Below are 57,268 nucleotides of genomic sequence, written 5' to 3'. Positions count from 1 at the left end.
TTGCCAGCAACGCTCAGGAGCAATCCTCAGGCTGCGCACTGGATAGGAGTTTTTCCGAGCTGATCGCCTATATCGATGCCCACATCAAGGACGAGATCGATGTGGATGAACTGGCGCAGAGCGCCAATGTCAGCGTGCGTACGATCTATAACCAGTTCTCCAGGCATTTCGGCCTGACCCCTCGCCTGTATGTAAAAAATGCCAAGCTCAAGGGGCTGCGCGAGGAGCTGATCGGTAATCCCAGGATCCGTAACGTGACCGAAGCTGCACTGGATTACGGCTTTACCCACCTCGGACGGTTCTCGTCGGATTATCGCAAGATGTTTGGTGAGCTGCCCTCCGAAACCTTCAAACGGCGGCGTTAACCTTTCCCCGGCTGCCTTTTAACCAGTCTCAGACTTCAGCGCTGGCCGCAGATCTGCGCGGTTACCTGCCGCGTGCACTCCAGAAGTGCCTGGTGGTAACGGCTACCGGGGTTCACATCGACATCACCGGTCAGGCCCATGATCGACACCACCGATGAGACGTTACCGTTGATATCGTGGATTGCACTGCCGATCACGTTGATATCCGGCAGGTAGTCGCCGTGGAAACTGCAGAAGTTCTGCGCCCGGATCTCATCCAGGTGGCGGTAGAACGCCTCTTTCTGCATCGGTGTACCCAGGTGGCGGGGCAGAGCGGGGGGGCTTTGGTAGAAACCGTCGACAATCTCCCGCATCCGTACCTCCGGCAGGTTGGCCAGAAAGATCCGGCCCGACACCGAGAAGAAGGGTGACAGCTCGATCCCCAGGCGCACATTGACCGCCACCGGCTGGCTGGCATCCAGCCACTTGATCACCAGCGGTGCCTGGCCATTCCAGATCGTCACCGAGGTGGTGACATCCTGGTGGTTGTTGAGCGCCTCGACCGCTTGGAAGGTGAGCTGTATAGGATCGATGCCGCGCAGCGCGGCCACGCCCAGCGTCAGGCTGGCCTGGGCGAGGGAGTAGCGGTTGGACCTGTCCTGCACGATATAGTCCGTGCGCATCAGGCTGACCAGGTATTTGTACAGTCGGCTCGGCGAGAGATCCAGGTGCTGCGACAGCTCCTTCAGACTGAGTGGATGCGCCGATTGCGCGATGGTGTCCAGTACCTTCAGGCCCAGCTCCAACGAACCTATCCCCTGCCGGTTGGATTCCGTGCGGGTATCGATTGGATCCGTGGCGAGATCTGAGCCCATTTCTGGATCTCCGTGCAGGTTGGCGACAACAAAACGGGCATGTTACTAGATGGCCCGGTACAACAAAATGATCGGCGTCCACGCAATATGGCCCCGCCTCGGCGGGGCGTTCCGCTTACACCCCGAGGTAGGACTCCACCTCGTCCAATCGCTGCATCAAGCCGTCTGAACTATCAGCGAACACCACCTCGCCCTTGACCAGCACGATATGCTTGTCGCACAGCGCTTTCAGCACCTTGATGTTCTTGTCGACGATGATGGTCGAGATGCCGCTCGCCTTGATGGTGCGGATCACCTCCCAGATCTCCTTGCGGATCAGCGGTGCCAGACCCTCGGTGGCTTCGTCCAGGATCAGCAGGTCGGGGTTGGTCACCAGCGCACGACCGATTGCCAGCATCTGCTGCTCGCCCCCCGAAAGCTGGGTGCCGAGATTGCCCAGGCGCTCCTGCAGCCGCGGGAAGGTGGCCAGCACCCGGTCGTAATCCCAGTTCCGCTCGCCGCGGCGGTTGGGGCGGGCCGCCATCTGCAGATGCTCCTTCACCGACAGGTTATGAAACATGCCGCGCCCCTCGGGCACATAGGCGATATCCCGGCGCATCCGCTGCCAGGTGGGTAGCTGGGTGATCTCCTCACCGTTGAACAGCACATTGCCGCTACGCGGCGGTACCAGCCCCAGGATCGATTTCAGCGTCGTGGTCTTGCCCATGCCGTTGCGTCCCATCAGGCTGACGGTCTGGCCCGGTTCCACATCGAACCCCACGCCGTGCAGCACGTGGCTCTCGCCATAGAGGGTGTGCAGGCTTCTGACTTCCAATAGTTTATTCATCGCTCAGTACACCTCATCGCCCTGGCCCAGATAGGCCTCCCGTACCCTTGGATCGTCGCGCACCTGATCGACCGTACCAGTGGTCAGGTGCTGCCCGTCCACCATCACCGTCAATTTGTCGGACAGCTCGAATACCGCGTCCATATCGTGCTCCACCAGCACGATGCAGTACTCCTGTTTCAGTTGCTTCAGCAGCTCGATGATCAGTTGCGACTCCTCGTGACCCATACCGGCCATCGGCTCGTCCAGCAGCAGCACGCAGGGCGAGGTGGCCAGCACCATGGCGATCTCCAGCTGGCGCTGCTCGCCGTAACTGATATGCGCGGCGATCTGATCGCGGCGGGCCGACAGGCCGACCTTGTTCAGTGCGTCGCTGGCGATCTCCTCCAGTACCTGCTGCCGATGGCGCGACCGGAGAAAGTCGAAGCTGCCGCCCATGCGCCGCTGCACCGCCACGCAGCAGTTCTCCAGACAGGTGGCGCTGGGGTAGATATTGGTCTTCTGGAAGCTGCGGCCGATGCCGCGGCGGGCAAAGGCGTAGGGTTTGATCGCATCGATCGGCTCGCCCTTGTGCACGATCTTTCCGCTGGTCGGTTTGTAGTGGCCGCACAGCAGATTCAGCAGGGTGCTCTTGCCCGCGCCGTTGGGGCCGACGATGCCGTGCAGTTCGCGGTCGTGGAACCTGAGCGAGATATCGTCGAGCGCCTTCAGGCCGCCCCAGTACTTGCACAGCCCTTCGGTTTCCAGGATCGGGTTGTTGTTCATGCGCGTCTCTCCAGCAGCTTCTCCAGGTAGCCCGCGATACCGTTCTTGAACAGGATCACCATCAGGATGATCAGTGCGCCCATGAACAGCAGCCAGTGCTCGGTCAGGTGTTCCAGGCTGAAGTGCAGCCCCTCATAGACGACGGCACCGAGAATCGCGCCGTAGATGGTGCCGATGCCGCCGAGGATCGACATCACCAGCGCCGAGCCCGAGGTGGTCCAGGCCAGCATCGACGGGTTGACGAAACCGTACTGCAGCGTGAACAGGTAACCGGCGTAGGCGCCCAGCGCCGAGGCCAGGGTGTAGGCGATCAGGCGGAAGATGAACACGTTGTAGCCCAGCGCGGTGGTACGTCCCGGATTCTCCTGAATCGAATCGATGACGCGGCCAAAGCGGGAGCGGATCACCAGACGGAAGAAGAACAGCGTATTGAACAGCGACAGCAGACACAGGTAGTAGAAGTGGGTGGGGTTGTCCAGGTCGAACAGGCTGAGGCCGAAAATGCTGGTGTCCGGCTTCACATAGATGAACACGCCGTCGTTGCCGCCGAAGTCGAGCGAGTCGGAGAAGTAGTAATAGGTCATCTGCGCGAACGCCAGCGTGATCATGATCATGTAGATGCCGCTGGTGCGCAGCACCAGGAAGCCGATCACCAGTGCCACCACCGCCGCGATCGCGCAGATATAGAAGGTATAGACCCAGAAGTTGACCGCCTCGTACTCGGGCGCGATCATCACGAAGATATAGCCGCCCAGGCCGTAGAACATGGCGTGCCCCAGCGTGATCAGGCCGCACCGGCCGACCAGATAATCCAGTGACATGACGAAGATGGCGAAGATCATCACCGTGGTCAGCTTGCTGACGTAGAAGGTGTTCTGCTCCAGGAACAGCGGCATCAGCAGGGCCAGTGGGAAGAACACCCAGACAAAGTAACGTTCGGTGCGCGTGTTGAACAACATGACAGAACCTCCGGATCAGGATGAGAACAAACCCTGAGGTTTGATCAGCAGAATGAACGCCATCAGGATGTAGATCATCATGCTCGACAGCTGCGGCAGCAGCACCGAGGCGAAGGTATCCACCAGGCCCACCAATAGCGCGCCGATGAAGGCGCCCTTGATCGAACCCATGCCGCCGATCACCACCACCACGAAGCAGGCGATCAACACATGCTCGCCCATGCCCGGCACGATCGAGCTCATCGGCGCGGCGATGACACCGGCGATGGCGGCGAGCATCACGCCGATGGCGAAGACAATGGTGTACAGGCGACTGATATCGATCCCCAGACACTCGACCATCTCGCGGTTGGATTCACCGGCGCGGATCAGCATCCCCAGGCGGGTGCGGTTGATCATGTAGTACATGACAAAGGCGATGGCGACGCAGACCAGCGCCACGAAGATGCGGTAGACCGGGTACTCCACCACCTCGGTCAGCGGAATCGCCGACGACATCGCCTCCGGCACCTGCACGCCCAGCGGATCGTTGCCCCAGAGGATGCTCTGCAGGGCGTTGAATACGAAGATCATGCCGATGGTCAGCAGCACCTGATCCAGATGGTTGCGCCGGTACAGACGCTGGATCAGCGTGCGCTCGACGACGATGCCGATCAGCAGCGCGATGACCGCCGAGATCAGGGCACTGAGCGTAAAGCTGCCGGTCTGCTGCACGAAGTACCAGGCCAGATAGGCGCCGACCATGTACATCGAGCCGTGCGCCAGGTTGAGAATGCCCATGACGCCGAAGACCAGGGTCAGGCCCGAGGCGATCAGGAACAGCAGCAGGCCGTACTGCAGACCATTGATCAGCTGTACGAAAAACAGAGAGGTTGTCATGGCTACTTCCGAAATCAATCGATTACTTAAAGAGGCGGGTGCCCCCGCCCCAGGACCGCTCAGATATCAGAGCTTGCAGCCGCGCGCCGGGTCTTCCAGCTTGGCCGCCGGTACATCGATCACCTTGTTGACGCCGTCGACTACCTCGCGCAGATAGATGTTCTGGATCGGATTGTGTGCCTTGGAGAAGCTGACCTCGCCGCGCGGGCTGAGCAGCGTGGTGCTCTCCATCGCCTGGATCAGCGCCGCCTGATCGCTGATATCGCCACCGAGTTTGTCCACCGCCTTGGCGATCAGCAGACCGGCGTCGTAGCCCTGCACGGCGTAGATATCCGCCTCCTTGCCGAACATCTGCAGGTAATCCTGGCGGAACTTGGTGTTGACCGAGTTATCCAGTCCGTCGGCGTAGTGCAGGGTGGTTTTGATACCCTCGGCGGAGGGGCCCTGGGCCGAGGTGGTGCCTTCGGTGAGGAAGCCGCTGCCGAGCAGCGGGATCTTGCCCTTGAGGCCCAGCGCGTCGTAATCCTTGACGAACTTGACCGCGCCGCCGCCGGCGAAGAACACGAATACCGCATCCGGATTGATCGAGCCGATCTCGGACAGGTAGGACTGGAACTCGGTTTTCGGGAAGGGCACCAGGATCTCTTTGACGATCTCGCCGCCACCGGCGGTGTACGACTCCTTGAACGCCTCCAGACTCTCGCGGCCCATGCCGTAGTTCCAGCTCATGGTCACCACACGCTTGTAGGCGCTGTCCAGGGCGACCTTGCCCATCGGGTAGGAGGGCTGCCAGGCGGAGAAGGAGGTGCGGAAGATATTGGGTGCACAGAGCGGCCCCGTGGCGGCATTGGCGCCGGCGTTGGGGATGATCATGATGGTGTCTTTGTCCTTCAGCACCTTGATCATGCCCATCGCGACGCCGGAGTGGACAGGGCCGATGATGAAATTGGCATGATGCTGGTCGAGCAGTGCCGAGGCGATCTCCGGTGCGCGCTCCGGCTTGGCTTCGGTATCCATCTCGATAAATTCGATCCGGCGGCCGTGCAGCTCCGCCTCATGCTCCTTCAATGCCATCTTCAGGCCGTTGCGACCGGCATCGCCGAGCGCGGCGTAGATACCGCTGAACGGCAGCATGACACCGACCTTGATCGGCTCGGCATTATCCGCCAGTGCCGGGATGCAGAGGGTGGCGGCGACCGCGCCGGCCAGGAGAGTACGCAAGAGCTGCTTATTAGTTTCCATCGGTGACCTCTCGGATGTAGTTGTTGTTATTCAAAGTCGATTAGAAAGAAACTTGATCTGGATCAATAGCCGCCAGATGCAGACCAGTGTCCAAAGCCTGCAACTGTCCATCCCAAGCCCCCCAAGTGAGTGGCTCGTGTGGAATCGTGCGCCGGATTCTTCAGCGCAGGGACAGCAATACCTCTCCCTGCCAGGCACGGCACCGGAAAAAATTGCACCGGAAAAACAGGTGTCTCAAACAAATCTCAAGTCTTAACTTGGGTGGATTGGTCTCTGTTCAAACCTTTCAAGGCAGTGCCGATGCAGAACGCGATCTACTGCGGTATCCCGGCAACCTCGTGAAACACCTCGCGCATCCAGCGATGGGCCGGGTCGTTATCGAGAAAGCGGTTCCACTGGATGAATTCGGTCAGCGGCGGCAGGCTGACCGGCATCGCGAGAATCTTCAGCGGCAGATATTGGGCGTATAGGCTCGACAGTCGCGCCTGCATGATGGCCACCCGGTGGGTGCCAATCAGCAGGTGGGGCAGGGTATTGAAGTTGCTGGTGGTCAGCTCCACGCGCCGCTCCTTGCCGAAGCGGCGGGCGTATTCCTCCTCGAAACTCGGGGCCCGGTCATTACCAAGGCTGACCGCCACATGGCCCAGTTGCAGGTACTGCTCCAGCGACAGATCGTCTCCTACCAGCGGATTATCGCGCCATAACACGCAGTTGTACTGATCTTCGAACAGCAGCTCTTTGGGATGGTCATCGGACAGAAAATGATCCGGCATGATCACGAAGTCGACCTCGCCCTGGTTGAGCAGTTCGTTGTACTGGTTGCCGGTGGGCAGTATGTCCAGAGTGATGTGTGGGGCCAGTTGCTGCAGACGTTGGGTCAGCGGGGCGAGGAACACCGTGGTGACGAAGTCCGAGGCAATGATCTTGAAGTGCCGGCTGCAGGTCGCCGGATCAAAGGCGGGACGGTTGACGATGCTCGACTGGATCTCCAGCAGCACCCGGCGTACCGGTTCGGCCAACTCCTGGGCCAGTGGCGTGGGCATCATCCTGCGCCCCACGGCCACCAGCAACTCGTCGTCAAAATAGTCACGCAGCCTGGCCAGTAGGCCGCTGGCCGCTGATTGGCTGATGTGCATGCGCTCGGCTGCACGCGTGATGTTCTGTTCCCGTATCAGGGTATCGAGAGCCACCAGCAGGTTCAGGTCAAGGTGATGGAAACGCATTGTTCGTCCTCCGGGTGAAGGTTATTTATATCTAAAATTTTATATAGATGGAATCTTGATAATCGATTATTCGGATGACTTGTTTGTGCTTATGATCATGCCAAGAGAACGGTTCAGTACGCACACACGGTGTCGCTGATCCATTGATCGGAACAGACCCTGTATTCGTTTTCTGAGCACCAATCCGTATAAAAATAAAGAATCGGAGTCCGTCATGCATATCCCCCGAGTAGCTCAATGCCCATCCACCCCCGATGCCGACTCGTCTTCTGCGCGCCTTGCATTTCGGGGTGTTAACGGTTGCGCGCAACGGCCCTTGCCCATCGCACCCTGTTCCATGAGCAACCACTGAGCCATCGGCGGATCGCCCATGGATACCGGGGCACGCCGATTACCCTGTAAGACAAAAAGAAGAATTCAGAGGTAGTAGCAATCATGAACCATAGCTTCTGCGTGAATCCCCGCATATCCGCCGTCGGTCGCCTGCCGCGTATGACGATGCTGGCATTGGCCGTCGGGATGGCGAGTGTTACCCAGGTCAACGCATTCGAGATCGAAACCGACAACTCCGATCTGCGCTTGCGCTGGGATAACACCTTCAAATACAACGCCGCCTGGCGTCTGAAGGATGCCGATGACGAGTTGACCAACTCGGTCAACCAGGATGACGGCAACCGCAACTTCGATCAGGGGCTTATCGCCAATCGCCTCAACATCCTTTCCGAGTTCGATGCGCGCTACAAGAATTTCGGCGCGCGGGTCAGTGCTGCCGGCTGGTACGACAGCGTCTATCAGGGCGGTAACGACAATGACTCGCCATTCACCGCCAACCAGCGTTCGGTCAGTCACGATGAGTTCACCGATGACACACGGCGTCTGCACGGTGGAGACGTGGAAATCCTTGATGCTTTCGTTTTCGGTCGTGGCACTCTGGGCGATATGCCCAGCAGTTTCCGTCTGGGCCGGCACACGGTGCTTTGGGGAGAGAGCCTGTTTTTCGGTGCCAATGGCATCGCTGGCGGTCAGGCGCCGATCGATGTGGTCAAGGCCACTTCGGTGCCCAATACGCCGTTCAAGGAGTTGATTCGGCCGGTCAATCAGCTGTCCGGGCATCTGCAGCTGCGCTCCAACCTGTCACTGGCGGGCTATTACCAGTTTGAGTGGGAAGAAAACCGGATTCCGGCGGTGGGCAGTTACTTCTCGACCTCCGATGTGGTCGGTGAAGGTGGTGAGCGTCTGATCGTCGGCGGACCTATCGGCCCGAACCAGCAGCGTTTGGCGTTCTTCCGTGGCGATGATCAAAAGGCCAAGAACTCCGGGCAATTTGGTCTGTCGCTGCGCTTCTCGCCGGAGGACTGGAATACCGACTTCGGCTTGTATGCCATCCGTTACCATTCCAAGGATCCGATGGTGTATACCCAGCCATTTGCCACCGGGCCGAATATCCTCACCGGCCAACTCGGCGAGTATGAACTGGCGTATGCCGAGGGTATTAGCGCCTTTGGTGCCAGCTTCAGCACCGCGGTTGGCGATGCCAACGTCGCCGGCGAGGTATCGGTGCGGCGTAATACACCGCTGGTCAGTCTGTCCCAGGTAAACATCGATGGCACCGGCGACAACAACGACCATCCATTGTATGCCGTGGGTAACTCCCTGCATGCGCAGCTTTCGATGCTCTATTCGTTTCCCCGCAATGACTTCTGGGACTCTGCCATGCTGGTCGGAGAGGTGGCCTGGCATCGTCGTACCAGCATCACCAAGAACCCCGAAGCCCTTGATCCAAACAGCGAGCGTGATGCCTTGGGCCTGCGTGTGAGCTTCACGCCAAGCTTCTTCCAGGTGTATCCGGGGGTCGATTTGAAAGTGCCGATCGGCATTGGCTACAGCCCGAAAGGCAAATCGTCGGTGATCACCAAGTTCAACAACGGTGTGGGCGACAAGGGTGGTGATTTCACCATCGGTGTGGAGGCCGACTACCTGCAAGCGTGGAAAGTCGGGGCGAGCTACACCCGTTATATCGGTGGTGCAGACAACTTCCTCGATTCCGGCAACGCCAATACCTTTGGTCAGCCCCTGAAGGACCGTGAATTTATTGCGTTTACCGTACAACGCTCGTTTTAAACCTTTGCGTAATAACAATAACAGACCGAGGTATTTGTCATGATGTTAAAACCTTTGAGTCATCTGCTGTTGACCGGCGCGCTGGTCGGGCTGTCGCTGCCGGGTTGGGCGGTAAGTACCGAAGAAGCGGCGCAACTGGGGTCTACGCTCACGCCACTCGGTGGTGAGCGTGCAGCCAATGCCGACGGCAGTATTCCGGCCTGGGATGGCGGCTTTACCCAGGTGCCCGCCGGGGTCAGCCCGGGACCGCGAATTCAGGATTATTTTGCCGGCGATGCCAAATTGTACTCGGTGACCGCGCAGAATCTGGCCGAGCATGGCGACAAGCTCAGTGAAGGGCAGAAGGCGCTGTTCGCCAAATACCCGGACTACCGCATCGATGTCTATCCGACCCGGCGCACGGCGGCCGCGCCGCAGTGGGTATACGACAACACCCTGAAAAACGCCACCAGCGCCAAGCTGACCAACCAGAACAACACTCTGGAAGGTGCCATTGGTGGTATTCCGTTCCCGATTCCGAAGTCCGGTGCCGAGGTGGTGTGGAATCATCAGTTGAGTTGGCGCGGCGAGGCCTGGAAGAACGATTTCAATGTCTATATCACCACTGCCAATGGTCAGCGCATTCTCTCCAGCGTGATTCAGTCGCAGCGCGAGATGCCGTATTACTTTCAGGATGCCAAGAGCGACTATGACGGCATTTACTGGATGATCAAGCTGGTCAACCTTGGTCCGCCGCTGCGTGTCGGCGAGGCGCTGCTTGGGCGTGAGCCTATGGATTACGCCAACGACAAGCCGCAGTCCTGGGTGTATCTGACCGGTCAACGGCGGGTGCGCAAGCTGCCGGTGTCGTCCTACGACACACCGACGCCGACCAGCTCCGGGGTGGCTAACTTCGATGAGGTATCGGTATTCACCGGCCCGCTGGATCGCTACGACTGGAAGATCGTCGGCAAGCAGGAGATGCTGATCCCCTACAACAGCAACAAGATCCTCCAGCCGAGCAAGGATGAGGCGATTCTCGACGAACGCTTCCTCAACCCCGAGCATATGCGCTGGGAGCTGCATCGCGTTTGGGTGGTGGAAGGCAACCTGGTCTCCGGTAAACGTCACAGCATGCCCAAGCGCCGCCTGTACGTAGACGAAGATACCTGGATGGCGATGCTCGGCGACAGCTGGGATGCCAACGGCCAGCTGTGGCGCACCTACTTGCAACTGCCCTATGCCATGCCGGAACTGCCTGGCCTGGTGCGTGGAATGTTCGCCCAGTACGACCTGTTGACCGGTGCCTGGATGGCGAACAATGTGGTTACCGAAAAACGTGTGCACAACGAAATCGTCAAACCCTTTCCAGACAGCGATTTCAGCCCGGGTGCATTGGTCTCTGAAGGTATCCGTTAATGATTCGCACGGCTTTTTGTCTGGTGCTGGGTCTGCTGTTCGGTAGTCCGTTGTCTGCGACTGAAGCACCGGTGGAGGACTTCCTGCAGCGGCCTGCGATCACGGTCACCGATCCTGAGCGTGCGGTCTTGATCGATGTGACCCGTGCGGGCCAGCGCCTGGTGGCGGTCGGTGCCCATGGTCTGATCATCGTGTCCGATGATGATGGCAGAAGTTGGCACCAGGTTCCGGTGCCGGTAAGCGTGACCCTGACTGCCGTGGACTTTCCCACGCCGAGTCAGGGCTGGGCCGTCGGTCATGCCGGCAGCGTGCTGCACAGCAGTGACGGTGGCGACAGCTGGCACCTGCAACTGGATGGCGAGACCGCTGCGCAACGAGTGCTGGATGCGGTGCCGGCAGAGTCTGCGGAAGACCCGGCACAGCGCCGCCTGCGCCGGGTTGCCGAGCGCTTTGTTCAGGACGGGGCAGACAAGCCGTTGCTGGCCGTGCATTTCAGCGATGCGCGGCACGGCATAGTCGCCGGGGCTTTCGGTCTGATACTGCATACCGCCGACGGTGGCGAGACCTGGCATTCCTGGGTCGATCGTGTCGATAACCCCGAAGGTTATCACTTGTATGCGCTTGCAGGTCAGGGTTCGCGTATCTACATGGCCGGGGAGCAGGGCTCGTTATTCGCTTCGGATGACAATGGCGGAAGCTTTCATCGTCTGCAAACTCCTTACGAGGGTAGCTACTTCGCTCTGCAACCGGGGGGCAATGGCGACCTCTTGCTTGCCGGTTTGCGCGGCAACGCTTGGCGCTTGGCGGATCAGGGGCACCAATGGCAGCGCTTGAACAGCGATGCGCAAGGCACGCTGGTTGCCGCCTACCGATTGGCCGATGGGCAGGATCTGCTGGCTGAACAGAATGGCCGGTTGCTGCAGGTCGATAACCCGGGTGCGCGTCTGCAGCTACTGCCCCAAGCCGCCGGCGTCCCCGTGTCAGCCTTGGCCCAGGCCGGCGATGGCGGCTTGGTGGTGGTCGGTTCGCGCGGAGTGAAACGTTTGGGAGGGTCCGATGATCAGTGATATGCCGCGTGCCGAAAAGCCTGTCAGCCCTGAACAGAGTCTGCGGGATTTCGATCCGAACTCCGGTTCGTTGATCGAGCGCAGCCTGTTCAATCACCGTGGCTGGGTGTTGTTGCTCTGTTTGTTGGTCAGTCTCGGTCTGGGGGTCGCCGCGAGCAGCCGCCTGGGGCTCAACGCCAGCTTCGAGAAGATGATCCCCACCAGTCACCCCTATATTGTCAACTACCTGGATAACCAGGGTGAACTGACCGGGCTTGGCAATGCCCTGCGCATCGCCGTCGAAGCGCCCGGAGAGTCGATCTATGACGCTCACTACCTGGAGTTGCTCGCCAAGCTGAACGACAAGGTTTTCCTGTTGCCCGGCGTCGACCGTCCGTTCATGAAGTCGCTGTGGACGCCGAACATGCGCTGGATGGCGGTAACCGAGGAGGGCGTAGAAGGGGGGCGGGTGATCCCGGATGATTACGACGGTTCGGCTAAGAGTCTGGCCGAGATCCGCCGCAATGCCGCGCGCTCTGGTGAGATAGGCCAGACCATCGCCCTTGATGGTCGTTCCAGTATCATTTATGTGCCACTGCTGGACACAGACCCGCAGACCGGCAAGCCTATCGATTATGCTGCCTTCTCCGCTCAACTGGAAAACCTGCGGAGCGAGTTTCAGGCCGAGGGGCTGAGCATTCATATAACAGGTTTTGCCAAGGTGGTCGGCGACCTGATCGACGGCTTGCAGCAGATCCTTGCGTTCTTCGCCGTCGCTATCCTCATTGCCACGGCCATGCTCTACTGGTTCACCCGTTGCATTCGCAGCACGCTACTGGTGATGGCCTGCTCGCTGGTTGCCGTGGTCTGGCAGCTTGGGTTGGTGGCATGGCTTGGTTTCGAACTGGACCCATACTCGATCCTGGTGCCGTTCCTGGTGCTGGCTATCGGCATGAGCCATGGCGCGCAGAAAATGAACGGCATCATGCAGGATATCGGTCGCGGCATGCACCGCCTGGTGGCGGCACGATTCACCTTTCGCCGTTTGTTCATGGCCGGCCTCACCGCTTTGCTGTGTGATGCGGTCGGCTTCGCTGTGCTGATGATGATCGAGATCCGGGTGATCCAGGATCTGGCGCTGATCGCCAGTATCGGCGTGGCGGTGCTGATCTTCACCAACCTGATCCTGCTGCCGATCCTGCTTAGCTATATCGGCGTCGGTGCCAAGGCTGCCGTGCGCAGTTTGAAGAACGAGGAGGACGCGGAGGACGATAGCAAGCATGCGCTCTGGGCCTTTCTCGATCGGTTCACTCGTCGTGGTTGGGCTGCAGCGACTATTGTCGTCAGTCTGCTGCTGGGAATAGTCGGTTTCCTGGTCAGCTTGCAGTTGCAAGTCGGCGATCTCGACCCCGGCGCACCCGAGTTGCGTGCCGATTCGCGCTATAACCTCGACAACGCCTTTATCGCCCAGCACTACGGTGCCAGTAGCGATGTGTTTGCGGTGATCGTGCGTACCCCGGATGGCGGCTGCTCGGCTTACGATGCACTGATGCGCCTGGATGCGCTGGAGTGGAGGCTGCGCCAGCTACCGGGAGTCGAGTCCACGGCGTCCCTGGCCAGCCTGAACCGCAAGCTGCTGGTGGGGATGAGCGAAGGCAACCTGAAATGGTACGACCTGACACAGAACCAGCTACTGCTCAACTCTGTTACCGGTCGTGCGCCTCGTGAGTTGTTCAACCAGGCCTGCAACACCGTCACCCTGTATGCCTACCTCAGCGACCACAAGGCCACGACCCTTAGCCGTCTGGTCGCTGAGGTGGAATCCTTTGCCGAGGCGAACAATTCGTCGACTGTACGGTTTCTGCTGGCTGCCGGTAATGCGGGGATCGAGGCGGCCACCAATATCGTGGTCAAGCAAGCCAACAGCGACATGCTGTTCTGGGTCTACGGCGCGGTGATCCTGCTCTGCCTGGTGACCTTCCGCTCGATGTTGGCGGTGGTCTGCGTGATCTTGCCGCTGGTGCTGACTTCGATTCTCTGTGAAGCGCTGATGGTCTGGCTGGGGATCGGCGTGAAGGTCGCCACTCTGCCGGTGATCGCGCTTGGTGTCGGTATCGGTGTCGATTATGCGCTCTATGTCATGAGTATCATGCTGGTGCGCCTGAAAGCCGGCGAGAGCCTGTCCCAGGCCTACTACCACGCGCTGTTGTTCACCGGCAAAGTGGTGATGCTGACCGGCGTGACCCTGGCGGTTGGCGTGGCTACCTGGGCGTTCTCGCCGATCAAGTTCCAGGCCGACATGGGCATCCTGCTGGCCTTTATGTTCCTGTGGAATATGGTGGGCGCACTGGTACTGATGCCGGCGCTGGCGCACTTCCTCCTGCCCCATGCGCGTACCTGGCGCTGGGCCTGGAAGGCAGTCCGGCGCGAAGAGCAGGATGCGCAGGCGAGTACTTCAAATGAGGCTGAAATCGCTACTACCCGGACGATCTGATCGGCATGCAGATCTTGAACATGACAGAAAGTGGAGACTCACAATGAACCAGCCATTGCATGACGTGATGCAAGGCTCCAAACAGCGTTCGCGCGCGGGGCTATTGCTGTTGCTCGGCAGCTGCCTGCCGATTCTCGGCGGGGTACTGGTCGCCCCGGTACTGCCGCGGATCGCCGCGCACTTTGCCGGTGGTGCCGATGTCGCCTTGCTGGTGCCCATCGTACTGACCTTGCCTGCACTGATGATTGCCTTGTTTTCGCCGTTTGCCGGTTGGGCTGCCGACCGTCTTGGGCGCAAGCGCCTGCTGGTCATGGCAATGGGTTTGTACGGGATGTGCGGGGCTTTGCCGCTGCTGCTCGATGACCTCATGTTTATTTTGCTGAGCCGGGCAGGGCTGGGCTTGGCCGAGGCGGCGATCATGACCTGTTGCACCACCTTGATCGGTGATTACTACAGTGGCCGTGAGCGGGCTCGGTTATTGTCTTGGCAGACCATCGCCACCTCGCTGTCGGCGTCGGCCTTCTTCATGATCGGCGGCATCCTCGGTGAGAGCGGCTGGCGCACGCCGTTCGCGGTCTATCTGGTGGGGCTGCTGTTCGTGCCGCTGATGTACCTGTTTCTCTGGGAGCCGCTGCATGAAAAAGCTCAGGTGGCTGCGGCCGCGGTTGCCAATAGCGTGCCGAGTAAATTCCCCTGGCGGGCGCTGGCGGTGATCTACCTGTTGACGGTGATCTCGACCCTGGGTTTCTTCGTGATTCCGGTGCAGACCGGTTACTTGCTCGCCGACATCGGTATCGACTCGCCGAAAAGTACCGGTATGGCCATCGGCCTTAGCCATGCGGCGGTATTCGTTGGCGCCCTGAGTTTCCGTTGGCTTAACCGTAACGGCCCCGGGTTTTTGCTGGCAGCGGCTTTCCTTACCTCCGGTATTGGCTTGGTACTGTTGGCCGGCGCCCATGACTACCGCACCGTGGTAATCGCCGTGGTGATTAACGGCCTGGGTTGCGGACTGATGCTGCCGACGGTGGTCAACTGGGCACTGTCGACCCTCAGCTTCGAGCACCGTGGTCGTGGTACCGGTGGTTTTACCGCCAGTTTCTTCGGCGGCCAGTTTGCCAGCCCGCTGTTGGTCATGGCGGCGGTCGGTCTGGTGGGCAGTCGTGCCGGGGCGGTCGAGCTGATCGGCTACGGCTTGGTACTGGCTGCGGCATTCAGCTTGATAGCGCCGTGTCTGGCTGGTTTTCGCCTGCGCGATCCAATCCAAAGCGCTGGCGATATGCCGTTGCATTAATCCCTATTGTGGCAGCCACCCCAAGGTCCAGCAGCCCTGGGGGTTAGGCCCTGTATGCCCTGATTTTTGTCAAGAGGACTTCATCATGAAGCTCGCTACCCTCAACGACGGTAGCCGGGACGGCCGGCTGGTGCTGGTCTCGCGGGATCTACTGCACGCTGTTGATGCAACTGCGCAGGCCGAAACCCTGCTGCAGGCGTTGGAAAATTGGACCCAGGTAGCACCCGCGTTGCAGCGCTTGAGCGAGGCTTTGAACCGGGGGGAGGCGGCAGGCAGTTTTCCCTTTGACCCGGTGCAGGCCGCTGCTCCCCTGCCGCGCGCGCCGCAGTGGTGCGATGGTTCTGCCTTTCTCAATCATGGGCATCTGATCCAGCGCGCCTTCAATCTGCCGGCGCAGGCAGAGGAACATATTCCGCTGATGTATCAGGGGGCCTCCGACGACTTTCTCGGCCCCTGCGCCGACGTGGTGTTGCCCAGCGAGGCGCATGGTATCGACTTCGAAGGCGAGTTCGCGGTGGTCGTCGACGAGGTGCCAATGGGCTGCCGGGCCAGTGAGGCTCTGCAATACGTACGTCTGGTCATGCTGGTCAATGACTTCAGCCTGCGGGGCTTTATCCAGCGCGAAATCAAGGCCGGCTTCGGCTTCTTCCAGGCCAAGCCCTCGTCGAGTTTCTCCCCGGTGGCGCTGACCCCGGATGAACTGGGCAGCGCCTGGCGCGATGGCCGGGTGTGCCTGCCCTTGCAGGTGAGCTGGAACGCTGAACGGTTCGGTCAGCCCAATGGGGCCGAGATGAGTTTCAGCTTCGCCGAATTGATCGCCCACGCCGCCCTGACCCGGCGATTACGTGCCGGCACCATCATCGGTTCCGGTACCGTCTCGAATATCGACCGCGAGGCGGGCTCGGCCTGTATTTCCGAGCGACGGGCAATCGAAATGATCGACTACGGTGAGGCACGTACCGGTTTTATGCGTTTTGGCGATCGTGTGCGAATCGAGGCCTTGAACGAGCAAGGCGAAAGCCTGTTCGGCGCCATCGACCAACGGATTGTTGCCCAGGAGGGCTGTTATGCGTAGTCCCAAACGTCGTCTGGTCGATCTGTCGGTCACCCTGGATAACAATCCGCACACCGATCCGCCTCCATTGCTGCCAAAAATCGATTATGTCGATCACCAGAGCGGCGCTCCTGAGCTATTGGCTATGTTTCCGGGCCTGCGGCTGGAGGATTTGCCCGGCAACGAAGCCTGGGCTGCGGAGCGGCTGCAGATAACCACCCACAGCGGCACGCACATGGATGCGCCTTGGCATTACGCCTCGACCACCGATGGCGGCACGCCGGCCTTCGGCATCGATGAGTTGCCGCTGGACTGGTGCTTGCAGCCGGGGGTGAAACTGGACTTTCGCCACTTGCCGGATGGACATGTGGTCAGCGCTGTCGAGGTCGAAGCAGAGTTGGCCCGCATCGGCCATCAACTGCAGCCGTTGGACATCGTGCTGGTCAACACCCGCGCCGGGGCGATCTTCGGCCAGCCGGGCTACCTGGACGCTGGCATCGGCATGGGGCGTGAAGCCACCCTGTATCTGCTCGAACGCGGAGTGCGAGTGGTCGGTACCGACGCCTGGAGCTGGGATGCCCCCTTCAAGTTCACCCGCGAGCGCTTCGCCGCCAGCGGCGATGCCTCGATTGTCTGGGAGGGGCATAAGGCCGGCCGCGACATCGGCTACGGCCAGATGGAGAAACTGGCGAATCTGGAGAGCCTGCCGGCCCATGGCTTTCAAGTGTCCTGTTTCCCCTACAAGATCAAACACGCCTCGGCCGGTTTCGTTCGCGCCGTGGCGATTTTCGAGGAGTAGCCCATCTGCTACTCCGGTTTTTGAGATTGCATAGGAGGGACAGGGGTTGCAGAAAATGGATTTCGTCTCTGGCCGGAGCGCTTGAATATCGATGTCATGCCTTGCTGCGGGTACTGCTTCTGGAAAAAGGAAGCGCCTGTATTGGGTAACCACCTGGTCAATAAAACCAATTAAGGGGTGTGACAATGAAAAAAGGTGTAATGAGACCCGGACACGTGCAGATCCGCGTGCTGGATATAGAGGAAGCGCTGGCCCACTACCGCGATCTGCTCGGGCTGATCGAGATCGATCGCGACGACCAGGGCCGGGTGTATCTGAAGGGCTGGACCGAGGTGGACAAGTTCTCCGTGGTGCTGCGCGAGGCGGACAGCGCGGGCATGGACTTCATGGGCTTCAAGGTGCTCAGCGAGGCGGTGCTGGAATCCCTGCGCGGTGAGCTGGCCGAGTTCGGCTGCGAGATCGAGGATATCGCTGCCGGCGAGCTTAACGGCTGTGGTCGCCGCGTACGCTTCCAGGCACCGAGCGGACACTTCTTCGAGCTCTACGCGACCAAGGAGCAGACCGGCAAGTGGGGGCTCACCGAGCGCAACCCGGAGGCCTGGCCGCGCGATCTGAAGGGTATGAAAGCAACCCGTTTCGACCACTGTCTGCTGTATGGCACCCATCTGGATAAAACCTGGGAACTGTTCCGCGACGTACTTGGTTTCGACATGGCGGAGCAGGTACTGACCCCTGATGGCACCCGCGTGGCACAGTTCCTCACCGCCAGCATGAAGGCGCACGATATCGCCTTTATCGACCATGCCGAGCCGGGCAAATTTCACCACGCCTCGTTCTTCCTCGAGACCTGGGAGGATGTTCTGCGCGCCGCTGACTTGATCTCGATGACCGATACCTCCATCGATATCGGCCCCACGCGTCACGGCCTGACCCACGGCAAGACCATCTACTTCTTCGACCCGTCGGGTAACCGCAATGAAGTGTTCTGTGGCGGTGACTACCACTATCCGGATCACCCTCCGGTGACCTGGGATGCAGATCAGCTGGGCAAGGCGATCTTCTACCACGACCGGGTACTCAACGAGCGTTTCCTCAGCGTATTGACCTGATCGTCAGGATTCCGCTTCGCTTCGATTTCAGACCCTTCCCATTGGCCTCCCTCACCGGAGGCCTTTATGTACAGGATGTACGGTATGCCGCGGGCGCATGGATGCGCAGGAGCGGCGATGTACAGGAGGTACGGTATCCGCTTTTTAAAACCGACCTGACGGTAGCTGCAACCAGGGGATAAAGGATAGCGCTGGTTGGATAGTGGCCTGTTCCGCGCCGCCCTAATCTGAATAAAAAGAAGGAGGGCACCCCATGCATCAAGATCTGATTACCAAGCTGAACAGCATGATGGAAGAGGATAAAGAGCAAGGTCTTTATCGCTGCCGTCGTGAGATGTTTACCGATGAAGAGCTGTTCGAACTGGAGATGAAACACATCTTCGAGGGCAACTGGATCTTCCTGGCCCATGAGAGCCAGATCCCCAACAAGAACGACTACTTCACCGGCTTCATCGGCCGTCAGCCGATCTTCATCTCGCGCAACAAAGAGGGCGAGCTGAACTGCTACATCAACGCCTGCAGCCACCGCGGCGCGGTGCTGTGCCGCAAGAAGAAGGGAAACAAGGCGGTGCATACCTGCCCCTTCCACGGCTGGAGCTTCAACAACGACGGCAAGCTGGTCAAGGTGAAGGATCCTGAAGAGGCCGGTTATCCGGAATCGTTCAACTGCAACGGCTCCCACGATCTGAAGAAGGTCGCACGTTTCGAATCCTATCGCGGCTTCCTGTTCGGCAGCCTGAATGCCGACGTCAAACCGCTGAAAGAGCACCTGGGCGAAGCAGCCAAGATCATCGACATGATCGTCGACCAGTCGCCGGAAGGTCTTGAAGTACTGCGTGGCTCCTCTACCTACACCTACGACGGCAACTGGAAGGTGCAGGCGGAAAACGGTGCTGACGGCTACCACGTCTCCGCCACCCATTGGAACTATGTTGCCACCACCGGTCGGCGCAAGGCAGGCATGTCTGTCGATGACGTCAAGGCGATGGATGCCTCCACCTGGAACAAGCAGAAGGGCGGCTTCTACGCCTTCGAACAGGGCCACATTCTGCTCTGGATGCGCTGGCCCAACCCGCAGGATCGCCCGCTCTACGAGCGTCGTGACGAGCTGGTTGAGCGGTATGGCGAAGCGCGCGCCGACTGGATGATCGGCAACCTGCGCAACCTCTGCCTCTACCCGAACGTGTTCCTGATGGACCAGTTCAGCTCACAGATCCGCATGTGGCGACCGATCTCCGTCGACAAGACCGAGGTCACCATCTACTGCATCGCACCCAAGGGCGAGAGCGCCGAAGCCCGTGCCCACCGCATTCGTCAGTACGAGGATTTCTTCAACGCCTCGGGTATGGCAACGCCAGACGATCTGGAGGAGTTTCGCGCCTGCCAGGAGGGGTTCAAGGCCAGCTCGCTGCCGTGGAATGACATGTGTCGCGGGGCCGAGCACTGGATCGAGGGCCCGGACGAAGACGCCAAGGCACTGGGTATCAAGCCGGTACTCAGCGGTGCCAAGTCCGAGGACGAGGGTCTGTACACCGTTCAGCACCGCTACTGGACCCAAACGCTGACCGACGCGGTTAACAAAGAGCAGGAAGAGGCATAAGGAGACCGAGATGAGCATTGCATGCGACGCTATTACATACGAAGAGATGCGCAACTTTCTTTACTCCGAAAGCCGAGCGCTGGACGACAAGCAGTGGGATGCCTGGCTTGCCCATTACGACAAGGAGGCCGAGTTCTGGGTGCCAAGCTGGGATGACGATGGCGAGCTGACCACCGATCCGCAGAGCGAGATCTCGTTGATCTACTACGCCCGGCGCGATGGCCTGGAGGACCGGGTGTTCCGCATCAAGACCGAACGCTCCAGCGCCTCCAGTCTGCCGGAGCCGCGTACTCAGCATATGATCGGCAACATTGAACTGCTGACCTCATCCGCGCACGATGCCGAGGTGCGTTACAGCTGGCTGACCAACAGCTATCGCTACAAGACCACCGATACCTACTACGGCAGCGGGTTTCTGACCCTGGTCCGTGGCGACGATGGCGCGCTGAAGATCAAACGCAAAAAGGTGGTGATCAAGAACGACTGCATCCACCACGTGGTCGACGTCTATCACCTCTGATCCAACGCAACCCGATAATAACGAGCCCCCTTGAGGCGCCACCTGGCCGGCGCTTCAAAGGGGGCCGAAGAGGTAGTTCTCATGCATAAAGTAGCGCTCAACTTCGAAGATGGTGTAACCCGGTTCATTCAAACCCTGCCCGGCGAGTCGGTAGCCGATGCCGCCTACCGCTCGGGGCTCAATATTCCGATGGATTGCCGCGATGGCGCCTGCGGTACCTGCAAGTGCCACTGCGAATCGGGTGAATTCGAGATGGACGGCTATATCGACGATGCGCTGTCCGATCACGAGGCGGAGCAGCGCTACGTGCTGACCTGCTGCATGGTGCCGGAGTCGGATTGCGTGGTCAGCGTTCCCGCCTCGTCGGAGATCTGCGTGCGCAGCCAGCAGGCCGACGTGCACGGTGAACTCACCGAGATCAACCGCCTGTCGCTGTCGACGCTGAGCTTCACCGTGGCCGGCGACCAGGTCCGCGCGCTGCATTTCCTGCCCGGCCAGTATGTCAACGTTCAGGTGCCGGGCAGCGACCAGACGCGGGCCTACTCGTTCAGCTCCATGGTCAGAGAGCAGGATGAATCGGTCTCCTTCCTGATCCGGGTCGTCCCCGGCGGTCTGATGAGCGGCTTCATGGCCGAGCAGGCCAAGGTGGGTGACAGGCTGACGCTGCGCGGTCCGTTCGGCTCCTTCTACCTGCGCGATATCAAGCGTCCGGTGCTGATGCTGGCCGGCGGTACAGGACTTGCCCCCTTCCTGGCGATGCTGGACAAAATTAAAACCAGCGGCAGCGAACACCCGGTACACCTGATCTACGGCGTGACCCACGATTTCGACCTGGTCGAGCTGGAGAAGCTGGAAGCCTTCGCCGCCGAGATCGACAACTTCAGCTTCAGCGCCTGCGTGGCGTCGCCCGACAGTGACTGGCCGCGCAAAGGCTATGTTACCGACCATATCGAACCGGCCCATCTGAACGGGGGCGAGGTGGATATCTACCTCTGCGGGCCGCCGCCGATGGTAGAGGCGGTCAACGGTTTCATCGAAGCCAAGGGCATACAGCCGGTCAGTTTCCACTACGAGAAGTTTGCGGCAAGCCACTGAGGAGTGACCGGCTATGAGAGCAGCACGATTTGAAAACAGGGTGGCGGTGATCACCGGTGCGGCCCAGGGTATCGGCCGGGCGGTCGCGCTGCAGATGGCGGCCGAGGGCGCCGAGCTGGTGCTGGTCGACCGCTCCGAGATCGTCCACGAGGTGGCGCAGGAGGCGGAGGCCGCCGGCGCCGCGGCCGTGCATGTAGAAACCGCGGATCTGGAGCAGTACCCGGACTGCTGCCGCGCCATCGATGGCGCCATCAGCCGCTTCGGCCGCATCGATATCCTGGTCAATAATGTGGGTGGCACCATCTGGGCCAAGCCCTATGAGGCCTACGAAGAGGAGCAGATCGAGGCCGAGGTAAGACGCTCGCTGTTCCCCACGCTCTGGTGCTGTCACGCCGTGCTCAAGCCGATGCAGGCGCAGGGCAGCGGCGCGATCATCAACGTATCGTCGATCGCCACCCGCGGCCTGAACCGTGTGCCCTATGCCGCTGCAAAGGGTGGGGTCAACGCGATGACCGTGTGCATGGCGTTCGAAAACGCCCAGCACGGCATCCGCGTCAACGCCGTGGCGCCGGGTGGCACCGATGTCGGTGAGCGGCGGATCCCGCGCAACAGTGCACAGCAGTCGGCGCAGGAGAAGGTCTGGTACCAGCAGATCGTCGACCAGACCATCGACTCGACCTTCATGAAGCGCTACAGCACACCGGAAGAGCAGGCCAACGCGATCCTGTTCCTGGCCTCGGATGAGGCGTCCTATATAACCGGCACGGTGTTGCCGGTGGGTGGTGGCGATCTGGGTTGATCCCGCGCAATCGATTGGGGGGCGTGAGTCCCCTTTGTTATGTACAGGATGTACGGTCCCTGACTTTTGCTCCTGCAAAGTCAGGATTTCCGTGGGGCGGCCTTCCGCCATCCAAGGCGGTCATGCCGCGGGCGCAGGGATGCGCAGGAGCGGCGATATTTAGGATGTATCTCAGAAAAATCCACTGGAAAACATCAAAACTTCAATCTTGACGCCTAGGGAAAACCCCTATACTGTTGGTCGCTGCATCGCCTTACCAGGCGGTCGAGCAGTACACGATCGGCGTATCCCTGCCGGTACAATAACAACAACAGGAAACCAAGGCTGTGATCCAGCCGCGGTCGAAGGTACTTCGTTATGATGCTCAATCTCTGCGCTTCAGCCACGCTTTCGGCGTGCTCTCCTCTACAGCCGGTTGTCTCCGGCGACATACAACGCTCCCGAACTGAACGATCGCTGCGACGCTAACCCGTCCGCCTCAAGTTCATTCAACTTTTCATCGGTACGTCCTGCTTCAGGCGGCTTGATGGCTGCCGCTCGGGACCGGGAGCGATCATATGCAAAATTCAGTAACGCTAGGCTCAGTTACTTCTGAGACTGTTCCTCTCGATTCGGTTACTCTCCAGGATAAGTGGGAAAAAACCTACGGTCGGGTCTATATCACCGGCAGCCAGGCGCTGGCGCGTCTGCCGATGCTGCAGGCCGAGCGCGATCGCGCCGCCGGGCTCAACACCGCCGGCTTTATCTCCGGTTACCGCGGCTCGCCGCTGGGCGGCTTCGACAAGACCCTGTGGCAGGTGCGTGACTACCTCAAGAAGTACAACATCACCTTCCAACCCGGTGTGAACGAAGACCTGGGCGCCACCGCGGTCTGGGGTTCGCAGCAGGTCAATGTGTTTGAAGGTGCGAGATACGACGGCGTGTTCGGCCTCTGGTACGGCAAGGGCCCGGGTGTGGACCGTACCGGCGACGTGTTCAAGCACGCCAACGCCTTCGGTACCTCGCCCTATGGCGGTGTCCTGGCCGTGGCCGGTGACGATCACGCCTGCAAATCCTCCACCCTGCCGCACCAGAGCGACTACGCCTTTGCCGATGCGATGATGCCGGTGCTCTATCCCTCCGGCATCCAGGAGATGCTCGATCTCGGCCTGTACGGCTGGGCCATGTCCCGCTTCAGCGGCTGCTGGGTCGGCTTCAAGGCGCTGGCCGAGGTGATGGACTCGGCGATCTCGGCCAACCTGGATCAGGACCGGTTGGAGATTATCTATCCCACCGATTTCGAGCTGCCCGCCGATGGCCTCAATGCACGCTGGCCGGACCGGCCGCTACAGCAGGAGGCGCGGCTGCTCAACTACAAGCTGGCCGCCGCCCAGGCGTTCTGCCGCGCCAACCGCCTCGACCGTATCGTGATCCAGCCGCAACAGCCGCGTCTGGGCATCGTCACCACCGGCAAGTCCTATCTGGACGTGCTGCAGGCGCTGGAGGATTTGGGTATCAGCCACGAGCTGGCGGCGTCGCTGGGGATCGGCCTGTACAAGGTGGCGATGACCTGGCCGCTGGAGCCGGAGGGGATCCGTGAGTTCGCCCAGGGCCTCGATGAGATCCTTGTGATCGAGGAGAAACGCGGCCTGATCGAGGATCAGCTGAAGACGCAGCTGTACAGCTGGCAGGACGACCGGCGTCCGCGCGTGGTCGGCAAGCGCGACGAGCGCTTCGCTGAACTGGTCACCCCACTGTCGGAGCTGACCCCGGCGATGATCGCCCGGGCCATCGCGTCGCGCATTCAGGGGTTCTATACCAGCGAGCAGATGCAGCAGCGCCTGGCCTTCCTCAATGATAAGGAGGCGGAGCTGGCGCAGCCGCGGGCACTGCTGGAGCGCACCCCGCACTTCTGCTCCGGCTGTCCGCACAACACCTCGACCACGGTGCCGGAGGGCAGCCGCGCCCTGGGCGGCATCGGCTGTCACTATATGGCGACCTGGATGGATCGCGGCACCGATACCTTCACCCAGATGGGCGGGGAGGGCGCCACCTGGATCGGCCAGGCCCCCTTTACCGACAACAAGCACGTGTTTCAGAACCTGGGTGACGGTACCTACTTCCACTCCGGTCTGCTGGCGATCCGCGCTTCGGTGGCGGCGGGCGTCAACATCACCTACAAGATCCTCTACAACGATGCGGTAGCGATGACCGGCGGTCAGCCGATCGACGGTACCCTGACCGTGCAGCAGATCACCCACCAGCTCTACGGTGAGGGGGTACGCCGTATAGCGCTGGTTAGCGACGAGCCGGACAAGTATCCAAGCCGAGCCGACTTCGCCGACGGTGTCACCTTCCACCACCGCGATGACCTGGCCGCGGTGCAGATGGAGCTGCGCGAGATCCCCGGTTGTACCGCGATGATCTACGACCAGACCTGCGCCGCCGAGAAGCGCCGTCGCCGCAAGCGCGGCAAAATGAGCGATCCCGAGCAGCGCGTGGTGATCAACGCCGAGGTGTGCGAGGGCTGCGGTGACTGCGGCGTGCAGTCCAACTGCCTGTCGCTGCTGCCGGAGGAGACCGAGCGCGGCCGCAAGCGCAGCATCGATCAGTCCGCCTGTAACAAGGACTTCAGCTGCGTGCGCGGCTTCTGCCCCAGCTTCGTCACCGTCAAGGGCGGCCGGTTGCGCAAGCCGGAGCTGGTCGGCAACAACGCCAGCTTCCCGGAGCTGCCGGAGCCGAAACTGCCGCAGATCGAACAGCCTTACAACATCCTGCTGACCGGTGTCGGCGGTACCGGTGTGGTCACCGTCAGCGCCCTGCTGGGCATGGCGGCACACCTGGAGGGCAAAGGCGCCGGAGTGCTGGACCAGATCGGTCTGGCGCAGAAGTTTGGCGCGGTGATGAGCCATATCCGCATCGCCCCGAGCCAGGAGCAGATCCACACCGTGCGTATCCCGGCCGGCGAGACCGACCTGATGATCGGCTTCGACCTGATGGTAGGCGCCAGTGAAGAGGCGCTGGGCAAGCTGGAGCGCCAGCGCAGCCGCGTGGTGGTGAACAACCACGAGAGCATGCCGGCGGCGTTCACCCGCGACCCGGACCTGCAGGTGCCCACCCAGCAGATGCAGCAGGTGATCTGCGATACCGCGGTGGTCGGCGGCAGCTACTGCCTCGACGCCACCCGCCTGGCCACCAAGCTGCTCGGCGATGGCATGGTGGTGAACCTGTTCTGCATCGGTTACGCCTGGCAGCGCGGGTTGATCCCGCTCACTCGCCCGTCGATCGAACGCGCCATCGAGCTCAACGGCGCCTCGGTCGCGGCCAACAAGCAGGCGTTCCTCTGGGGCCGCCGTGCCGCCTTCGACCTGACCCGGGTGGAAACCCTGGTCAACCCGGACGCCAGCGTGCAGGCGTTGAAGCTGCTGCCCAGCCTCAACCAGCTGATCGAGCGCGAGATGCAGCATCTGCGTGAGTACCAGAACGAGGCGCTGGCGCAGCGCTATCTCGATCTGGTCAATCAGGTACGCCAGGCCGAGCAGTCGCTGGGTAAGGGCAGCCGTCTGAGCCGTGCCGTGGCCGAGAACTACAGCAAGGTGCTGGCCTACAAGGATGAGTACGAGGTCGCGCGTCAGCTCGCCTCCGACAGCTTCCGTCAGCAACTGGCCGAGCAGTTCGAGGGCGAGTTCGAGCTGGAGTTCAACCTGGCGCCGCCGCTGATCTCCCGAGTCGACCCGGCGACCGGCCGGCCGCGCAAACGCAAGTTCTCCGGTCGCCGCATGCTGCCGCTGTTCCGCCTGCTGGCCGGGCTGCGTGGCCTGCGCGGCACGGTGCTGGATCCCTTCACCTACAGCGCCGACCGCCGCCTGGAGCTGCGCCTGATCGCCGAGTACGAGGCCGATCTCCAGCTGATCCTGACCCAGCTCAGCGCTGCAAACTACGACGCCGCCTGTGAGCTGGCGCAACTGCCCGCCGCCATCCGCGGTTACGGCCCGGTGAAAGAGAAGGCTTACGACAAAGCCCAGGCGCAGCGTGTCGAGTTGCTCACACGACTGAACAGCGGCACCGATGCCGGTCGGAGCAGCGATCCCTACGTGCAGCTGCATGAGGTGAGCGCATGAACGCTCCTATCAACAGCACTATCAATCAACCCCTGACCGATACCAACGAACAGAATAAAGAGCCAATGAACATGTCCGTATTCAGCCACCCGGAATTCGATAACCACGAACAGCTGACCTTCTTCAGTGACGATAAGAGCGGCCTGAAGGCGATCATCGCCGTGCACAACACCAACCTGGGCCCGGCGCTGGGCGGCTGCCGCATGTGGCACTACGCCAGTGACGAGGAGGCATTGCGCGACGTGCTGCGCCTGTCCCGCGGTATGACCTACAAGTCCGCGCTGGCCAACCTTAAGCTCGGTGGCGGCAAGTCGGTGATCATCGGCGATCCGCGCCGGCACAAGTCAGAGGCGCTGCTGGAGATGATGGGGCGCTGCCTGGAGCGTACCGGCGGACAGTACATCGCCGCCGAGGATTCCGGCACCAGCGTGCCCGACCTGCAGGTGATGAGCCGCTTTACCGACAACGTGGCCGGTATCACCGAGCGCACCGGCATCGACGGTCTGCCCTGCAACGGCGATCCGTCGCCGGCCACCGCCTACGGCTGTTTTGTCGGCCTGAAGGCGGCGGTCAAGCACCAGCTCGGCCGTGATGACCTGACCGGTCTCAAGGTCGCGATCCAGGGTGTCGGTAACGTCGGTTACCGCCTGGCCAAGCACCTGCGCCAGGCCGGTGTCGAGCTGTACGTCACCGATATCCACGAGGAGCAGGTGCGCCTGGCGGTGACCGAGCTGGACGCCACCGCAGTCGCGCAGGAGGAGATCCTGGGGCTGGACGTGGATGTGCTGGCGCCCTGCGCCCTGGGTGCGGTGCTGAACGATTTCAGCATCCCGCAGATCAAGGCGAAAGTGATCGCCGGTGCCGCCAACAACCAGCTGGCACTGGCCAAGCATGACCAGTTGCTGCGCCAGCGCGGCATCCTCTACGCGCCGGATTATGTGATCAATGCCGGTGGCATCATCGATATCTACTACGAGCGCGTTGGCCATGAGCACACCCCTCATGATTACAAACAGGTGCGCGCCCATATCGACACCATCGCCGACACACTGCAGGAGATCTTCCGCCGTGCCGACGACAGCGGCCGTCCCACCGGTGAGATCGCCAATGAACTGGCCGAAGAACGTTTTATGAACAAGTAACACCCCGCCGCCCGCGGCCCGGTTTATACATCGGTCGCGGGCGGTAGCTCTCTCGAAACTGTCTATATCGCCGCGACTGCGTATGCGCCCGCGGCATGATGTAGGCAGCCCCGCGGTAATCCTGTCACTGCAGGAGCACGCGACAGGGACCGTACTTCCTGTACATAAAAATAAGATGGAGACGTATAGATGACTGAGTTGACTCAGAATCCAACCGCGGGATCCGCGGCAACCGACGCCAGTTCCGGTGCGAAAGCGGCCCATCCACTGTGGTCGTCGCGGCTGGCGTTTATCCTCGCCGCCAGCGGTTCCGCGGTGGGCTTGGGCAATATCTGGAAGTTCCCCTACATCACCGGCGAGAACGGCGGCGGCGCCTTCGTGCTGGTCTACCTGGTCTGTATCGCGCTGATCGGTATCCCGATCATGATGGCCGAGGTGGCGATCGGCCGCCGCGGCGGTCGCAGTCCGATCAACAGCATGCGTCAGTTGGCGCAGCGGGATGGCCTGTCCAAACGCTGGGCCTGGATCGGCGGTATGGGGATGCTCTCCTCCTATCTGATTCTGTCGTTCTACTCCGTTATCGGCGGCTGGGCGCTGGCCTATGTCGGCAAGTCCGCCGGAGGCCTGTTTGTCGGCGCCACTACTGAGCAGATCGGTGCCCAGTTCGGCGCGCTGTTATCCGACCCCTATAGCCTGCTGCTCTGGCATTCGGTGTTCATGGCGCTGGTGATCATGATCGTGGCGCGCGGTGTGACCTCCGGCATGGAGAAGGCGATTAACATCCTGATGCCGCTGCTGTTTCTGCTGCTGCTGGTGATGGTGGGCTATGCCCTGAGTACCGACCGCTTCGCCGACGGCATCAGTTTCCTGTTCACGCCGGACTTCTCCAAACTCAGCACCGAAGGGGTGCTGACCGCGCTGGGCCACGCCTTCTTCACCCTGAGCCTGGGTATGGGGGTGATGATGGCCTACGGCTCCTACCTGCCCAAGCATGTTTCGATCGCGAAAACCGCGGTCACCGTGTCCGTGGTCGACACCGTCGTCGCGCTGCTGGCGGGGCTGGCGATCTTCCCCATCGTGTTCACCAGTGGCCTGGAGCCGGGTGCCGGGCCGGGACTGATCTTCAACACCCTGCCGATCGCCTTCGGCCAGATGCCGGGCGGTGTGCTGTTCGGTTCCCTGTTCTTCATCCTGCTGGTGGTTGCTGCCGTCACCTCGGCGATCTCTCTGCTGGAGCCGGTGGTGGAGTGGTTCGAGGAGCAGAAGGGCTACAGCCGCCTGCGCTGCACGCTGATCGGCGGTATCAGTATCTGGGCGCTGGGTATCCTGACCATCCTGTCGCTGAACGAATGGTCCGGCTTCCACCCGCTGGGCTTCATCGACCGCTTCGAAGGCAAGACCATCTTCGATCTGTTCGACTATGCCACCGCAAACCTGATGATGCCGCTGGGCGGTTTCTTCATCGCCCTGTTCCTCGGTTGGTTCATGTCCAGACAGGCGGCGGAGAACGAGCTCTCCTTCGGTAACCCGCTGGCGTTCAAGTTGTTTATGTTCGTACTGCGCTTCATCACCCCGGCCGCCGTGCTGATGGTGTTTGTGTATAACCTGCTCTGAGGCGCTAAGCGCTATTCCCTGGCCGGCTCCTATCGAGGCCGTATTTTGGGGGACCAGTGTCCCCCCTTTTTTCGGATATGACAGGCTATCGGTGTTCTATTCGCGACACCTGGCGATACCGATTTGGTTCGGGGTATTTCTCGCTTTCGGGTTTTTATAATCCCAGTTTTGCCTTTGCCTGTGTCTCGGAAGGTGTTTCACCGAACAGTTTTTTATATTCTGTTGAAAAACGTCCTAGATGATTAAATCCCCAGTTCAAAGCCAGGGTTGAAATGCTTTCGTGTCCACAATATTTAATAATGTCATCCCTGACGCCCTCCAGTCTGACCCTTTTAAGATAAGCGGTTGGAGGTTCACCAAAATGACTCTTGAAATCCGAGTATAGTTTGTTTCTGGAAACGCCGGAAATCCATTCTATATCCTCAATATGGATATCGTTTTTGGCATTGCTACGGATGTAGTCGATGGTCTTGATAATATAGGCCGGCAGTTTTCGCTTGAACGCATCCCTGATCGCATCGGAATAGTTATGGGGTTGTGAGGTCAGGATGCCTTTTATCAGCGCCTTTTCTATATCGCGAATAAAGGGAGCATAGTTGTACAGGCTGTCCGACTTGGACAGCTCCTCCTCAACCAGCCGCACGGTGCGCCACCAGGCACTGGATGCACCCACGTTGGCATCCATTTTTGGATCGAAAATCAAAGGGTTGGTGATCGGTTTTCCGATCAGAGACTCCAGCGTCAGCTCCATCTCCTGGCGCGAAATCCGCACCAGGGTCTTGCGGCAGTTGCCACTGATGTTGAGTTCGCAGGGCTTGGATGGCGAGATGATGACGCCGCTGGTGATGTTGGACTGGGTATTCTGCTCTGATGTGGAAAGCTCCTGAAAACCGCTCAACGGAAGGCTGATGCTGTAGCTGTTTTCAAGGTCCTCGATATTGACCGTGACGTCGGTGCCGTACTCGATATAGCCGATCGCCGTCGTGGTGGAGTTTAAGACGTTGCCCACATGGCGGAAATGCATCTTGCGGGCATTATGAACCTTCAGATCGTGCGGTCCACATATATTGGACATCCAGGAGACCGCACTCTCGGTATCTTGAATATCCGCCGATATTTTCTTTGAGGCATCGCCTTCAAAGAGATTCGTATTTTCCAGCATAGTAAAACCGAATGGCTTCAGCCCCGAGTCGATTATAGTTTTAAGTTGTTGTTCTAGTAATGTTTTATGTTTTCGTACACATAAGGGCATAGATCAAGCTAGCACGCTCTATTGAACTGGTCAATCTAGCCGTTTTGGTTGAATTAAAAGCCACAATATTTGTGTATTTAATGAATCCTGTTCATGGCCTGTTCTGCACGCTGAACCCTCGGTGTGAAAAACAGGATAACGCTTGTAAAAAATCGGGATAGGCGACCCCGCGGGTGCTTTGGTCTCATAAAGCCATACATCCACCGGCGGGGCTTGGGGCTCCGTCAATAACCGGAGGTCATCGCCATGACAACAAATACAGAGATGCTGGAGATCTGGAGGGAGAAGATCGAGTCTGCTCTCGATTTCCGTCCGGACGACAAGGTCTACAAGGTCGCGCGTGAGGTGTTCACCGATCGTGAACTGTTCGATCTCGAGATGGAACTGATCTTCGAGAACACCTGGATCTACGCCTGTCACGAGAGCCAGATCGCCAATCCGAACGACTTTTTCACCATGCAGGCTGGCCGCCAGCCGATGATCATCACCCGCGATTCCAAGGGTGAGCTCAACGCGCTGCTAAATGCCTGCCAGCACCGCGGCGCCACCCTGACCCGGGTGTGCAAAGGTAACCAGTCCACCTTTACCTGCCCGTTCCACGCCTGGTGCTACAAGTCCGATGGCAAGCTGGTCAAGGTCAAGGCGCCGGATGAGTATCCGCAGGATTTCGACAAGTCCACCCGTGGCCTGCGTAAGGCGCTGGTCAGCAGCTACAAGGGCTTCGTGTTCATCAACCTGAATATCCAGTGCCAGCAGTCGCTGGAGGAGTTCCTCGGGGATGCCCGGATCGCCTTCGACATGATGGCGGCGCAGTCACCCACCGGCGAGCTCGAGGTGCTGCCAGGTTCCTCCAGCTACACCTTCGATGGCAACTGGAAGCTGCAGAACGAAAACGGTCTCGACGGTTACCACGTCAGCACCGTGCACTACAACTATGTGGCCACCGTGCAGCAGCGTCAGCAGCAAAATGCAGCGAAAGAGGGCGGTGCCTCCAAGACCCTGGACTACAGCAAGCTCGGTGCCGGCGACAAGGAGACCGACGATGGCTGGTTCGCGTTCAAGAACGGTCACACCATCCTGTTCAGCGATATGCCGAACCCGGAGGTGCGCCCCGGCTATGCCAGCGTGATGCCGCGCCTGGTCGAGGAGTACGGTCAGACCCGCGCCGAGTGGATGATGCACCGCCTGCGCAACCTGAACATCTACCCCAGCCTGTTCTTCATGGATCAGATCAGCTCCCAGCTGCGCGTGGTGCGCCCGGTGGCCTGGAACAAGACCGAGATCCACAGCTTCTGCCTGGGCGTGAAGGGCGAGTCCGACGCCGACCGGGAAAACCGCATCCGCCAGTTCGAGGACTTCTTCAACGTCTCCGGCATGGGCACCCCCGATGACCTGGTCGAGTTCCGCGAAGCGCAGAAGGGCTTCGAGGGGCGTGCCGAGCGCTGGAACGATATCTCCCGCGGTTGCGAGCACTGGGCCACAGGCCCCACCGCCAATACCGAGGCGCTGGATATCCAGCCGGTGCTGACCGGTACCGAGTTCACCCAGGAGGGACTGTACGTGAACCAGCATTCGACCTGGCAGCGCTACATGCTGGAAGGGTTGGCGGCAAAGAAACGCAAGGCGCAGGAGGGTTGAGCCATGACTAACGCAATTCAGAGCATCGAGCAGTTTCTCTACCGCAAGTCGGAGTACTGCGACCGCCAGCAGTGGGACGAGTACCTGGCGCTGTTTGACGAGGAGGCTGAGTTTCATATCCCGCAGTGGGACTCCGAGCATGTCTACACCACCAATCCCAAGCGCGAGATGTCGCTGATCTACTACCCGAGCCGTGCCGGGCTCGAAGATCGGGTGTTCCGTATCCGTACTGGCAAGAGTGCCGCCTGCACGCCGATGCCGCGCACCATGCACCTGGTCGACAACGTCCAGGCGCAGCAGCAGGAGGATGGCAGCTGGCTGGTCAAGGCCAACTGGGCGACCCACTTCTTCCGTTTCGGTGAGTCGGAGTGCTTCTTCGGCTGGTCGGAGTACCGCCTGCGTGCCGACGGCGACAGCTGGAAGATCCACAGCAAGCGCTCGATCGTGCTCAACGACAAGATCCGCCATGTGCTCGACTTCTACCATGTCTGAGCGCCGGCCGTGCAAAACGATCCTCGGATCGGGAGGTAAGCAGTATGCATAAGGTGGCACTGAGTTTTAACGATGGCCGCACCCAGTTCATCGGCGTCAACCCGAATGAGGTGCTGATCGACGCGGCCCTGCGTCACGGCCTGACCCTGCCGGTAGACTGCCGAGAGGGGGTGTGTGCCTCCTGCAAGGGCACCTGCCAGTCGGGCCGGTACGACCTGGACTACGTCGACGAGGACGCGCTGAGCGAAGAGGATCTGGCCCGGGGCGGCATCCTGGCCTGCCAGATGCGGGTGCAGAGTGACTGCACCGTACGTTTCGATTTCGACTCCTCGCTGTGCAACAGCGCGGGACCGGAGCTGGTCGACGCCCGGGTCACCCGGGTCGAGGTGCTGTCCGACTCTACCGCGACGCTGCACCTGGATGCCGGCGCCAGAGCGGGGCAGCTGGACTTCCTGCCGGGGCAGTACGCCCACGTGCAGGTGCCGGGCACCGACGAGTGGCGCTCCTACTCCTTTGCCTGTGAACCCAATGCGGACAACCAGCTGCAGCTGCTGATCCGTCTGCTGCCGGACGGGGTAATGAGCAACTATCTGCGCGAGCGGGCGCAGCCCGGCGATCACATCCAGCTGAAGGCGCCGCTGGGTGCGTTCTACCTGCAGCAGGTCACCCGCCCGCTGATCTTCGTTGCCGGCGGTACTGGCCTCGCGGCCTTCCTCGGCATGCTCGATCAGATGGCGTCCAACCCGAAGCAGATGAGCCAGCCGGTGCGCCTGTTCTACGGGGTGACCAAGCCGCAGGACCTGTGCGAACTGGAGCGCCTGAAAGGCTACGAGCAGAGTGTGCCCGGCTTCTCCTTCCACAGCATCGTGATGAACCCGGACGCCAGTTGGCAGGGCGCCACCGGCGTGGTGACCGACCTGTTCGAGGAGTCCCACTTCAACGGCGGCGAGGTGGACGCCTACCTGTGCGGGCCTCCGCCGATGGTGGAGGCGGTGAAGTCCTGGCTCGACGCCCGGCAGATGGAGAACAGCCGCATCTACTTTGAAAAGTTCTCCGCCAGCTAAACCCTGGATAACCCAACACACATAAGCAGCAAAAGAATAAAAACGAGGAAAGCACAATGAAGAAAGGTGTAATGCGCCCCGGACATGTGCAGCTCCGGGTCATGGATCTGGATGAGGCGGTTGCTCACTACCGCGACCTGCTCGGCCTGATCGAAATGGACCGGGACAGCCGCGGACGCGTCTACCTCAAGGGCTGGACCGAAGTGGACAGGTTTTCCGTGGTCCTGCGTGAGTCCGATACGCCGGGGATGGATTTCATGGCGTTCAAGGTGCTCAACGAGCAGGTGCTGGAGCAGTTGCATGGCGAGCTGATCGAGTTCGGGCTTGAGGTGGAACAGATCCCCGCCGGGGAACTGACCGGCTGCGGCCGCCGTATCCGCTTTGTCGCCCCCACCGGACATGCGTTCGAGCTGTTCGCCGACAAGGAGCAGCCGGGACGTTACGGCATCGGCAACCACAACCCGGAAGCCTGGCCCCGCGATCTGCGCGGCATGAAGGCACAGCGCTTCGATCACTGCCTGCTCTACGGCGACGATCTGGATGAAACCTATCGTCTGTTCCGTGATGTGCTCGGGTTCGACCTGTGCGAACAGGTGGTCGATCCGGAGGGTACCCGTGTCGCCCAGTTCCTGACCTGCTCGATGAAGGCGCACGACGTGGCGTTCATCAAGCACCCTGAGAAGGGGCGTTTCCACCATGCATCGTTCTTCCTCGAGACCTGGGAGGATGTGCTGCGCGCCGGAGATCTGATCTCGATGACCGATACCTCCATCGATATCGGGCCGACCCGCCACGGCATCACCCACGGCCAGACCATCTACTTCTTTGACCCCTCGGGCAACCGTAACGAAGTGTTCTGCGGCGGCGATGTGTTCTACCCGGATCACCCGCCGATTACCTGGGACGCCGACAAGCTCGGCAAGGCGATCTTCTACCACGATCGCCAGCTCAACGAACGCTTCCTGACGGTGCTGACCTGATCATGAATCTGTCGGGGCGTACCCCGGCCGCTTGTCACCCTTGTTCATACGAGTAGGAGTCAAACCATGTCGATTGCCAAACGTTTTACCTCAATTCTGAGCCTGAGTCTGACTTTGAGCCTGGGCGTGCTGGCAGCACTGCCAGCCCAGGCCCGGGAGTTCAAACTGGGCCTGATCACCCCGCCGAGCCATGATTGGACCAAGGCCGCCTATGCCTTCGCCGATCAGGTCAAGGCGAAGTCGTCAGGCGACTACAGCGTCGCTGTCTATCCTGCCCGTCAGCTGGGCAATGAAGCGGAGATGGTGCAGCAGCTGCAGACCGGGGCGCTGGATATGGCGTTTCTCACAGTAGCCGAGATCTCCAACCGGGTGCCCGACTTCGGCGCGCTGTACGCACCTTACCTGGTGGATAACATCGATCAGGCCGCGGCGCTGCTGAAATCCGATACCGCGCGCTCGCTGCTCGATCAGCTGCCGGCCGAGGTCGGCCTGGTCGGGGTGGGTTACGGCATGGCCGGTATGCGTCAGGTACTGAGTCGTGACAGCGCTGCGGGTCCCGCCGATCTGAGCGGCCGTAAACTGCGTATCACCCCGTTCGAACCGATCCGCGACTTCTATCTGGACGTGGGCGCAGCGCCGATCCCGCTGCCGCTGCCGGAGGTCTACGATGCCCTGGCTAACGGCCAGATCGACGCCATCGACATGGATTTCGATTCGATGCTGATCTTCAAGTTTTACGAGCGTGCCGACAACCTGCTGATCTCCAACCATATGATGTTCCCGATGGTGGGTGTGGTGTCCGGTCGGGTCTGGAAAGGTCTGACCCCGGCCGAGCGCGAACTGCTGCAGAGCAACATGCGCGAGCAGCTGGATGCGGTGATCGACCACTTCCAGGCCAAGGAGAAGGATCAAGAGCAGCAACTGCGGGCGCAGCCGATCAAGATCCGCGAAGCGGGTGAGCGAGACTTCGCCGAGGCGATCAACAAGTGGGAGGAAACCTGGTCAGGCAAGGCCAAGTCGCTGGGTAAACTGCGCCAGGCCGCTGCCGAGATCAAGGGCAGCTGATTCAAAACCTATAGCATGAGGTCTTCGCGGTTCAGGCCGCGAAGACCGGGAGTACGCTATGTTGCAAAAGTTGTCCGATGGCCTGGCCAGAATCGAACTCTGGCTGGCCGCCGTCCTGGCGGCCGCGGTTACCCTGCTGATTCTGCTCAATATCCTGACCCGCGCGCTGGGCATGGCGCTCTACTGGGTCGATGAGCTGGCGATCTACGCGATGATCTGGGCCACCTTCCTGGCCACCTCGGTAGTGCTGAAACGGCGGGATGCGATCACCGTGACCCTGCTGGTCGACAAGCTGGGCGAGTCCGGCCGATTCTGGTTGGGGATCTTTGCCGATCTGATGGTGCTGGTGTTCGCGCTGATTCTGTTGGCGTTGTGCTGGCGCTGGCTGGATCCGTTGACACTGATATCCCATCGGTTTGATATAAAAGCTTTTCAAGCCGATACCTTTAATTTTATTTATTCGGAAAAAACCAACACCCTGGGGGTGGCTAAAATATGGCCCTGGTTGATTGTTCCGATATTTTCGTTCTCTCTTTCCCTGCATTCGTTAAATAACCTGTTGAGTCGGTGTGTGGGTTTTAAACTATACGAGAGGGCCAGCGCATGACATTTGTCGCCTTTTTTGCACTGCTGTTTTGTGCGGTGCCTATTGCCTTGGTGCTGGCGTTAACCTCGATCTGGTATATATCCACATCCGGTAACAGCGTGCTGTTCGACTCCTACCCCCAGCAGCTGTTCAGCGCCATCGACAGTTACGGCCTGCTGGCCATTCCACTGTTCATGCTCGCCGGCGAGCTGATGAACGAGGGCGGATTGACCTCACGGCTGATCAACATGTCGCGCATCCTGGTCGGCGGCTTCCGCGGTGGCCTGGCCTATATCAACCTGGTCGCCAACATGATGATGGCCGCGATCATGGGTTCGGCCGCGTCGCAGATCGCGATCATGTCCCGCGCCATGGTGCCGGCGATGGAGAAGGAGGGTTACAGCAGCTCCTATGCTGCGGCGATCACCGCGGCAGGCGGTCTGCTGTCGCCGATCATTCCGCCGTCGATGCTGTTCGTGCTCTACGGTGTGCTGGCGCAGGTGCCGATCGCCGAGATGTTCATCGCCGGTATTCTGCCGGGCATCATTATGTCGGCGCTGTTCTTTGTCGTCATCGCCGCCGTCGGCCTGGTGCAGCAGTACCCGAAAGGGGAGTGGCCCGATCGCCGGCAGGCGGTCCAGTTCCTGCTGATGGGGTTACCGGCGGGGCTGATCCCGGTGGTGATCATCGGCGGCATCCTCACTGGACTGGCGACACCGACCGAGTCGGCGGCGCTGGCGTCGATGGGCGCGCTGCTGATCGGCAAGTATGTGTACAAGGACCTGGAACTGGATCATCTGCCGGAGATCCTGAAGCGCACCGCTCTGAACTCGGGCATGGTGGTGATGCTGATCTCGGCGGCCGGGGTGTTCGGCTGGGTCGTGGTCTACGAGCAGCTGCCGCAGGCGGCCGCCGGCTGGATCGCGCAGCAGACCAGCGATCCGTTCCTGTTCCTGCTGATGGTGGTGGGGGTGCTGATCCTGATCGGCATGGTGATCGATGGCATCGCGGCGCTGATCCTGGTGGTGCCGATCCTGCTGCCGATCGCCCAGCAGCAGTTCGGTATCAGCCCCTATCAGTTCGGTGTTGTGGTCTGTTTGACCCTGGTGATGGGGTTGCTGACGCCGCCGGTCGGTGCCGGGCTGTTTATCGGCAGCTCGATGACCGGGGTGCCGCCGATGCAGATCTTCCGATCGCTGATCCCCTTCCTGCTGGCCACTCTGGTGACGCTGATCCTGCTGGCGGCGATACCCGAGCTGGTGGTGGCGCTGATCTGATCGATACCGTCAAGGCAACAACGCGGGGATAGGGGGGTTATACCTGCTCCTGTTCAGAGGAGTCTCCTCCGTATCCCCGCAGATCGGCCTGCTTGAGTGCCCTGGCCAGGAGCGTCGCCGGGGAGTCGAGACGCTCATCCCGGCGTAGCGCGACCTGCCAGTCGATATAGAGACCCTCTTGCGTTGCGCGAGCGGTGCGCAGCCCGCCCTGCTGCAGATAGGGCTGCAGCGACCAGGTCGGCATGATCGTGATGCCACTGCCGGTGCGGACAAACTCCACCACCGCTTCGGTCACCCCGGCGCGGATGACCCGTGGCGGCAGCAGCTGATAACGGCTGAACAGCTGTTCGTACTCGCGCCCGGGGCCGGGGTTGGTGTGATAGGTAATATAGGGATATTCGGCGATCTCATCCGGTGACCACCACTCCCGACCCGTCAGCGGATGCGCCTCCGGCATCACCACCACCATCTCATCGCGGAACAGTTTCAGGGTCCGAAAGCCGCTTTTGGTCACGATGCCGGACACGATGGACAGATCGATGCTGCCGTTGCGTAGCGCCGTGTAGGGGTCCATCGACACGTCGGCGATGATCTCGACGCTGATGTTCGGGTGCTCGGCCATGACGCCCTGCACAAAGCGTGGCAGCCAGTGGTAGCTGCCATAGGCTTCGTTACCTATCCGCACCACATGCTCTATCCCCACCGACAGCTTGTTGATGTCGTTTTCCGCCCGCTCCAGCTCCCCCAGTACCACCTTCGCCGACTGCAGCAGCCGTTTGCCGGCGCTGGTGGGTATCAACCGCTTTTGCTTGCGATAGAAGAGTTCGGTGTTGAGCAGTCGCTCGGCTTCACGGATGCGATGGCTCAGCGCCGACTGTGTCAGGCCGATCAGGCTGGCGGCCTCCGAGACGCTGCCGGTGGTGGCGATGGCGAGGATCATCTGTAGGTGGCGGGTACTGACTCGAGTGCTCATGAAGTATGCAAAAAATTAATAATTTCACGCAGTTTTATGAAATTTACATAAAAAATTGCGCTGCGTAAACTTTGACCAACTGAATAACAACAAGGGTAAAGAGCGATGAGTCACGGTTGCCCGTTTCACCAGTCCAGCCAGCGCCAGGTCCGTCTTGACGATGAACAGGTGCACTGGGATCAGGAGATGAGCTACGGCCAGTATCTGGGGCTGGAGACGCTGCTGATGTGCCAGACACCGCTGTCCGCTGAACACGATGAGATGCTGTTTATCGTCATCCATCAGGCGTCCGAGTTGTGGATGAAACTCTGCCTGCACGAGGCTTACGGTGCCGCCGAACATATTCGTCAGGACAACCTGCGTCCGGCGTTCAAGATGCTCAGTCGCATTGCCCGGATCCAGGAGCAGCTGATACAAGCCTGGGAGGTGCTGGTCACGATGACGCCGGCGGACTATGCCAGCTTTCGTGATGCGCTTGGCCAGAGCTCCGGCTTCCAGTCCTACCAGTACCGCGAGCTGGAGTTTCTGCTCGGTAACAAGAATGCCGACATGATCGAGGCGCACCGGGCCCACCCCAAGTACTACGACCGCCTGCAGTCGGTGTTGAACGCCCCGAGCCTGTACGACCTGACGCTGCAGCTGCTGCACCAGCGCGGCTTCCATATCCCGGCCAGTCATCTCCAGCGCGACTGGGCGCGGCCCTATAGCGCCAGTGCCGAGGTCGAGGCGGCCTGGTCGGAGATCTACCGCAATACCGCAGCGCACTGGGACCTTTACGAGCTGGCCGAAAAGCTGGTCGACATGGAGTTCAACTTCCAGCGCTGGCGCTTCAGTCACATGAAGACGGTTGAGCGCATCATCGGTTACCGGCGCGGTACCGGCGGCACCGCCGGGGTGAACTACCTGGTCAAGGCGCTGGAGCTGCAGTTCTTCCCCGAACTCTGGTCTGTGCGCAGCTCAATCTGAGGATCGCAACATGAGCCGAATCTGGGATATCTCGCAAACCCTGCGCCCGGGGTTGCCGGTCTGGCCCGGCGATACCGCCTACCTGGCCGAGCCGACCTGGGTGCTGGAGGAGGGCTGTCCGGTCAACGTCGGTCGCGTCCAGCTGTCGACCCACAGCGGCACCCACGCCGATGCGCCGCTGCACTATGACGCCAATGGCGAGTCGATTGCCGAGGTGGCGCTGGAGGTCTACCTCGGTCCCTGTGTGCTGATCGATGCGGTATCGGCCAAGGGGCGGGTGCAGCCAGAGGATATCGTTGATCAATTGCCGGAACGGGTAGAACGGGTACTGCTGCGCACCTACCCAAGTTTTCCCCACCACCGCTGGGTTGACGACTTTACCGCCGTGGCGGCCGACACCATCGAGCTGCTCGCCGAGCGCGGAGCCCGGCTGATCGGCATCGACAGCCCGTCACTGGACCCGCAGAGCAGCAAGACGCTGGACGCGCACCGGGCGGTGCGGCGCCACCGCATGGCCATTCTCGAAGGGCTGGTGCTGGACCGGGTACCCGCCGGGCATTACGAACTGATCGCACCGCCGCTGAAACTGGACACACTCGATGCCTCGCCTGTGCGGGCACTGTTGAGGAGCATTCACCCATGACCACACTAACCCGTGAACATTTCGCCGAGCTGGATCGCCAGGATCCGCTGGCCGGCTTCCGCGAGCAGTTCGACCTGCCGCCGGGGCATATCTACCTCAATGGCAACTCCCTCGGCGTGCTGCCGAAGGCCGCCAAGGCGCGTGCCCGCGAAGTGGTCGAGCAGGAGTGGGGCCAGGGGCTGATCCGCAGCTGGAACAGCGCGGACTGGATCCATATTCCCCGCCGCGTCGGCGACAAGATCGCCGGGCTGATCGGTGCCGCCGCGGGCGAGGTGGTGGTGGCCGACTCCACCTCGGTCAACCTGTTCAAGCTGGCCGCTGCCGCGGTGGAGCTGCGGCCCGGACGCAGCAAGATCCTGTCTGAGCCCGGCAACTTCCCCACCGATCTCTACATCCTGCAGGGGCTGGAGCGGTTCCAGCACGGGCGTGTGCGACTGAACACCGTGCACCGCAACGAGATTCTCGACGCGATCGACGAGGATACCGCGCTGGTGGTGCTGACCCATGTGCACTACAAGAGCGGGGCGATGTTCGATATGGCGGCGATCACCCAAAGAGCCCATGACAAGGGGGCGCTGGTGCTCTGGGATCTCAGCCACAGTACCGGAGCGGTGCCGCTGGCGCTGAACCGGGTCGGTGCCGATTTCGCCATCGGCTGCGGTTACAAGTACCTCAATGGCGGACCGGGGGCGCCGGGCTTCCTGTTCGTGGCCGAGCGTCACCAGGCGCAGCTGCAGCAGCCGCTCAGTGGCTGGTTCGGCCATGCCGATTCATTTGCCATGCGTGATGACTATGAGCCGGCGCCCGGCATCGAGCGGACCCTCTGTGGCACCACGCCGGTGGTTGGCGCCAGCCTGCTTGAGGTCGGTGTCGACATTATGGTGTCGGCGGATATGGAACAGGTCCGCACTAAGTCGTTGCAGATGGGCGAGCTGTTTATCGCGCTGGTCGAGCAGCGCTTGGGCCCGTATGGCTTCGGCCTCGTCTCGTCGAAGGATCCCGCGGTGCGCGGCAGCCAGGTCTCGCTGCGCCACGAGCAGGAGGGCTTCGCGATTATGCAGGCGCTGATCGCGCGCAACATCATTGGTGATTTCCGCGCACCCGATATCCTCAGGTTCGGCTTCACGCCGCTCTACCTGCGCTACGTCGATCTCTGGGACTGTGTCGACGCCCTGGCCGATATCATGGCCACGGCAGAGTGGGATCGACCCGAGTTCAAGCGGCTGACGGCCGTGACCTGAGCCCGTTGTCGTGCAGTGCCGGCGCTGTGCGCCGGCCCGATTCAGTTTGATCCGTTTCGATTACTGCTTCCGTGTGGCGGAAGTGGCCAAGCCCGTGCGTGCCCAACAGCCATCGCACTCCTGTAGATAACTATAAGATCAGGACTTTACTCATGAATAACAACAGCCTTCTTGCCGACAGCGTCGTTGACTCGGCAGCGGTCGAGAGCGCCTCACCGGCGGTCGGGCGCAGCCAGTGGTCGACGCGGCTCGCGTTCATCCTGGCAGCGACCGGTTCAGCCGTCGGTCTCGGCAATATCTGGAAGTTTCCCTATATCACCGGCGAGAACGGCGGCGGCGCCTTCGTGCTGCTCTACCTCGGCTGTATCGCGCTGATCGGTATCCCATTGCTGATGGCCGAGATCCTGATCGGCCGCCGAGGCAAGCACAGCCCGCCCTACGCGATGAAAGCGCTGGCGGCGGAGGCCGGTGTCAGCAGTCGCTGGCAACTGGTTGGATGGGTCGGCGTGATCACCGGTTTTATGCTGCTCAGCTTCTATCTGGTTGTGGCCGGCTGGGCCGTTGCCTATATCTTCAATGCCGGCTCCGGTGCCTTTACCGGCGCCTCCGGCGATGAGATAGGCGGCATGTTTGGAGCCCTGATCGGCGACCCCTGGGTGACGACGCTCTGGGGCACGCTGGTGCTGGCGATCACGGCGGCTATCGTGATCAAGGGCGTCAAGCGGGGGTTGGAGCGTGCAGTCGGTATCATGATGCCCGGCCTGTTGTTGATCCTGCTGCTCCTGGTCGGTTACGCGATGACCACCGGCCAGTTCGCGCGCGGTTTCGAGTTCATGTTCAGTCCCGATTTCAGCAAACTGACCGGCACCAGCGTGCTGGTGGCGCTGGGTCATGCGTTTTTCTCGCTCAGCCTGGCCGGCGGCGGCATGATGACCTACGGCTCCTACCTGCCGAAGAGGGTCTCGCTGGGTAAGACGGTGATGACTATCGGCCTGCTCGATACCCTGGTGGCATTGATCGCGGGCCTGGCGATCTTTCCCATCGTGTTTGCCAACGGTCTCGAACCCGGTGCCGGACCGGGCCTGATCTTCGTGACCCTGCCGCTGGCCTTTGGTCAGATGCCACTGGGCCAGTGGGTTGGCGTACTGTTCTTCGTCATGCTGTCATTCGCGGCGCTCACCTCGGCCATCTCGCTGCTCGAACCGGCCGTCTCCTGGCTGACCGAAAAACGTGGCTTCTCCCGCCTCAAGGCCGGCGTGTTGACCTCTGCGGGTATTTGGCTGTTGAGTCTGGGCTCGGTGTTTTCGTTCAACATCTGGGCGGAGCACAAGCTGTTCGGCAAGAACTTCTTCGAGGTGCTGGATTATCTGACCAGCGGTTGGATCATGCCGCTCAGTGGCCTGGCGATGGCGATCTTCACCGGCTGGATCATGAGTCGGGCCGCGACCCATGACGAGGTGGGCGATGGCCCGGGTTACCGGAGCTGGCGTTTCCTGGTCCGCTATATCGTCCCGGTCGGTATCCTGGCGATCTTCCTAAACGCCATCGGCGTACTGGGCTAACCCGTTTCGCAAACCAGGCGCAGAGGTCTGCTCTGCGCCGCTATCCCCAGGGTGGCTGAGCGATCACTCCTGTACCCTGCGCAAGGTTTCACTGGGCTTCTCGCCGAACTGCTGCTGGTAGGCTTTGCTGAAGCGGCCCATGTGCGTAAAACCCCAGGCCAGGGCTGTATCGGTAACTGAGAGCTGATGAGCCGGTTTCAGCAGGGCATCTCTGACCCGGTGCAGGCGTACAGTGCGCAGGTACTCGATGGGCCCTATCTGGCGGAACTCGTGGAAACCGGCGTAGAGCGTGCGCAGGCTGACGCCGCCGATCTCGGCCAACCGGGAGGGGGTTAGCGCCTCCTCAGCGTGGGCCTCGATATACTCCTCCACCCGTTTGACGTGGCGCGGCGCCAGGCTGGGACCCTCGCCGGCCAGTTGCTCGGTGTAGTTGTTGGGCTGCTGGCTCAGCAGGGTGTTGATCAGCAGCTCCTGCAACTGCTGCAGTACCAGCCGATGGTGCAGGCTGTCGGGTGAGCTCTTTTGTACCTGGGTGACATACTCCAGCGCCAGTCGCCAGGCGGGCAGGTCAAGCCAGTTGAATGCACTGTCGAACACCAGCGGCTGTTTCAGCGGGTGGCCCAGGTGATGACTGCAGACCTGCTCCAGCTCCGCCCGGTCGATGCGCAGCATCAGCTGGTCGCAGCTGTCCCGGTAGCGCATCTTCAGCCGTTGAGACGGGTTAATGACCACGCCGCGTCCGGCATCGGTGTCGATCAGCTGCTGGTCGCACTGGATCCCGGCGCGTCCGGCCAGTGGCATCTGCACCAGGAAAAACTCCTCCAGCCGGTCGGGATCGACGTTAGCTTCGCCAGCGTAGCGAAGGCGATGCAGCGAAACCTTGCCCAGTGAAAACTGGTGCAGGCGTGAGTGCGCACTCTCACCCTCAACTTCGCGCAGCAGTTCGAACCGGTGTGGTTTGAAGGCCTGGCCTACCTTGTCCCGTACCTCATCCGCATCATCTGATTCGAACACCTGCAGCTGTGGTTGACCCAGCAGGGCGTCCACCAGCGAAGGTGGCACTTTCTTGCTTGGCATTGGCTACTTCTCATATGTTGGGGCACTTTTATTTTATTTTCGCTAACGGTCTACGCCGCTATTTAACCCAGCCCTATAGTAACCAAGTTTAATTCCCGAATAGATCTCCCAAATTGAATTTTTCGCACTAATTGGATAGTCGCTGCCATATTCGGCACGTAAGCCCTGAACCGCTTTGTAAATATGAACCCACGGTTCTGAAATATTCAAAGCAGAGGCACCCAATGAAGAGATCAATAACAATATCGGCGCAAGACGGCAGCGGTCAGTTCAATGCATATGTATCGGTTCCGGCCTGCGGCAAGGGGCCGGGTCTCGTACTGCTGCAGGAGATCTTCGGTGTCAACGACACCATGCGCCAGGTGGCCGACTACTACGCGGAGGAGGGCTACGTGGTCGTGGTTCCCGACCTGTTCTGGCGCCAGGAGCCCGGGGTAGAACTTAACTACGATGTCGAGTCCTGGAAAAAGGCGTTCGGTTTCTACCAGGGCTTTGATCAGGACAAAGGGATCGAGGATATCGCCGCTACCATCGAGGCACTCAAGGGTCTGGATGAGTTCACCGGTGGTGTCGGGGTACTCGGCTTCTGTCTCGGTGGTCGTCTGGCCTACCTGAGCGCCTGTCGTTGCGATGTGGATGCGGCGATCGGTTACTACGGCATGGGGATGGAGAACCATCTCGACGAGGCGGACAACATCAAGGGCAAGTTGGTGCTGCACTTCGCCGAGAAGGATGAATACTGCCCGGCCGAGGCGCGCGAGCGGCTGTTCGCCGCGCTGCAGGGGCGCGCGAACATGGAACTCTACCTCTACCCGGATGCCGACCACGCCTTTGCTCGTGCTGGTTCCGAGCATTACCACAAGCCTTCGGCATTGATGGCGCATCAGCGCTCCGTTACCGCGCTGCGTCGCACCATCGGTCCTAACTACGACCTGTCCTATCTCTGGGACAAGCACTGCGAATATGAATTCGCCACCCGCAATGTGGATGACACCATGGCGACCATGGTCGCCCAGCCCTACGTCAACCATATCCCGACCCTGACCGGCGGTGTCGGTTACAAGGATCTGTACCGCTTCTACAAGCACCACTTCGTTGACTCCAACCCAGACGACACCAAGCTGATCCCGATCTCGCGCACCATCGGCGACACCCAGATCGTCGACGAGCTGCTGTTCTGCTTCACCCACGACCGCGAGATCGACTGGCTGGTGCCGGGTATCGCGCCGACCGGCAAGTATGTGGAGATCCCGCTGGTGGCGGTGGTCAAGTTCCGCGGCGACAAGCTCTACCACGAGCACATCTACTGGGATCAGGCCACGGTGCTGGTGCAACTCGGCGTACTGGACCCTGAAGGTCTGCCGGTGGCCGGGCGCGAAACCGCGGCCAAGCTGCTCGACGAAACCCTGCCCTCCAACGAATTGATGGCCAGCTGGGCCAGCAGCGCAGGCAAGGATTGAGGAGGTGAGCATGAGCACGCTTGATAACCGAGTAGCACTGATTACCGGCGGTGCCACGCTGATCGGCGCCGAACTGGCCAAAGCCTTTGTCGCCGCAGGTGCCAGGGTGGCGATCCTCGATGTGGATGCCGTCGGCGGCGCCAGGTTGGCCGATGAACTGGGCGCCTCGGCACTGTTCATCGAAACCGATATCACCGACGACGAGCAACTGAAGTCTGCCGCCGCGCGCACCGCCGAACAGTTCGGCGGTATCGATTATCTGATCAACCTGGCCTGCAGTTATATCGATGACGGCGTCGAATCGAGCCGCGCCGACTGGCTCAAGGCGCTGGATATCAACCTGGTCAGCGCGGTGATGGCGGCCAAGTTCGTACGCCCCTGGCTCAAGGCCAGCGGGGCAGGGGCGATCGTCAACTTCACCAGCATCTCCGCCCAGGCGGCGCAGACCGGACGCTGGATCTATCCGGCGAGCAAGGCGGCAATGAAACACCTGACCCGCAGCATGGCGCTGGATTTCGCCCCGGACGCCATCCGCGTCAACTCGGTGTCGCCAGGCTGGACCTGGTCCCGCGTCATCGGCGAGGTCAGCGGCGGCAACCGTGACAAGGCGGATCGCGTCGCCGCTCCCTTCCACATGCTCGGTCGCCTGGGCAATCCGCAGGAGGTGGCCGAGGTGGTGCTGTTCCTCTGTTCGTCCAAAGCCAGCTTCGTGACCGGCGCCGACTACGCCGTCGATGGCGGCTACTCCGCGCTGGGGCCGGAGCAGCAGGAGCCCGCGATCCCGAAACTGGCGGAATAACCCAACACCCGGCCCAAGGCCACTACAAGAACAACAGATCAGGAGAGTCATCCCATGACACGCAAAATCGCAATCGTCGGCGCAGGCCAATCAGGCCTGCAGACCGGTATCGGCCTGCTCAAGGCGGGCTACGAAGTATCCATCCTGTCCAACCGCACCGGCGAGCAGATCAAGGCCGGCAAGGTGATGTCCAGCCAGTGTATGTTCGACATGGCGCTGCAGAACGAGCGCGACCTGGGGATCAATTTCTGGGAGAACGACTGCCCGCCGGTGGAGGGGATCGGCCTGCGTGTGCCGGACCCGGCCAACGCCGGCAGCAACCTGATCGAGTGGGCGGCACGCCTGGACAAGCCCGCTCAGTCGGTCGACCAGCGGGTGAAGATGCCGGTGTGGATGGACGAGTTCGTTCGCCTCGGCGGCGATCTGCAGATCCGCGACGTAGATATCGACGTGCTCGAGGAGCTGGCCCAAGCCTACGATCTGGTGCTGGTGGCGGCAGGCAAGGGCGATATCGTCGGCCTGTTCGAGCGCGATAGCGTCCGCTCCACCTTCGACAAGCCGCAGCGGGCACTGGCGCTGACCTACGTGCACGGCATGCAGCCGGTGGAGCCGTTCTCCCGCGTTGCCTTCAACCTGATTCCCGGCGTCGGCGAGTACTTCTGCTTCCCGGCGCTGACCAACAGTGGTCCCTGCGAGATCATGGTGTTCGAAGGTGTACCGGGCGGTCCGATGGACTGCTGGCAGGATGTGCAGACACCACAGCAGCATCTGGCCCGCAGCCTGGAGATCATCAACACCTTCGCCCCGGCCGAGGCCAAGCGTTGCCAGTCGGTCGAGCTGACCGACGACAACGGCGTGTTGGCCGGGCGCTTCCCACCCACGGTACGCAAACCGGTGGCAACGCTGCCCTCGGGGCGCAAGATCATGGGCATCGCCGACGCGCTGGTGGTCAACGATCCGATCACCGGGCAGGGCTCCAACAACGCCTCCAAGTGTTGCCGTATCTACCTGGATGCAATCAAGGCGCGCGGCGACCGGCCGTTCGACGAGAACTGGATGCAGGCCACCTTCGAATCCTACTGGGCCTACGCCAACGGCGTGGTGGATTGGACCAACAGCCTGCTGTTGCCGCCGCCGCAGCACATCCTCGAACTGCTTGGTGCCGCCCAGCAGTCCGCCTCGCTGGCCGCGCGCATCGCCAACGGCTTCAACGATCCGACCGGATTCATGCCCTGGTGGAAAGATCCCGCTGCCTGCGCGGACGTCATCAAAAGCCACATGGCATAGGAGGTAGAGATGACCACTTCAAACCTTGCTGTTGCCGAGCGTACGGAGTTCACACCGGCCAACCAGATCGACCCGCGCGAGCTGCGCAATACGCTGGGACTGTTTGCCACCGGGGTGACGGTGGTCACGGCGCCGGGGCGCGATGGACGTCCGGTGGGGATCACCGCCAACTCCTTCTCCTCGCTGTCGCTGGATCCGCCGCTGGTGCTGTGGAGCCTGGCGTTGAAGTCGCCCAACGTGCAGCTGTTCCAGCAGGGCAAACCCTTCGCGATCAACATCCTCGGCTCCCAGCACCAAGAGCTGGCACTGCAGTTCGCACGCCCGGTGGCGGACAAATTCCAGGACGTGGCATATGGAACCAACGTGCATAGCGTGCCGCTGCTGGAGGGTGCTCAGGCGCACCTGGAGTGCACGGTCAGCTTCACCCAGGAGCTGGGTGATCACCTGCTGATCGTGGGCCGTGTCGATGCCTTCGCCGCCGAACCCGGTGATCCGCTGCTGTTTTACCGGGGGGCCTTCGCCCGCTTGCAGTCGTGAGTACCTGTTCAGGCTCCGTCCACAGGGCGGAGCCAAGCCAGCCCAACAATAAAGGAAAGTAATAGATGACAGTTCGCACACCAATGAAGCTCGCGCTGGCCGTGAGCATCGCCATGCTCTGTTCGACCACGGTTCAGGCCACCGAGGGCGGCGGCTCGAACTACCCGATGGGGGCGGAAAACTACCTGATGGGCGCGTTGCCGCCGCCGGGCGTGTACCCGCTGATCTACGCTCAGCACTACAGCGCCGATGAGCTGAACGACGGTTCCGGCGACGCACTGCCGATCGACTTCGACCTTGAGGCCAACGTGGTCGCGCCGCGCCTGGTTTGGGTCACCGACAAGACGATCCTGGGCGGCCAGCTGTTCGCTGCGGCACTGCTGCCGCTGGTCGATCTGGACGTGTCGGTCAACGGCTTCAGCCAGAGCAATCGCGGAGTGGGGGACCTGGATCTGACCCTGGCGCTCTCCTACCACCACAGCCCCAACCTGCACACGGCGGTAGGCTTCGATATCTTTGTGCCGACCGGCGAGTACGACAAGAACGACCTGGCTAATATCGGTCGCAACTACTGGGCGGCACAGGCGGTTTATGCGGCGTCCTGGGTCGATCCCGCCGGCCTGAACGCTGATGTGAAGTTGATGTACGACTACAACTTCGAGAACGATGACACCAACTACCAGTCCGGTCAGGAGTTCCACTTCGACTACGCCGTCGGTTGGGGCGTGAGCCCGAACTGGACCGTCGGTGTGGGCGGTTACGGCTATAAGCAGGTAACCGGCGACGAAGTCAACGGCGTCGACATCGGCAACAAGGGCCAGGCGTTCGCGATCGGCCCGAGTGTGAAATACGACAGCGGCAAGGGGTTCTTCCTGTCGTTGAAGTACCAGCAGGAGTTCGCCGTGGAAAACCGCCCGGAGGGCAGCGCCTTCTGGATCAAGACTATCGTCCCCTTCTGATAGCCGTTATTGGCCGGCCAGCCCTGGCCGGCCTTTTTGACCTCATCCTACTGCATTGCAGAGCCCGAAAACGGGCTACTTCTTCTCGCCTTGAGTGTGCTGGAAGCCGATTAGTGCAGCCAGTGTCCGTTCAGTGCAGAAATATCCGCCACCCTGCTCAAATCTGCATCGGCTGCCTGTATGCTGATCAAAACAATATTTCAAGCCCCTCGTACCTATAAGTTGATCTAACGCAATAAAAAAACGGGAGGTCTGTATGTTATCAGGCAGGACTCTGTCTCCCTGTATACAGAAGGCTTTGAAGCACGACGCAAACCGGCTGCTGTTCCGCTCGGTGACCCTGGAAGAGGTTCGCGACGAGGTGGCGGCGGCGTACAAACCGCACCGCCTGGATATGAAAGCGAATGCCGGGCTCGATGCGCGGATGCATTCGCTGTCCCTGGGGCAGGTCAAGTTCAATCGGCTGAAGTATGGTGCCGATGTCAGAATCAACCCTGAACACCTGGAGCAGTTCTACCTGATCCAGATGCCGGTGTGCGGTTTCGCTGATATCAGTCGCGGAGAGGACCGGATTGCCTGCGACGCGCGTCTGGCATCGGTGTTGAATCCAACCGAGCCGCTGAGCATGCGTTGGAGCGGCGACTGCGACATGCTGATGTTCCGAATCGAACGCGAGGCGGTGGAGCGCGCCTGTGCTCAGCAGCTGGGCCAGCCACTGCACCAGCCGCTCAGTTTCAAGCCTGAGCTGAACTGGCAGGCCGATCCGGCCTGGAGCAACATGATGCTCTACCTCACCCGCCTGCTGCAGGAGTGTCCCGCTGCTGCCGAACAGCTGCTGATTCGCCAACAACTGGAACAACTGGTGGTCAATACGCTGCTCGCCATTCAACCGCACAGTTATACCGAGCGCATGAATCAACCGCACCAAACGCTGGCACCACGCTATGTTAAGCGGGTCGAGGAGTATATCGAGAGCCATGCGGCGGAGGCGCTTACCCCGGGTCAGCTGGCGGAGTTGGCCGGCGTCAGTATCAGAACCCTGTACGCCGGGTTTCACGATTTTCGCCAGACCAGCCCGATGGAGCACCTGCGGCAGATACGGCTGCGTAAGGTCAAAAACACACTGGAGCAGCAGGCCGAGCGTATCTCGGTGACCGATGCCGCGCTGAGCTGGGGTTTTACCCATATGGGACGCTTCAGCCGGGAGTATCAGCGCACCTTTGGCGAGAAACCGAGCGATACCCGCCGCAGAAGTCTGCTGTGACGGGTGTGATAAGAGAGCGCTGATTCAGCCGATCAGCTGGCGCGGCGCCGTGGCCCGATAGCTTGGGCGCGCCTTCATCCGCGCAAACCACTCCTGCAGGTTGGTGAACCGCTCCGGAATGGCGACGCCATAGGCTTCGGCCAGACCGAAACGGGCGGTCAGCGCACACTCGGGCAGTGAGTACTGTCCGGTGAAAAACTCGCTGTTACCGAGCTGATCGGCCAGGTAATCCAGTGCCTGTTCGAACGCTTCGACACCGGCCTGAATGCGCGCCCGATCCCACTCCGACTCGGGTTTTCCCCGTTTCTCGAAGATCACCTCGCGCAGGGCCGGGCCGATTACCGTGTCGCTGTAGCTATTGATCAGCCTCGCCTTAATCCTGTCCGCTGGAGCCGTTGGCAGCAGCGTGCCGGGCAGATCGGCCAGGTACTCCAGGATCACGTTGGATTCGTAGATAAGCCTGTCGCCATCGACCAGTACCGGCACGGTTTTTTTCGGTGTCAGTGCCTGCCAGACGGGGCGCTGTTCGGGCGACTGCGAGTCGACCAGCCTCGCCTCCTGGCCGGTTTCATACAGGGCCAGCCGGACCTTCCAGCAGAACGGGCACTCCGGTTTGTCATAGAGTATCCATGAGGACATAGGGTCACCTCCTCGGTGCCAGGCACTCAAGAATAGAAAGGTGTGTCGGTAGCGGTCGGGCTCAGATCTTGGCGGCGCGCATCTCGCGCAGCTCATCGAGCACGAAGTCGATCCGGTCCTGGCCCCAGAAGATCTGGTCGCCGATGACGAAGCTGGGCACCCCGATCACTCCGAGCTCGGCCGCTTCCTGCGCGTTGCGCTCGAGCTGTGCCAGGTTGCTGCTGTCACTGATCGCTATCGCCAGCTCTTCTCGATCAAGGCCAATTCGTTCGCCGACATTGAGCAGCACTTCGGGATCACCGATATCGCGTCCGTATGCCCACTCCTCGCGCATCACTTCGATGATGTAAGGGCGCAGCAGCCCTTTCTGTTCCGCCAGCAGGGAGCCGGCGCCAGCAGCCGTCGGCTCGGTGGCGGCCGGTGGCGGGTTGACCGGAATGCCCATGCGGCGGGCAAAGCGCGCCAGATCCTGACGGGCCAGCGGCATCTTGCTCTTGGCTCTGTCCGGCGGCGAGCGCAGATCCCAGCCGCCGACGGGGCGCCAGACCAGTTGGGTGTTGTAGTCATCGACAATCGGCCAGAGCTTTTTGCTGGCCAGGTAGCAGTAGGGGCTGCGGAAATTGAAGTACAGCTTCACTTCAACGGGGGCTGTCATGGCGCTCTCCGTGGATCGGTTCGGTTGTTATGGCGGCGACGATGCGCTTGATAACAGACTACCTTTGCCGGTTATTTGTGATAAATATGAAAGCAGTCAAATAATATGTGAACTGAATTCATAAGTAGGTGTGTGTGGATAAGTGGACGCAGATGCAGGTGTTTGTCGAATCGGTGCGCAGGGGGAGCTTCTCCGCCGCCGGGCGCCAGCTCGATCTTTCGCCGTCGGCGGTGAGTAAATTGCTGACTCGATTGGAGGCGAGGTTGGGGGTACGACTGCTCAACCGTACCACGCGTACCTTGCACCTGACCGAGGCAGGTCAGGCGTATTTTGAACGCTGTATCGAGATTCTGTCCGAGATCGAGGAGGCCGAGGATGTGCTGACCGGTTACGGCCAGATCCCGACAGGAACGCTGCGCATCAACAGCACCCCCGGTTTCGCCAAGCATCAGTTGCTGCCGCTGATGCCGGAATTTCAGGCGCGCTATCCACAGGTCACGCTGGAGTTTCAGCTTACCGGGCAGTCGGTGGATCTGATCGGCGAGGGGGTGGATCTGGCGATCCGGCTGGGCGAGCTGAAGGATACGAGCCTGGTCGGACGCAAGCTGGGGGAGAGCCAGCGTCTGGTTTGCGCCAGCCCGCAATACCTAGAATCCAGAGGGCAACCGAACAAGCCCTCGGATCTGCTGCAGCATGACTGCTTGCGTCTATCCACCAGCGACGTGTTCAACCAGTGGCAGTTCAGCAGTGCGGCCGGTGCGGAGATTATCGAGGTGACAGGGCACTTTGTTACCGACAATGTTGATGCGCTGCACGAGTACGCGCTGCTCGGTGGCGGTATCGCCCGGCTGTCATTGTTTATGGTGGCGCAGGATATTGAGGCGGGACGCCTGGTGCCGCTGTTGAACGATTATGGCATCGAGAAGCAGCTGATCCATGCCGTCTATCCCCACCGCAAGCATCTGCCGGCCAAGGTCAGAGCGTTGCTGGAGTTTCTGGCGGAAAAATTTTCTCCCGCCCCTCCCTGGGGTTGATAGCGTCGATATTTAAGCTTCGTTTCAGCCTCAGTCGTTAATACTGGCCCCATCCAATAGAGGAGGCCGGTTATGGAAACTCTTACTCACACTGCTAATACCGTTCGGAATCAAGCGTCGGCCCGGACCATCAAGGTCTGGGATCCATTGGTTCGTATCTTCCACTGGTCGCTGGTGGGCTTCTTTGCCATCGCCTGGGCGACAGCCGAGGAGATCCAGTTTCTGCACGAATGGAGCGGCTATGCCATCGCGGCACTGGTCGGCTTCCGTCTGGTGTGGGGGGTGATCGGTACCCGCTATGCCCGCTTCAGCGACTTTATCTACCGACCCAGTCGGGTCAAGGCTTACCTGAAAGAGCTGTTTAGCGGACGCGCCCGGCACTACGTCGGCCATAACCCGGCCGGCGGACTGATGGTGGTCGGCCTGTTGCTCGGACTGGCGATGCTGACCTTCAGCGGTATGGCGCTGGTGGCGATCGACGGCGAGGGGCCACTGGCGGCTACCTGGGTGGCCGGTCTGTCCGAGCACCTGGTCAAGGATATCCATGAATTCTTCGCCAACCTGTTGCTGCTGTTGGCGGGGGTGCATCTGGCCGGTGTACTGGTCAGCAGCCTGCTGCACCGGGAGAACCTGGTTCGGGCGATGATCACCGGGCGCAAACAGGTGCGGGATGCCGACAAGGGGGGCGAACGATGAGCAGACTCAGTATCGGGTTGCTGGTGTGTGTGCTGGCCGGACCGGTTGCGATAAGCAGCCAGGCGGCGGAAGCGGTGGACCAGTTGCTGGAGGGCTACCGACAGCAGGGGGCCGGCCCGTTCAGTGCCGAAGCGGGACAGAGCTTCTGGAACCGGGATTTCGATGGCAACAGCTGTGCCGCATGCCATACCGCCGAGCCGACCCGAGTCGGCGAGCATCAGAAAACCCGCAAGGCGATCGAGCCGATGGCGCCCTCGGTCAATCCGGCACGCCTGACCGAGGTGAAACAGATCAACAAGTGGTTTCTGCGCAACTGCAAGGGCGTGCTCGGGCGTGAGTGCTCGTCGCAGGAGAAGGGCGACATCCTGACCTGGCTCCGGGCGCAGTGACGCAACTTTTATTAGAGTAGGAGTAGTACGATGAATCGATGGGTCAATGGAGTACGCTGGAGTCTGGGTGTCGCGATGCTGGGCAGCGCGCTGGCATTGGGTGGTTTCGGGCTGGTCAATCTGACCACCGGTGGCGCCTGGGCCGAGAGCGAGCACGAATATGAGGAGGTTGAGCACGGCGAGCGGGAGTCGGGTGAGCGGCGCAGTTCGATGGCGATGAACCTGAATCCGCTCTATGCCGAAGAGTGTTCAGCCTGCCATCTCGCCTATCCGGCTCAGCTGTTGCCGCAGCGCAGCTGGATCGCGATCATGAACGGGCTGGACGATCACTTTGGCGAGAGCGCCGAGCTGCCGGCCGAAACGGCACAGGTGATCAGCGACTATCTGACCGCGAATGCGGCGGATATGAATCCCGGTCGACGCTCGCACCAGTTCCTGCGCAGCATCGGCAGCAACGAGACGCCGCTACGGATCACCGAAACCCCCTTCTTCAAGCGTAAGCATGATGAGGTGCCGAAACGGTTGGTAGAAGACAACCCGGAAGTGGGTAGCTTCAGTCAGTGTCAGGCCTGCCATGGACAGGAGGCACAACGAGGTATATTCGATGAGGATACGGTGGATATTCCCGGTCATGGTCGCTGGGACGATTAGCCTCGGCGTCCCGTCGTTGCAGGCGAAAGAGAAGATTCACCAGAGTGAGGCCCGCGAACTGGTCAAACAGGGCGAGATGCTCTCCCTCGACGATCTGCTGGCGCAGCATGGAGAGCGCCTGGCCGGGCATCTGCTCGATGTCGAACTTGAACGTGAGCACGGCCGGCTGGTGTATGAGATAGAGGTGCTTGGCGAGGATGGCCAGGTACGCGAGTTCGAGATCGATGCGCGTAGCGGTGAGTTGCTGAAACAGAAGCTGGAGGACTAAGGCTTGCACCTGTTACTGGTTGAGGATGACCTGAAGCTGGTCGATGAGCTGAAACCCCGACTGAAGCAGGCGGGGTTTGCCGTCGAAGTGGCCAACGACGGCGAAGATGCCGCCTTTCTCGGCGCCGAGGAGAGCTTCGATATCGTGGTGCTCGATCTGGGTTTGCCGCGTAAGCCGGGCTTGCAGGTGCTCAAGGAGTGGCGCTCTGCCGGGCTGGATATGCCGGTGCTGATCCTGACCGCCCGCGACAGCTGGAACGAGCGGGTCGACGGACTCAAGGCCGGCGCCGACGATTATCTCGGCAAACCCTTTCATGTGGAGGAGTTGCTGGCCCGGCTAGAGGCGCTGATCCGCCGCCGCCATGGCCATGTCCGCCAGCAGATCGAGGTGGCGGGGCTGCAGCTCGATCCGGACAAACTGCAGGTGCGGGATCGCCAGGGCCAGTGGCACAGTCTGACCGGCATCGAGTTCCGCCTGCTGCGTTACCTGATGCTCAATGCCGGGCGCGTGCTGTCGAAAACCGAGCTCAGCGAACATGTCTATGAAGAGGATCAGCTGCGCGACAGCAATGTGATCGAGGTCTATATCAACCGGTTGCGCCAGCGTTTCGGCCGGGAGCTGATCGAGACCCGGCGCGGCCAGGGTTATCGGCTCCGCGAGGTTCCCGGCTCGGCAGAGGAGGGCGGCGCATGAGCGAAGAGAGTAGCAGGTCCACCAGACCGGTCAGTCTGGAACGGCTGATCCGCCACCGGCTGCTGCTGGTGCTGATCATCGTGTTCGGCGTGCTGCTGTTTCTGCTCGACCGTGCCGTGACAACGCTGACCGAGGATTTCGTGCGCTCCAGGTTGCAACACGACGCCGAAGGCCTGATCTCTGCGCTGCAGGCAGATACTGGTAACCCGCCCTCGGAGTGGACACTCTCGGGCCAGGCGCTGCCGCAGGTGTATCAGCGCGTACACTCGGGCCACTACTTCATTATCCAGTACGCCAACGGTGAGCTCCGCTCCCGCTCGCTGTGGGATCTGGACGTCATCCCCCCAACCCTGAGGCCCGGCGTCACCGCCGATGGCCTGATCGCACCCCTGGACGATCAGCAGTGGCTGATATGGCAGCAGGGGTTCCGCAAGGGCGATACCGATTTCAGCCTGTGGATCGCGGAGGATATTGCGCCGCTGCAGGCGATTCAGCGGCGCTTTGAGCTCTATCTGCTGGGCCTGGTACTGATCGCCATACCGATACTGCTGTTTTGGCAGCGGTTGATATTGCACCGCGGGTTCGCACGGTTGGAGCCCTTGCGGAAAACACTGATCGAGCAAAGCCGTGGCAGCAGTGCCGAGCTGCCGACCGATATACCGGACGAGGTACGGCCGCTGGTCGAGGCGATCCGTACGCGGCTGATCCGCTCCGGCGAGCAGATCCAGCGTTCGCGCACGGCGTTGGGCAACCTGGCGCATGAGTTGAAAAGGCCGCTGCAGCAACTTCACTGGCAGGCGCAGGGCTGCGATGACCCGGAATTGCGTAAGGAGTTGGAGAGTATCCACGAGAACCTGCTGCGCCGTATCGAGCGTGAACTCAGGCGGGCTCGCATCGCCGGTGCGCCGATGCCGGGTCAGCAATTCATTCCACTGGAGGAGGTGCCGCATATCCAGCGCTTGATCGAGCTGTCGACCCGGCGCGAACTGCAGTTTCACTCAGATATCCCCGAGGGCGCCATGCCCTACGACCGCGACGATATGATCGAGCTGCTCGGTAACCTGCTCGACAACGCCTGGCGCTTTGCGACCTCGGCGGTCTGGTTGACGATTCGCCAGGATGAGGGCGGCTACAGGCTGGAGGTCAAGGACGATGGTCCGGGCGTGGAGCCAGAGCATCTTGAGCGTCTCAGCGAGCGCGGACTGCGCCTGGATGAGCGGCATTCGGAGGGGCAGGGGTTGGGACTGTCGATCTGTGCGGCGGTGGTCGAGAGCTATGGCGGTGAGTTGGCGTTTGATCTTGCCGATACCGGTGGTTTACGGGTTGTGGTCCTGCTGCCGGACTGATGACGGCCGGATTAACCACCTTGATCATTTGCTGAAGAGCAGGTGGTACATTCATTATTTCATCAATATTTATCAGTGAAACCCTGCGCCGGCACCTCTTTCGTTTCGGCGTGATTTATATTTGTTTATTAATAACTACTTGTAAGTAAAGGAGAATATTTCCACTTTTTTGTTTCGGTCAGGTTCTGGTACAGGCTTTGCTCTAGTAGATCGGAGTGCTGTTCTTACTAGCCATAACTATAAAAAAGAAGTGTGAAATATGCCGTCTACACCTCTTCCCAACCCGTTCGCGGGACACTTTTCGATTAATACTCGTTCTATTCTGCTGGCGGGGTTGTTTCCACTGCTGTTGGCCGGCTGCGAAGCCCCGCTGGACCTGACCGGTGTCGAGCAGGAGCAGGGCAAGTCGATCCGCCGCACCGACCAGCTCCAGGCCCTGGCCGCCAACGACCGGGTACAGGTCGCCGTCGGCAACGACGG

The 57,268-nt window shown here is 60.8% G+C and carries 53 protein-coding genes (2 of these 53 cut by a window edge); 41 read left to right on the top strand and 12 right to left on the bottom strand.

The window, feature by feature from the left end:
• On the top strand, positions 1-365 hold the 3' portion of the coding sequence (locus KQ940_RS13850) for an AraC family transcriptional regulator (protein ID WP_217414296.1). Its footprint begins 607 nt before the window's first position; the window shows 365 of its 972 coding nt (coding positions 608-972); the start codon falls outside the window, past its left edge; its stop codon occupies positions 363-365.
• Between the two features lie 35 nt (positions 366-400).
• On the opposite strand, the gene KQ940_RS13845 is transcribed toward KQ940_RS13850, so the two are convergent.
• From KQ940_RS13845 to KQ940_RS13815, 7 genes are all read right to left on the bottom strand, one after another.
• A complete protein-coding gene (locus tag KQ940_RS13845; RefSeq protein ID WP_217414295.1) occupies positions 401-1,219 on the bottom strand; it encodes an IclR family transcriptional regulator in 819 nt (272 codons plus the stop codon).
• Between the two features lie 115 nt (positions 1,220-1,334).
• The gene (locus KQ940_RS13840; RefSeq protein WP_217414294.1) at positions 1,335-2,045 is read right to left on the bottom strand and encodes an ABC transporter ATP-binding protein; all 711 of its coding nucleotides are present in this window, start codon (positions 2,043-2,045) and stop codon (positions 1,335-1,337) included.
• Positions 2,046-2,048: 3 nt separating this feature from the next.
• The gene (locus tag KQ940_RS13835; RefSeq protein WP_217414293.1) at positions 2,049-2,810 is read right to left on the bottom strand and encodes an ABC transporter ATP-binding protein; all 762 of its coding nucleotides are present in this window, start codon (positions 2,808-2,810) and stop codon (positions 2,049-2,051) included.
• Positions 2,807-3,769: a branched-chain amino acid ABC transporter permease gene (locus KQ940_RS13830; protein ID WP_217414292.1), complete on the bottom strand. Its 963-nt coding sequence runs from the start codon at positions 3,767-3,769 to the stop codon at positions 2,807-2,809. The genes KQ940_RS13835 and KQ940_RS13830 overlap by 4 nt, the downstream gene beginning before the upstream one ends.
• Before the next feature lie 15 nt (positions 3,770-3,784).
• A complete protein-coding gene (locus KQ940_RS13825; protein ID WP_217414291.1) occupies positions 3,785-4,648 on the bottom strand; it encodes a branched-chain amino acid ABC transporter permease in 864 nt (287 codons plus the stop codon).
• A gap of 66 nt (positions 4,649-4,714) precedes the next feature.
• Positions 4,715-5,890 (bottom strand): ABC transporter substrate-binding protein, encoded by a 1,176-nt coding sequence (locus KQ940_RS13820; RefSeq protein ID WP_217414290.1) that lies wholly within the window; start codon positions 5,888-5,890, stop codon positions 4,715-4,717.
• A gap of 314 nt (positions 5,891-6,204) precedes the next feature.
• Positions 6,205-7,113, bottom strand: a complete 909-nt coding sequence (locus tag KQ940_RS13815) for a LysR family transcriptional regulator (RefSeq protein ID WP_217414288.1) — start codon at positions 7,111-7,113, stop codon at positions 6,205-6,207.
• 435 nt (positions 7,114-7,548) lie between these two features.
• Here KQ940_RS13815 and KQ940_RS13810 point away from each other — a divergent pair, with 435 nt between their 5' ends.
• The 15 genes from KQ940_RS13810 to KQ940_RS13740 all read left to right on the top strand — a co-directional run bounded on the left by KQ940_RS13810 (position 7,549) and on the right by KQ940_RS13740 (position 29,295).
• Positions 7,549-9,234, top strand: a complete 1,686-nt coding sequence (locus KQ940_RS13810) for a DUF1302 domain-containing protein (RefSeq protein ID WP_217414286.1) — start codon at positions 7,549-7,551, stop codon at positions 9,232-9,234.
• A 39-nt stretch (positions 9,235-9,273) separates the two neighbouring features.
• The gene (locus KQ940_RS13805; protein WP_217414284.1) at positions 9,274-10,632 is read left to right on the top strand and encodes a DUF1329 domain-containing protein; all 1,359 of its coding nucleotides are present in this window, start codon (positions 9,274-9,276) and stop codon (positions 10,630-10,632) included.
• On the top strand, positions 10,632-11,699 hold the full coding sequence (locus tag KQ940_RS13800; protein WP_217414282.1) for a WD40/YVTN/BNR-like repeat-containing protein: 1,068 nt from the start codon (positions 10,632-10,634) through the stop codon (positions 11,697-11,699). The genes KQ940_RS13805 and KQ940_RS13800 overlap by 1 nt, the downstream gene beginning before the upstream one ends.
• Entirely contained in the window at positions 11,689-14,172 is a 2,484-nt protein-coding gene (locus KQ940_RS13795) for an efflux RND transporter permease subunit (RefSeq protein WP_246590061.1), read from the top strand. The genes KQ940_RS13800 and KQ940_RS13795 overlap by 11 nt, the downstream gene beginning before the upstream one ends.
• A gap of 43 nt (positions 14,173-14,215) precedes the next feature.
• A complete protein-coding gene (locus KQ940_RS13790) occupies positions 14,216-15,463 on the top strand; it encodes an MFS transporter (RefSeq protein ID WP_217414280.1) in 1,248 nt (415 codons plus the stop codon).
• Between the two features lie 85 nt (positions 15,464-15,548).
• The gene (locus KQ940_RS13785; RefSeq protein ID WP_217414278.1) at positions 15,549-16,538 is read left to right on the top strand and encodes a fumarylacetoacetate hydrolase family protein; all 990 of its coding nucleotides are present in this window, start codon (positions 15,549-15,551) and stop codon (positions 16,536-16,538) included.
• Positions 16,531-17,316, top strand: coding sequence for a cyclase family protein (locus KQ940_RS13780; RefSeq protein WP_217414276.1), 786 nt, complete (start codon positions 16,531-16,533; stop codon positions 17,314-17,316). Before KQ940_RS13785 ends, KQ940_RS13780 begins: the two co-directional genes overlap by 8 nt.
• Positions 17,317-17,501: 185 nt before the next feature.
• Entirely contained in the window at positions 17,502-18,425 is a 924-nt protein-coding gene (locus tag KQ940_RS13775; protein WP_217414274.1) for a catechol 2,3-dioxygenase, read from the top strand.
• A 253-nt stretch (positions 18,426-18,678) separates the two neighbouring features.
• Positions 18,679-20,025 carry a benzoate 1,2-dioxygenase large subunit gene (gene benA / locus KQ940_RS13770; RefSeq protein ID WP_217414272.1) on the top strand — a complete coding sequence of 449 codons (1,347 nt, stop codon included), beginning with the start codon at positions 18,679-18,681 and terminating at the stop codon, positions 20,023-20,025.
• Between the two features lie 10 nt (positions 20,026-20,035).
• Positions 20,036-20,545 carry an aromatic-ring-hydroxylating dioxygenase subunit beta gene (locus tag KQ940_RS13765; protein ID WP_217414270.1) on the top strand — a complete coding sequence of 170 codons (510 nt, stop codon included), beginning with the start codon at positions 20,036-20,038 and terminating at the stop codon, positions 20,543-20,545.
• Between the two features lie 81 nt (positions 20,546-20,626).
• On the top strand, positions 20,627-21,640 hold the full coding sequence (gene benC / locus KQ940_RS13760; protein ID WP_217414268.1) for a benzoate 1,2-dioxygenase electron transfer component BenC: 1,014 nt from the start codon (positions 20,627-20,629) through the stop codon (positions 21,638-21,640).
• 13 nt (positions 21,641-21,653) lie between these two features.
• A complete protein-coding gene (locus KQ940_RS13755) occupies positions 21,654-22,439 on the top strand; it encodes a 1,6-dihydroxycyclohexa-2,4-diene-1-carboxylate dehydrogenase (protein WP_217414266.1) in 786 nt (261 codons plus the stop codon).
• A 557-nt stretch (positions 22,440-22,996) separates the two neighbouring features.
• A complete protein-coding gene (locus tag KQ940_RS13750) occupies positions 22,997-26,539 on the top strand; it encodes an indolepyruvate ferredoxin oxidoreductase family protein (RefSeq protein ID WP_217414264.1) in 3,543 nt (1,180 codons plus the stop codon).
• 71 nt (positions 26,540-26,610) lie between these two features.
• Positions 26,611-27,681, top strand: coding sequence for a Leu/Phe/Val dehydrogenase (locus KQ940_RS13745; RefSeq protein ID WP_217414308.1), 1,071 nt, complete (start codon positions 26,611-26,613; stop codon positions 27,679-27,681).
• A gap of 189 nt (positions 27,682-27,870) precedes the next feature.
• Complete coding sequence (locus KQ940_RS13740; protein ID WP_217414262.1) at positions 27,871-29,295, top strand: sodium-dependent transporter; 1,425 nt, start codon at positions 27,871-27,873, stop codon at positions 29,293-29,295.
• 154 nt (positions 29,296-29,449) lie between these two features.
• Here KQ940_RS13740 and KQ940_RS13735 read toward each other — a convergent pair whose 3' ends face one another.
• Positions 29,450-30,457 (bottom strand): AraC family transcriptional regulator, encoded by a 1,008-nt coding sequence (locus tag KQ940_RS13735; RefSeq protein WP_217414260.1) that lies wholly within the window; start codon positions 30,455-30,457, stop codon positions 29,450-29,452.
• 336 nt (positions 30,458-30,793) lie between these two features.
• On the opposite strand from KQ940_RS13735, the gene antA reads away from it, so the two are divergent.
• From antA to KQ940_RS13700, 7 genes are all read left to right on the top strand, one after another.
• Positions 30,794-32,185 (top strand): anthranilate 1,2-dioxygenase large subunit, encoded by a 1,392-nt coding sequence (gene antA / locus KQ940_RS13730; RefSeq protein ID WP_217414258.1) that lies wholly within the window; start codon positions 30,794-30,796, stop codon positions 32,183-32,185.
• Between the two features lie 3 nt (positions 32,186-32,188).
• Positions 32,189-32,677 (top strand): anthranilate 1,2-dioxygenase small subunit, encoded by a 489-nt coding sequence (gene antB, locus KQ940_RS13725; protein ID WP_217414256.1) that lies wholly within the window; start codon positions 32,189-32,191, stop codon positions 32,675-32,677.
• Positions 32,678-32,721: 44 nt separating this feature from the next.
• Positions 32,722-33,741, top strand: a complete 1,020-nt coding sequence (antC, locus tag KQ940_RS13720) for an anthranilate 1,2-dioxygenase electron transfer component AntC (RefSeq protein WP_217414254.1) — start codon at positions 32,722-32,724, stop codon at positions 33,739-33,741.
• 56 nt (positions 33,742-33,797) lie between these two features.
• Positions 33,798-34,721 carry a catechol 2,3-dioxygenase gene (locus tag KQ940_RS13715; RefSeq protein WP_217414252.1) on the top strand — a complete coding sequence of 308 codons (924 nt, stop codon included), beginning with the start codon at positions 33,798-33,800 and terminating at the stop codon, positions 34,719-34,721.
• A gap of 66 nt (positions 34,722-34,787) precedes the next feature.
• Positions 34,788-35,786 (top strand): TRAP transporter substrate-binding protein, encoded by a 999-nt coding sequence (locus KQ940_RS13710; RefSeq protein WP_217414250.1) that lies wholly within the window; start codon positions 34,788-34,790, stop codon positions 35,784-35,786.
• 58 nt (positions 35,787-35,844) lie between these two features.
• Positions 35,845-36,393, top strand: a complete 549-nt coding sequence (locus KQ940_RS13705) for a TRAP transporter small permease (RefSeq protein ID WP_217414248.1) — start codon at positions 35,845-35,847, stop codon at positions 36,391-36,393.
• Positions 36,390-37,649, top strand: a complete 1,260-nt coding sequence (locus KQ940_RS13700) for a TRAP transporter large permease (protein ID WP_217414247.1) — start codon at positions 36,390-36,392, stop codon at positions 37,647-37,649. Before KQ940_RS13705 ends, KQ940_RS13700 begins: the two co-directional genes overlap by 4 nt.
• Before the next feature lie 37 nt (positions 37,650-37,686).
• Here the strand turns inward: KQ940_RS13700 and KQ940_RS13695 are convergent, their stop codons facing one another.
• Complete coding sequence (locus KQ940_RS13695; RefSeq protein ID WP_246590060.1) at positions 37,687-38,622, bottom strand: LysR family transcriptional regulator; 936 nt, start codon at positions 38,620-38,622, stop codon at positions 37,687-37,689.
• A 105-nt stretch (positions 38,623-38,727) separates the two neighbouring features.
• Between KQ940_RS13695 and kynA the strand changes: the two genes are divergently transcribed.
• The 4 genes from kynA to KQ940_RS13675 all read left to right on the top strand — a co-directional run bounded on the left by kynA (position 38,728) and on the right by KQ940_RS13675 (position 43,034).
• Entirely contained in the window at positions 38,728-39,588 is an 861-nt protein-coding gene (kynA, locus tag KQ940_RS13690) for a tryptophan 2,3-dioxygenase (protein ID WP_217414246.1), read from the top strand.
• A gap of 10 nt (positions 39,589-39,598) precedes the next feature.
• Positions 39,599-40,231 (top strand): arylformamidase, encoded by a 633-nt coding sequence (gene kynB / locus KQ940_RS13685; protein ID WP_217414245.1) that lies wholly within the window; start codon positions 39,599-39,601, stop codon positions 40,229-40,231.
• Entirely contained in the window at positions 40,228-41,472 is a 1,245-nt protein-coding gene (gene kynU, locus KQ940_RS13680; protein ID WP_217414244.1) for a kynureninase, read from the top strand. The genes kynB and kynU overlap by 4 nt, the downstream gene beginning before the upstream one ends.
• Positions 41,473-41,624: 152 nt before the next feature.
• Complete coding sequence (locus tag KQ940_RS13675) at positions 41,625-43,034, top strand: sodium-dependent transporter (protein ID WP_217414243.1); 1,410 nt, start codon at positions 41,625-41,627, stop codon at positions 43,032-43,034.
• 63 nt (positions 43,035-43,097) lie between these two features.
• On the opposite strand, the gene KQ940_RS13670 is transcribed toward KQ940_RS13675, so the two are convergent.
• Positions 43,098-44,111, bottom strand: coding sequence for an AraC family transcriptional regulator (locus tag KQ940_RS13670; RefSeq protein WP_217414241.1), 1,014 nt, complete (start codon positions 44,109-44,111; stop codon positions 43,098-43,100).
• A gap of 224 nt (positions 44,112-44,335) precedes the next feature.
• Here KQ940_RS13670 and KQ940_RS13665 point away from each other — a divergent pair, with 224 nt between their 5' ends.
• The 6 genes from KQ940_RS13665 to KQ940_RS13640 all read left to right on the top strand — a co-directional run bounded on the left by KQ940_RS13665 (position 44,336) and on the right by KQ940_RS13640 (position 50,417).
• Positions 44,336-45,571 (top strand): dienelactone hydrolase family protein, encoded by a 1,236-nt coding sequence (locus KQ940_RS13665; RefSeq protein ID WP_217414239.1) that lies wholly within the window; start codon positions 44,336-44,338, stop codon positions 45,569-45,571.
• 10 nt (positions 45,572-45,581) lie between these two features.
• Complete coding sequence (locus tag KQ940_RS13660) at positions 45,582-46,370, top strand: SDR family oxidoreductase (protein ID WP_217414238.1); 789 nt, start codon at positions 45,582-45,584, stop codon at positions 46,368-46,370.
• A 54-nt stretch (positions 46,371-46,424) separates the two neighbouring features.
• A complete protein-coding gene (locus KQ940_RS13655) occupies positions 46,425-47,657 on the top strand; it encodes a styrene monooxygenase/indole monooxygenase family protein (protein WP_217414237.1) in 1,233 nt (410 codons plus the stop codon).
• Between the two features lie 9 nt (positions 47,658-47,666).
• Entirely contained in the window at positions 47,667-48,194 is a 528-nt protein-coding gene (locus KQ940_RS13650; RefSeq protein WP_217414236.1) for a flavin reductase family protein, read from the top strand.
• A 65-nt stretch (positions 48,195-48,259) separates the two neighbouring features.
• Complete coding sequence (locus KQ940_RS13645) at positions 48,260-49,153, top strand: SphA family protein (protein WP_217414235.1); 894 nt, start codon at positions 48,260-48,262, stop codon at positions 49,151-49,153.
• A gap of 298 nt (positions 49,154-49,451) precedes the next feature.
• Positions 49,452-50,417 (top strand): AraC family transcriptional regulator, encoded by a 966-nt coding sequence (locus KQ940_RS13640; protein ID WP_217414234.1) that lies wholly within the window; start codon positions 49,452-49,454, stop codon positions 50,415-50,417.
• 24 nt (positions 50,418-50,441) lie between these two features.
• Here KQ940_RS13640 and KQ940_RS13635 read toward each other — a convergent pair whose 3' ends face one another.
• Both KQ940_RS13635 and KQ940_RS13630 read right to left on the bottom strand, forming a co-directional pair.
• On the bottom strand, positions 50,442-51,056 hold the full coding sequence (locus KQ940_RS13635; RefSeq protein WP_217414233.1) for a glutathione S-transferase family protein: 615 nt from the start codon (positions 51,054-51,056) through the stop codon (positions 50,442-50,444).
• A gap of 61 nt (positions 51,057-51,117) precedes the next feature.
• Positions 51,118-51,711 carry a 2-hydroxychromene-2-carboxylate isomerase gene (locus tag KQ940_RS13630; protein WP_217414230.1) on the bottom strand — a complete coding sequence of 198 codons (594 nt, stop codon included), beginning with the start codon at positions 51,709-51,711 and terminating at the stop codon, positions 51,118-51,120.
• A 134-nt stretch (positions 51,712-51,845) separates the two neighbouring features.
• On the opposite strand from KQ940_RS13630, the gene KQ940_RS13625 reads away from it, so the two are divergent.
• The 8 genes from KQ940_RS13625 to KQ940_RS13590 all read left to right on the top strand — a co-directional run.
• On the top strand, positions 51,846-52,745 hold the full coding sequence (locus KQ940_RS13625) for a LysR family transcriptional regulator (protein WP_217414228.1): 900 nt from the start codon (positions 51,846-51,848) through the stop codon (positions 52,743-52,745).
• A 72-nt stretch (positions 52,746-52,817) separates the two neighbouring features.
• Positions 52,818-53,441: a cytochrome b/b6 domain-containing protein gene (locus tag KQ940_RS13620; protein ID WP_217414226.1), complete on the top strand. Its 624-nt coding sequence runs from the start codon at positions 52,818-52,820 to the stop codon at positions 53,439-53,441.
• Positions 53,438-53,830, top strand: coding sequence for a DUF1924 domain-containing protein (locus KQ940_RS13615; protein WP_217414224.1), 393 nt, complete (start codon positions 53,438-53,440; stop codon positions 53,828-53,830). Before KQ940_RS13620 ends, KQ940_RS13615 begins: the two co-directional genes overlap by 4 nt.
• A 30-nt stretch (positions 53,831-53,860) precedes the next feature.
• Positions 53,861-54,481: a diheme cytochrome c gene (locus KQ940_RS13610; protein ID WP_217414223.1), complete on the top strand. Its 621-nt coding sequence runs from the start codon at positions 53,861-53,863 to the stop codon at positions 54,479-54,481.
• A complete protein-coding gene (locus tag KQ940_RS13605; protein WP_217414222.1) occupies positions 54,462-54,749 on the top strand; it encodes a PepSY domain-containing protein in 288 nt (95 codons plus the stop codon). The genes KQ940_RS13610 and KQ940_RS13605 overlap by 20 nt, the downstream gene beginning before the upstream one ends.
• 3 nt (positions 54,750-54,752) lie before the next feature.
• Positions 54,753-55,442 (top strand): response regulator transcription factor, encoded by a 690-nt coding sequence (locus KQ940_RS13600; RefSeq protein ID WP_217414221.1) that lies wholly within the window; start codon positions 54,753-54,755, stop codon positions 55,440-55,442.
• Entirely contained in the window at positions 55,439-56,788 is a 1,350-nt protein-coding gene (locus KQ940_RS13595) for a sensor histidine kinase (RefSeq protein WP_217414220.1), read from the top strand. The genes KQ940_RS13600 and KQ940_RS13595 overlap by 4 nt, the downstream gene beginning before the upstream one ends.
• A 259-nt stretch (positions 56,789-57,047) precedes the next feature.
• Positions 57,048-57,268, top strand: partial view of a WD40/YVTN/BNR-like repeat-containing protein gene (locus KQ940_RS13590; RefSeq protein ID WP_217414219.1) — the 5' end (the start) only. Its footprint extends 772 nt past the window's final position; 221 of the gene's 993 nt are visible here — the first part of the coding sequence; the start codon lies at positions 57,048-57,050; its stop codon lies beyond the right edge, outside the window.

Source organism: Marinobacterium ramblicola (assembly GCF_019084545.1).
GTDB lineage: Bacteria > Pseudomonadota > Gammaproteobacteria > Pseudomonadales > Balneatricaceae > Marinobacterium_D > Marinobacterium_D ramblicola.
This window is presented reverse-complemented; position numbering and strand designations above follow the sequence as displayed.

Bases quoted from the DNA above. Each gene is read 5' to 3' on its own strand.
- KQ940_RS13840 (WP_217414294.1), bottom strand. From the start codon at position 2,045: ATGAATAAACTATTGGAAGTCAGAAGCCTGCACACCCTCTATGGCGAG.
- KQ940_RS13745 (WP_217414308.1), top strand. From the start codon at position 26,611: ATGTCCGTATTCAGCCACCCGGAATTCGATAACCACGAACAGCTGACC.
- kynU (WP_217414244.1), top strand. From the start codon at position 40,228: ATGACCACACTAACCCGTGAACATTTCGCCGAGCTGGATCGCCAGGAT.
- KQ940_RS13605 (WP_217414222.1), top strand. From the start codon at position 54,462: ATGGTCGCTGGGACGATTAGCCTCGGCGTCCCGTCGTTGCAGGCGAAA.
- KQ940_RS13655 (WP_217414237.1), top strand. From the start codon at position 46,425: ATGACACGCAAAATCGCAATCGTCGGCGCAGGCCAATCAGGCCTGCAG.
- KQ940_RS13785 (WP_217414278.1), top strand. From the start codon at position 15,549: ATGAAGCTCGCTACCCTCAACGACGGTAGCCGGGACGGCCGGCTGGTG.
- KQ940_RS13755 (WP_217414266.1), top strand. From the start codon at position 21,654: ATGAGAGCAGCACGATTTGAAAACAGGGTGGCGGTGATCACCGGTGCG.
- benA (WP_217414272.1), top strand. From the start codon at position 18,679: ATGCATCAAGATCTGATTACCAAGCTGAACAGCATGATGGAAGAGGAT.
- KQ940_RS13610 (WP_217414223.1), top strand. From the start codon at position 53,861: ATGAATCGATGGGTCAATGGAGTACGCTGGAGTCTGGGTGTCGCGATG.
- KQ940_RS13765 (WP_217414270.1), top strand. From the start codon at position 20,036: ATGAGCATTGCATGCGACGCTATTACATACGAAGAGATGCGCAACTTT.
- KQ940_RS13675 (WP_217414243.1), top strand. From the start codon at position 41,625: ATGAATAACAACAGCCTTCTTGCCGACAGCGTCGTTGACTCGGCAGCG.
- kynB (WP_217414245.1), top strand. From the start codon at position 39,599: ATGAGCCGAATCTGGGATATCTCGCAAACCCTGCGCCCGGGGTTGCCG.
- KQ940_RS13715 (WP_217414252.1), top strand. From the start codon at position 33,798: ATGAAGAAAGGTGTAATGCGCCCCGGACATGTGCAGCTCCGGGTCATG.
- KQ940_RS13705 (WP_217414248.1), top strand. From the start codon at position 35,845: ATGTTGCAAAAGTTGTCCGATGGCCTGGCCAGAATCGAACTCTGGCTG.
- KQ940_RS13835 (WP_217414293.1), bottom strand. From the start codon at position 2,810: ATGAACAACAACCCGATCCTGGAAACCGAAGGGCTGTGCAAGTACTGG.
- KQ940_RS13620 (WP_217414226.1), top strand. From the start codon at position 52,818: ATGGAAACTCTTACTCACACTGCTAATACCGTTCGGAATCAAGCGTCG.
- KQ940_RS13670 (WP_217414241.1), bottom strand. From the start codon at position 44,111: ATGCCAAGCAAGAAAGTGCCACCTTCGCTGGTGGACGCCCTGCTGGGT.
- KQ940_RS13780 (WP_217414276.1), top strand. From the start codon at position 16,531: ATGCGTAGTCCCAAACGTCGTCTGGTCGATCTGTCGGTCACCCTGGAT.
- KQ940_RS13775 (WP_217414274.1), top strand. From the start codon at position 17,502: ATGAAAAAAGGTGTAATGAGACCCGGACACGTGCAGATCCGCGTGCTG.
- KQ940_RS13710 (WP_217414250.1), top strand. From the start codon at position 34,788: ATGTCGATTGCCAAACGTTTTACCTCAATTCTGAGCCTGAGTCTGACT.
- KQ940_RS13820 (WP_217414290.1), bottom strand. From the start codon at position 5,890: ATGGAAACTAATAAGCAGCTCTTGCGTACTCTCCTGGCCGGCGCGGTC.
- kynA (WP_217414246.1), top strand. From the start codon at position 38,728: ATGAGTCACGGTTGCCCGTTTCACCAGTCCAGCCAGCGCCAGGTCCGT.
- KQ940_RS13645 (WP_217414235.1), top strand. From the start codon at position 48,260: ATGACAGTTCGCACACCAATGAAGCTCGCGCTGGCCGTGAGCATCGCC.
- KQ940_RS13660 (WP_217414238.1), top strand. From the start codon at position 45,582: ATGAGCACGCTTGATAACCGAGTAGCACTGATTACCGGCGGTGCCACG.
- KQ940_RS13800 (WP_217414282.1), top strand. From the start codon at position 10,632: ATGATTCGCACGGCTTTTTGTCTGGTGCTGGGTCTGCTGTTCGGTAGT.
- KQ940_RS13750 (WP_217414264.1), top strand. From the start codon at position 22,997: ATGCAAAATTCAGTAACGCTAGGCTCAGTTACTTCTGAGACTGTTCCT.
- benC (WP_217414268.1), top strand. From the start codon at position 20,627: ATGCATAAAGTAGCGCTCAACTTCGAAGATGGTGTAACCCGGTTCATT.
- KQ940_RS13830 (WP_217414292.1), bottom strand. From the start codon at position 3,769: ATGTTGTTCAACACGCGCACCGAACGTTACTTTGTCTGGGTGTTCTTC.
- KQ940_RS13735 (WP_217414260.1), bottom strand. From the start codon at position 30,457: ATGCTGGAAAATACGAATCTCTTTGAAGGCGATGCCTCAAAGAAAATA.
- KQ940_RS13635 (WP_217414233.1), bottom strand. From the start codon at position 51,056: ATGTCCTCATGGATACTCTATGACAAACCGGAGTGCCCGTTCTGCTGG.
- KQ940_RS13805 (WP_217414284.1), top strand. From the start codon at position 9,274: ATGATGTTAAAACCTTTGAGTCATCTGCTGTTGACCGGCGCGCTGGTC.
- KQ940_RS13665 (WP_217414239.1), top strand. From the start codon at position 44,336: ATGAAGAGATCAATAACAATATCGGCGCAAGACGGCAGCGGTCAGTTC.
- KQ940_RS13795 (WP_246590061.1), top strand. From the start codon at position 11,689: ATGATCAGTGATATGCCGCGTGCCGAAAAGCCTGTCAGCCCTGAACAG.
- KQ940_RS13815 (WP_217414288.1), bottom strand. From the start codon at position 7,113: ATGCGTTTCCATCACCTTGACCTGAACCTGCTGGTGGCTCTCGATACC.
- KQ940_RS13595 (WP_217414220.1), top strand. From the start codon at position 55,439: ATGAGCGAAGAGAGTAGCAGGTCCACCAGACCGGTCAGTCTGGAACGG.
- antC (WP_217414254.1), top strand. From the start codon at position 32,722: ATGCATAAGGTGGCACTGAGTTTTAACGATGGCCGCACCCAGTTCATC.
- KQ940_RS13630 (WP_217414230.1), bottom strand. From the start codon at position 51,711: ATGACAGCCCCCGTTGAAGTGAAGCTGTACTTCAATTTCCGCAGCCCC.
- KQ940_RS13615 (WP_217414224.1), top strand. From the start codon at position 53,438: ATGAGCAGACTCAGTATCGGGTTGCTGGTGTGTGTGCTGGCCGGACCG.
- KQ940_RS13810 (WP_217414286.1), top strand. From the start codon at position 7,549: ATGAACCATAGCTTCTGCGTGAATCCCCGCATATCCGCCGTCGGTCGC.
- KQ940_RS13845 (WP_217414295.1), bottom strand. From the start codon at position 1,219: ATGGGCTCAGATCTCGCCACGGATCCAATCGATACCCGCACGGAATCC.
- antA (WP_217414258.1), top strand. From the start codon at position 30,794: ATGACAACAAATACAGAGATGCTGGAGATCTGGAGGGAGAAGATCGAG.
- antB (WP_217414256.1), top strand. From the start codon at position 32,189: ATGACTAACGCAATTCAGAGCATCGAGCAGTTTCTCTACCGCAAGTCG.
- KQ940_RS13740 (WP_217414262.1), top strand. From the start codon at position 27,871: ATGACTGAGTTGACTCAGAATCCAACCGCGGGATCCGCGGCAACCGAC.
- KQ940_RS13650 (WP_217414236.1), top strand. From the start codon at position 47,667: ATGACCACTTCAAACCTTGCTGTTGCCGAGCGTACGGAGTTCACACCG.
- KQ940_RS13695 (WP_246590060.1), bottom strand. From the start codon at position 38,622: ATGAGCACTCGAGTCAGTACCCGCCACCTACAGATGATCCTCGCCATC.
- KQ940_RS13790 (WP_217414280.1), top strand. From the start codon at position 14,216: ATGAACCAGCCATTGCATGACGTGATGCAAGGCTCCAAACAGCGTTCG.
- KQ940_RS13700 (WP_217414247.1), top strand. From the start codon at position 36,390: ATGACATTTGTCGCCTTTTTTGCACTGCTGTTTTGTGCGGTGCCTATT.
- KQ940_RS13825 (WP_217414291.1), bottom strand. From the start codon at position 4,648: ATGACAACCTCTCTGTTTTTCGTACAGCTGATCAATGGTCTGCAGTAC.